The sequence below is a fragment of the Daejeonella sp. genome (assembly GCF_036405355.1).
GTDB lineage: Bacteria > Bacteroidota > Bacteroidia > Sphingobacteriales > Sphingobacteriaceae > Daejeonella.
The window spans coordinates 1-40,455 of the sequence record NZ_DASWXT010000120.1; the positions used below are offsets into that span (position 1 = coordinate 1).

Sequence of the window (40,455 nt, forward strand, 5' to 3'; positions counted from 1 at the left end):
TGACAATCTAAGGTTTGAACTTTTGCTCCAAGCTCTTTAAGAAACTAATTATCCTATATATTCGAGTATCTTAAACGCTTGTCATATCTCGGTTTTGCCCATATTAGATTTAATCGGAATTATGACTTACTGCTTTCCAATACCATCTCGTTTTTCAATTTCGGAAACTTTTTTTGCAGGTAAGCTACTATATAGTGAATCTACTTGTTTTGGTTGAGAGATTTGTACATCAGCTATAATGTTTACAAGAACGAATAAATGTTCAACTATTTCCGGTGTGTCTTGGATATCGATTGTGCCGGGGTGCACAGCATTATTTCCAACAACCCTAACATAATCTAAAGCCCGTTGTACTTTCACTGGTAAACCTTTCTTTACCAGACTAGCAATATCATTATTTATGTTGTCCCCGGACTCACCAAGATATTTGCACAATTTTTGAATTGCAAGTCTTAAAAGTGCTGCCGCACCTCGCGGTGATTTATTCATGATAGATTTAGCTTCTAAATAGTCAGTAACGATGTCATCTGGCAAATCTTCATTCGGCATCTGAGCATTCCCTCCGGATGGTTCAATCAATTTTTCATGTGACCAAATTGAAATGTCATGACAATGAGAACAGGTTACTAGCTTGAGATATTCAACATTATAGTAACCGTGCTGAGCACTTCGCATTGCAGGTTGCCATGTCTGCAAAGCATACACACCACAAATAGGACAATTGAATGATGTTGCAAGATACTTTGGAGGAAAATATTTCGAATTCATATTTAAATAAGTATAAATGAATTTAACTAAAAACTATCAGAATTATAACATTATCTCGTTAATCAAAATCCTAGGGTTTAATAAACAATATGCTTTTATAATTTAGTTAGAGGTTAGAGAGAGCCTGTACTTATTTCGAATGTGTTGTGTATAAAACGTGCCGAATGATCGAGCATTTTTAAACTGGTACCACAACTTTACCGGAAGATCTTTATGAATATAAGGTCTATTGTTTATGCCAATAATTAAATACCCAGTTTGGCCATTACAACTGTAGAAATTGGCACTAGTAATAAACGAAGACTTGCTGGTGTTTGCATTATCGGTTTGCACAAATGATGCTGAACTAATTTTGTTTATCGCTTCCTGATAGCTTCGGAAAGATGACGGTAAATCTCTACATGGTTGCTGCATGAAAACAGATACCAAATACCATAAGAAGATATTGAGCGCAAACGGCTTCAAGAACATAATATGAAATTAGTTGGTATCTTTAATTGTATCTAGCTTTGCTCCTGCTTCCTCGAGTCCCTCTAATAGGCTCTTCATGAAATTTTCTGAATTGAAGACCACCAACTTGTGTCTATTCCCCAAAGTTGATAGTTCATAAACGTAAATCTTTCCTGTAAACCTTGATAATATTTTACCATCATCATCTACTTCAGAATGAATTTTTTTTGCACCTAGGGCTTTGATAGAATTCAGGAGTTTTGTGTAAGTTGAATTATTGAAAAATTGCAGAATAATTATGTTTAAATATTTAGGATTCGACTCAACCTTAAGCCAGGCCTTTGCTGTGGAATCGGCTGACATCTCATAAGCCCAGGTACTTATTTTATCAATATTTCCTCCTCTAGTTTGTAAATATTCCCAACCTTTTGTGAGAAGTATCTCATTAATTGTTGGCACATCTTTCTTCACAAAGTCTGTTAAATCTGATAGTACAATATTTTGACTAATACAAGCATTAGACCAAATGAGAAATATAAACGTAAAAATCAAAAAAGACTTTTTCAAAACATTTAGTATTTATCTGAAAGATAGAGCTTTACATTCAATATCGCAAATCACTCTTATGTCAAAGTGATTTAAATATTAGCAGGCAGCTATGCACGTTCACAGCCAAGACCGCCGAGAAATAAGATTTAACCCAACAATACGCTGGCTTTAAATTTATTAACTATGGCCTCCCTCCGCTCTTTACTAGTGACCTTTTTCTCTTTATAGGCAAACATCTTTTTAAGCATCCGTAAATCTTCGTGTAACGCCTGGTTCTCCCGCCGGAAGTCCTGCAGTTCTTTTTGTAGTGCGAGCATAAGCAAGCTCAAGTCTACAGTTTGTTTATCATTCATATAGCAATTGTTTTTGCACTATAGTTTCCCCTGCTTGTCCGGTGTAGCCAGTATCCTTGCTCTTGTCTTAGCCATGTGTTTCTGAACTTCAAGCTCAAACTTCTGTTTTTTGGTCAACCGCTTTATTACAGGCACCGGCTTGAACAATAAAAGAACTTCTTCTACCTGTTCCTTAAGGTCTTTAATCTCCCTAAGAGCTTCTAAGAGCAATTCCCTATCTGTTGTCATTATTTACGATCTGGCATATGCGAAGGAATTTTCCTTTTATGGTTCATTCTTATTTATTGCCCAATAATAATAAATAATATTAAATTAGGAGCTAACTATCTGATAATTAGAACGGTGTATAAGTAAAATACAAAAAACACAACATAGAAAAACACAACAACCTATACCACTATCACTGCCGAGCCACGATTGGGACGGGTAATAAACTGCACTCAAGATGCCTTGTTTACGAGAAATCATGTCTTTAACTCATTTACTTACGCATAAATATAATCCCCAACTTGAGTTTTACCTAGATGATTCTGTTGATTTTAAATACATCTAAAATGGAAGCAAAGAAGATTACACTTAGGGACATCGAGTTCCACATCCAAAGGTTAACCGAAGCGCTTGACACATTCAATTCTCAGATTAAAGACGACAAAATTGTGTACCTCGATTATGAGCCTCCCCAAAAAGTAAAACAGCACGATTCGAAAATTGATGAGGACGTTAGGAGGATCCTCCGAAGCAAAGCGACTTTATATGAGAAGATGGAGATGCCGAAGGAATTTATAAAACCACTACTCAACCCTTCCCCCACTGAATTCCAGGAACATAAAGCGAAGTACATCGAGTCTGAGAAAAAGCGTCGGAAAGAACAGGCAGAACAAAGGCTATCGGAAAAGAACCAGCTAAAATCAATTGATAATCATCAACCGCTACATTATCAAAAATTGCGAATTGAAGATATAAAAAGCAATTTTATCATAATTTTCTCGTATGACGAATATTCTGCTTATTACGGCCGTATTGGTCAAATCACTACTTCGATTCAGTTTCCCTTGTCAATATATAAGATCAAAAACGATTTATCCATGGGTGTTATTCCTATGGAGGTTGAATCACTGAATCAAATTAAGGCTCTAGTTGATTCGTCCTTGGTGAGCAAGAAATTGAATAAATACCTACTGGAGCTGGCGATAAAATATCGCATCCCCTTTGATGGACTTGTCTACTCTGCAAATTGGCGCCCTAAATGGTGAATGTGGTTAGGTGATATGAATGTTAAGTAAGGAACAAAAATATTGAGGAAATGGAAGTAATAACAATTGAAACTTCAGCATATTATGAGTTGATAACCCAGATTAAAGACCTAATAGAGGAATCGAAAAGGGTTAATAAGGATATCTTTATTCAGAATAATAGGTATTTAAATGCTGCAGAGGTTGGCGCTATTACAGGCTACTCGGCTAAATCAATTAAGAATAGAAAGGATAGTATCGGCTATATATCAATGGGTGGAGAGCTAAAATTTTTAAAGGCAGATGTGGACAAATGGATGATGAAAAATTATATTGAGCCTATTTAAATTTTGAGCATATTAGATGTCGCATACTTAACGTCTTCTCCGGCTAAATAACATGTTCGAATAATGAACCGCCTCATATTATTAGGGAATGGCTTTGACCTTGCTCACGGGCTGCAAACTCGATATAACGATTTCATTCTTTGGTATTTAAAGAAGTCCTTTTCGAAAGTGGAAATTGGGTCGGGTCATAAAGACAGCCTGATGGAAATTGAGAGTCGATACGAGTTTATTACATTCTTTCATAATTCGCGCACAACCAAGAATGAGCTCATTGATTATTATTATAACACAGGGTTTGACCAGTTTTTCGGGAATGAGAGTCTGTATTTCCAGCCTAGTGTAAGACATACAAATCCATTCATAGTAACACTCTCGACGCTAATGCAAGCATTGATATCAAATTGTAACAATGCAAATTGGGTTGAAATAGAGAACGAATATTACAAAGTGCTTAAGGAGATATTAAACAAAGGATACCAGCAAAAGGAGTATCTGAAATCCTTGAATGCATCGATGAGGACCCTTGTCGCTGAACTTCGAGAATATTTCAGAACAATTAAAGTGAAAAATACAACGGATAAGGTTTTGGAAATTTTTGCATCTCCTATACTCTTTAGAGAACTTACCTACATTGAAGGATCAACACCGGTTTCACAAGTTGCCAAACTAACGCACATTCTTAATTTTAACTACACCGATACCGCAGCACTATATGCTTCATCATCAAGATTTAGCAGTGAAGAAATAGAATTGAATTACATACATGGTTGTGCAAGCGATCCTGACAAACCCTTAATATTCGGTTTTGGTGATGAGCTGGACTCAGATTACGCTACTCTCGAACTATCAAAAATCAATGACTATTTCGAGTTTATTAAGTCATTCGGCTATCTTAAAACTAGTGATTATTATTCGTTACTTCGATTTATAGAGAGTGATGACTACCAGGTTCTTATAATGGGTCACTCATGCGGCCTTTCGGATCGGACGATGTTAAATATGCTTTTCAAGCATAAACACTGCCGATCAATAAAAATTTACTATCATGTAACCGCTGACGGAGAAAATAACTTTACCGAGCTTACGCAAGAAATATCCAGACATTTCAAGGATAAAGAAATGCTTAGGGAGAGGGTTGTAAATTTTCAGTTTTGTAAACCGATGCCACAAATGACTTATGATAGCGTTTGAAAAGCGAAATACACTGTTTCAAGTTAATGATTAGAAATAATGAATGTCAATTTGATCCCCAATCAGGTTTGCTTCGTTTTCTGTTAATTCTCCAGAAACCACTTCCCAGCCTTCAATATCATAAGGGTTTCGTCGAATCTTACCAATCAGAATATTATCTGAATAAATTTCAAATTCAGCTTGATCAAGTTCATGATTCCACCCTGGCACAACCATATAACGAGTACTTTCCAATCCTATTTCAAAGGGTGGATCTGGCACAATCGGATCAGTTTCATCAAGGTGTTCCATACATAAATCTAGTAATAAAGCAATGGGTTTGAAAGTGTACAGGAAATCGAGCAGTATCTTAGGTGTCCAGTATAATTACATGGAAACCTTTTCACCGCGTACTAGGGTGAGCAAATCTTCGTCAGTTATTGCTTCTTCCCATGTTCTAAATGAAGTCTGATAATCAGACCCATAAAATGTATCCTCCTCTAATGAAATCACCCTTTCCAGCTCAGCAAATAAATTGACACCTTCTACTACGATTTCCCTATCAATAAGCATTTGATAATCGTCCGAGGTCATGTCAGAACGCAGTCCGTGAAATATAGTTGGTCGAATGCGATCAGCAACACCATCACCGTCAACCCAATACTGTATTTTTCTCCCGGAAAGTGGGTAATAATCAGTTCTTGTGTATTTCTCGCAATTCTCACTCATCCACTGAGTATATGTCTCTAAATCAACGTTAACTGTATTATTCTCTTGGAAAATAAAATAAGGACTCTTCATTTTTTAAATTAATAAGTGGAATACAACATTCTAACTACTTAGGGTTAACGAATAAATTCAACAGAAACAATTTACGCCATCGTAATCTATCCGATTTGAAATGTCTGGCCTATCCGAATTAATCTTGCTTGAATTTACATCCTTGCTAACTGTATAAGCTGCCATTTCTTCATCAGGGTATGGCTGCATTAAATCAATAATATTTTGTTTTGGTAATGTTGGGTCAATCCATGTATCAATATCACCTGGCTTAAGGATTAATGGCATCCTTTGCTTAAGATTATGAATCTGGCTCATCATATCATTTGGTGGTGTAGTGATGATTGAAAAGGTCTTTAATGTTTCATTAGTTTCCTTGTCCTTCCAAGAACTATATATACCACCAACCAAAAAGTAGTCCGAATTTCTAGGATATATTCTATACGGGTATTTAACACCATTGAAATCCCTGCTCTCAAAAAATGCCGTAAGCGGGATAACGCATCTTTTTGTTGATATCGACGTCTTGAAGGAAGGTAAATCAAAGATTGTCTCGGATCTGGCATTTAGGGTATTGTTGCTTAATTTCTTGGCATCTGCCAGGGTTTTAACCCAAAATGGGACAATTCCCCATGATAATAAATGAATGGCATCATCACCATTAATGTTGGCTATTACAGCAAAATCTTTATGACTAAAGCCATTTGAATGGTACTGTTCTCGGTACTTCTCAGGTTCACGAACCGATCTTCTAAATGACCTTTCCATTTGTTGAACAGTCTGTTTTTGCTCAGAGTTATAACACATTTATAAAGATTTTTCTATTTAAAGATAAGCATAGATAATTATTTTTGCTTGCGGATAGCCTTTAATTCATAGTACCGATCTACTCGCTCAATAAACTCATTAAGCTCTCTCTGAGCCTCTGTAACCCTTTTCGATTTCTCCAGTATCCCCGTTTTCGGGTCTCTGATTTTGAACTTATGAGTATTATCGGCACCGCGATGAATGGTAATCAAATTTCCATCCTGCATAAACTCTTCTGGGGAAAACCATCTATCTGTGTCAGGGTTATAAATCCAAGCATTCGCATAATAAGCATCCTTAGCTATAGCCCGTTTAAGTTGAAAAGCCGGATCACCAGATTGTCTATTTTTCCAAGCGTTCATATCTTTCAGACAAAGGTAGACAAATACTAATAATTTTAGTAATTATGCTTTGTAAAAATATTACTTCTAGCTTTTCTTAATGGTGCTACAGGCTTAAATTATAAACTTGCCGACGGAGCGATAACCCATTCAAAGGTCACATCCGTATTGCTCGATAACATTACTATATCAAATGTTGTGCTTGTTTTATTGGTAACATAGTACTCCTGTGCCGTAGCTGCAGTGTTTGATGGCGTAACCGTGACTGCGTAATTACCTGATACAGTAAAACCTAATGTTACAGTCAATGTTGTAGCCGAAGTTCCTGAATAGGTAAACGAGCCACCGTATCCAGTAAACTTACTGTCCACATAAGCCGTAGTAGCTACCTTTGTGCTATTATCTCCTGCTGTTTGCGTAGTAGCTGTGGTAGCGGATGGCAAAGAAGTTATCGCGTGGGTATGACTCGTAGTGGAAGTGCTATTAGTCGAACTTGAAGTGATACTTGACGGAGTACCCATTGTAATTGTACCAGTTCCTGTGATTGTAGAGAACCCCATTCCAGATCCAGATGCAATCGAAGTCACTGCGGTAGTTAACTTACTGTCAAGCTGTGTCTGTACATTGCTGGTTAGTGAGTTAATGTATTGAAATTCAGCACTCGTAACTGTGCCGTCAGCTATCTTAGTGGCATCAATTCCAGAAGCCAGTGTAGTCGCTATTGCGGTTGTTCCTGTACCTGTTACCGCCCCAGATAGGGTTATACTCTGATTACCTGTTAAATACGTATTATTGTCATAACTTAAAGTCGTTCCTGTTGCCTTTACGAAACCTGTTCCGTTTATTGGGTTTATATCTGCCGTACCATTGAAGGAAACCCCCTGAATATTTCTTGCGGTCTGCAAGGCTGTTGCTGTACCTGCGTTTCCTGTTACACTTGTTTGGTCGCCAGTATTTGTTCCTGAAAGATTTGTTGCCGAAAGTGCGCCCGAATAAACCGTTGCCCCTGTTGTGTAATTAGTGGTTCTGACTATTCCGAAACTTCTCGATGCGAATATTTCATCATTCCCAGACAATGAAGTTTGCCACCTGTAATTAGCTATTGTTCCATCAGTTCCTATTGCTAGGCTTTTTGCTGAAAAGCCATTCGCTCCACTTATTTCAACATCGCCAGCAATAGAAATCACCGACCCTGTTTCTGTCATAATACTATTTTCAATATTTGAAGCTGATGTGAATTTTGCTATTTTACCAGCCGTTCCTCCTGCGGTTGTTACTGTACCTGACGCTCCACCTGTAGCTGTTAACACTCCTGCTGTTAATGAAAGACCAAATCCTACTGTTATCTTGCCTGCAAGACCTGTGTTATTGGCGCCTACTATTACATCACCGGAACTACCGAGGCTTGCAGCGGTGATTGTGCCACCATTTGAATTAAGGGTTAATTGAGCAACCTCATTATTTTGAAGAATTAATTTATTGTTATTACTGCCATTGATAAGAACCTCTGTCGCTGACGGTCTGTTTTGACCAAACCAGTAAGTCGCTGTTGATGCGCCAGAATTAAAATCAACTCTGTCTGCATTAATATCAAAAAGTTTTGTGCCACCGGCTGAAGTTAATGTTAACTTATTAGCATCTATTTGCTCTACTATCGAAGCTATCACCCCGTCTGAACTACGTTTTAATGATAATCTTCCTGCCATTCCAGTTGTGCCGAGTTCAATATTACCATTAAATGATTTAAGTCCTGCAAGTGTTTGTGAATTTGTTGTAACACCTCCCGGATTCGTTGCGTCTGCTGGTTCCAAAGTAATTACCCCACCTGAATAAGACCCTCCCTGAGCGTTTGGAGTTGAGCCGAAAGTTCCGAATGAGATGGTAGGCATATCCCCTATTTTAGCATATCGTGTATCTCCTTTGGGAAAAAAATTAGCAACTGTTTGAATAGACGCTGAATCAATACCAAATGTTCCACTTGATGTAATAGCGGTTTGCGGGGTTAAGCCATAACCAGGGGTAATACTTGTTACTGTGCCGCCGCTTGAAGGACTTGTATTTGTTATCGTAAAGTTTGGATATGTGCCACTTGTGCTAATCCCTGTTCCTGCTGTTAATACTACTGTTTGGTCAGGAAGGGTATTGGTTATTGTAAAGCTAGGATAGTCTCCTGTTGTTGAAATACCTGTGCCTGAATTTAATAAAATCGTTTGATCTGGAGCGGTGTTAGTGATTGTATAAGTTCCGCTCGAAGTGATAGGTGAAGTTCCACCTATACTAATCCCTGTGCCCGCTGTTGCCCCCACGCTTGTAACCGTTCCTACGCTCCATGTTCGATTTACCGATAGGTCTTGAGTGGTGCCATTGATATTTAATGTTCTGGTTAATGGAACAAATCTTGCGTCTGATTCAGTCTTAGTGTAAAAGTTGTATAAACTATCTCGCAATGATTGGGTTGTAGCCAAACGGTGAAAACCCTTACCTGTTGCACCGGATATAAAAGTTGTATCACCACCATCAATCTTATAGTAAATCTGGGTAGAAAGTGGCGTGTAACCAGACGGCAGTGTTGATGTGGTTTGGGCGGTTGATGTGTAACTTAATCCTAAAAGCAAAAATGCGGTAAATAGGGTTTTGAGTGTAGTTTTTAGAGAATTATCCATACACAAAAATCCCTAAAATAGCATTCGATATTTCGTGTCTCAATTAGAGAGAAGTGCCGTTTAAGAAGAACTGAGTGCGATTCTATGAACGGATATTTTAGTGGAGAGCTGTAAAAAACAAAAGTGGCTAACGCGATCTGAGAAGGAACCACGTTAACCACCTTGAAAAATGGATAATAATTACATAGTACTGTTTTGCAGTATGTAAAAGTAGGAGAAATGAGAATATAAATTTTAAAAGGTAGAGCTGCTTTTAAGATTTCATCTAACGTCCGAAAGTGGCCACTTTTATTTTAACAAGTAATTCAAAAATCTAAAATAAACTTACTCAATGGTAACAATGTAGGGGGAAATTGAGAGGAAAGATAAATCAAAAAGGATCAAGGTGACAATTTTAGAATAATCCAGTACCTGAACATCGCTAATATTATTTGAAAACTTGGTTTTTACAGCTTTATTTATGTGTAAATGGGTGTAGTAAAAATGGCCTGAAATGCCCTATTTTTTGAGTTTTACACATAGGTAAACTCCTTTAAATCACACATTTACCTATTGTTTAGGTGTTGGGGTGCAGATACACTAACAATCTGTGGAAAACTCTGATTCGATATCACTAAAACGAATACGGACATTTGAATTAATTAGCCAGGCGTAAACCCGGCTAACTAATTCTGGGTTGAATGGAAGAGGAAGTAAACTTTACACCCGCAAGTGTGCTGCTAATTCCGGTTGAAGATCAGTATCGGCAGATACTGTTATATACTAAGCCCCAGGGGTCGACTCTCTGGGGTTTTTTCTTGTCTCAAAAGTACGCTCCAAAAGATTAAAGAGCAATACCTTTTAACTTCTATTTTCTGCCTATTTATTAACGATTCGTAACGGAACCGCCTTGGCAACTATTTTAGAACCGTTTTGGATGTTGACAACCTTGGCAGCTTGATGACTCATTGCCTACAATACCCTAAATAGCAGACAGTACTCTTCAGGACAGTTAATTAATCAGCTGAGAACCTTAATGTAGGCTTAACTAGAGTATAAACAATTTTAAAAGGAGCAGGAAGGTCTTACACCGGATATGCTTTAAGCTGGTGTAAGGATTATTTGCTGTTAAAGATGGTTAAGTAAGGAATAGACCCTTGAATGTCGTTTTAATCAACTCGTAGAGCAATGATGCATTTTCCGGAGTAACATTCAGCTGAATGATAATGCTGATAATTGTTCCAATGAAAAGGTTTTGCCAGTCGAACTTGTTTAATTTATTGGTTAGCTCCAAAAGATTGTCAAGCTGGTTAATTATTGCCTCGTTTTGCTCTTTAAGTAACGGTATTTGTGTAAGTGAAGACTTAATATGCTCAAACTTATAAGAAATATCTAAATACTCGGCGTGGCTGAACTTAGCGTTATAATTGGGCGTAGTACCTATCAACGACCTCATTTCCTCTAGTAATCTGCCCCATTTATCGGGAGCTATAACTTCCCGCTTAAGGAAATAAAGCCAGTTTGCAAAATAAGACGACACATCATGCCATCCAATTCTTGACGAACTCTCTTTGTAAAAGCTTTCTCCAGGTGCAAAGTTCACTATAAAAGAATTGGCGTATCCATCAGCCTCGAATATTCTGAAATAATATTCTGATCCTGTTAGTTTAAAATGGTCTCCATTGGCTGATTTTTCAAACTGAGAAGGAGAAAAATAACCACCTTGAGTAATTATATCGTAAAGTTGATTCAACTGCGATGGTAGTAACTTCATATGAGTCGGATAAAGTTTAATTGCTTGGATGGAGCTTCATTTCCGAAGGTAGCTAATAGCGTGAAAAAAAATAAAAAAATTTCCGGTTTTGAAAATGTTCTATGTGAAAGGACGCTGCGAATTATCCCATACCTGAGCGACCCCGTACCCTAAAGAAAAACACCTACCGCCCCCATATGCCGAGGGTCTAATATGATGGAATTAGATTTAATCAGTTTAATCAGTCATCAATGAATTTAAAAGAGCAAAAAACGTTGCTGGTGCAACAGAAACAGGGTTTTATTTGGTCATGCCGTTTAAAATGACTATATTCGTGTTCTTGATTCTAGAAGGGATAGCATTTATTGTGACTCCTTGTAAAGTTCCAAGTTTAGCTGTTGCCGTAATTGGCATATACCCTGCATGACTCCCAATTGTGCAGGGTTCTTTTTTTTAATAGCCCTGGCATATCATAAACCCTATATTTTGATCTGTTTAATAGATATACAGATTTGTAAACAACTGTTATACAGGAATTTAAATGAATTTATTTTCACTTTTTCCTTGTGGATACCGATTATTTTTCAGACGTTTGTAGTGCGAATCAATACAAAACTATGTTACTATTTCAATCTACAGGCTTAATTAAAAGAACAGGGCGTACGAGCCCAAAGATGGGTACTTTTCCCCGTGGTAACATGGTGTTGGTTCGCAGCGTACGCCCTTATTTAAAAACCATTTTTATTAAATCATTATGCGAATCAACACCGAAAACACAGTTGTAGCCCTAGATGGGTTCCTGTTAGTCGCCAGCTCAGCAGGCAAAAACAAATTTCATTTATTAATTCTGAATCAGATCACAGGAAAATGTGACTCTATTGTCATGGATGGCGAACTTCCTGCAACGGAGGCAAAACTTTGTGATGAGTTTTACACCATGATCTGTGTATGCGAACTGTTCGGATTTAAAACATTTGAACAGTATCAGGCGGTTTGCGCTGAGCAACAAATGGAGTTGCCAATTACGGATGCACTTGAGGAGTATAATCAAATGGCTGAAAAGTCAAGGTTTTTACTTGCCAACGTTGGGAGCGTTGAAAAAATCTCTGAATTATCAGGGTTATTACAATAACAGCCGAACTATCTATTATATAAATATCCAGGCAGTCAGAAATGGCTGCCTTTTTATTGCCTGATAATCGCTTAAAATAGGGTTAAAAGTAAAAATATGACACCCAAACCGACACCCTAAAATCAAAAAAGCCCCATACAATTAAGTACGAGGCTTTCTTGGTGGTACCAGCTGGAATCGAACCTATTATATTCTCCTTTTACCAAATTTATAATATATTGGTTTAAAACATAAAAAACGTAGATTAGTTTGTTTAGTTTTCAAAAATTATTAAGTTTACATAAACAATAACTGCACCCATAAGTGCACCCTTAATTTGTAACTGACTTAATAATTACTATGGGAACCCTCAGATTTGAACTCAGAAGAGATAAATTGAATGCCCGGAAAATGGCTCCTATCAGCCTGATCTACCAGGTGTCCGGAGATCGAGTCCGGATCCCCACGAATCAATATACATACCCCTGCAACTGGAGCGTTGAGGATCGGCTGGCCATCAACTGTAAAAAGGAGGATGCGGCTTTTCTTATAGGTCCTGCACTTTATAAAATTCCCAAAGCTCTGATCCTTGATACCGAAGCCATCAAGGATATCAATCGGGCACTAAGAGCTATTGAAGATAAAATCAACGATATCGAAACCGTATTTGAGAAAACCGGCATTATTTACACCGCTGAAATGGTGAAGGCCAAATTCAATGAGACCGCAAATAAAAAACATCGTAAAGCTGAGGAAAAAGGTCTACTCTACAAATTTATTGAAGAATACATCGATCTGCACAAAGGCCATAAGAAAGAAGGTTCCATCAAGATCTACCGGACCGTTAAGCAGCACCTGTTGGATTTTGAGAGTGCCAAGCGGATCAGGGTCAGCTTTGAAACCATTGACACTTCCTTCTTTATGAAATTTCAAACGTATCTAAACTTTGACCCGAAAAAAAAGCTAAGCAATTCCTCTGTAGCCAAATACCTGAAAACCATAAAGACCATTATCAATTTTGCGAAAAATGAGAAAGGTATTGCCCTGCCAAAGTATAAGGGATTTCTGATTAAAAAAGAAGATCTTCCAGTGATAGCTTTAACCCAGGAAGAGTTTAATGAGGTAGTGAAAGTGGACCTTAGTAAAAGTCCAAGTCTGGACCGGGTCAGGGATGCGTATGTATTCAGCTCAGTGACTGGCCTCCGGTTCTCTGACATGCAGCAGCTGGAGTGGGATCACATTCAGGATGGAGCTATTGACCTTACCCAGATCAAAACTGCTACACCGGTATTTATTCCCCTGAATAATATTGCTCTCGCAATCCTGGAAAAGAATAAGGATCACGTTAGGCCACTCAAATTGATCACAAATCAAAAAAGTAACGTAGCCATTAAGGATGTAGGCAAAGAGGCCAAAATTGTGGCAATGGTAGAACGAATCAAATTTCGCGGAAATGAGCGGATTTCCGAAATGGTCAAGAAATATACACTGATGTCAATGCACCAAGGCCGTAGGAATTTTATTACTTTCTGCCTGCAGAAAGGCATGCCGGAAAGGGAGCTCATGCGATTCAGTGGCCACAGGGATTTTAAATCGATCAGCCGCTATGTATCCAGCACCAGGGAGCATCAAAGATCACTAATGAAGAAAATCTGGGATGAGGTTGATGAAAAGGAAACAGTATTAAAAGTAGTATAAGTCATGAGCAGCAGAATTCTCACTATCGTGAACGTTTTATATGACACAGCCGAGCAGCTATCAATCAAGATTCCATCGTTCTCAGAGTTGCACAAGAAACACTCTGTACAAAAAAATGATGACGATGAATTAACGGAACATGACATCTATCAGTTTATTCTTGACGACATCCAAGAGGCTTTTGATAATTTTTTGTTTAATGACCCTCAAATTGGCTTAGGCGAACAGCAGGAGACTATTGCAAAACCATTTGTCGTATCTGCCCTAAATGCGGTTTACTTATCGAATCTCAAATTTTCGTTGCTTCGCTTCATCTCAAAAAACACTGCTAAAGAACTCAGTTCGATGCATTTTTCTGTTTACAAAGAGTATGATGATGGCAGAGAGTATATTGATGACCGAGAGTATATTGTTTCTCAAGGAGACGGTGAGGCACTGTTAAAACCTCTAAAGACTATCCTTAACCAACTAACAATCTTTCTCAATGAGCATTACAATTATGTTAGACCAAAAGCAAGTCAAAACATCCTCAATGACGAAAATCTCAAGTTGAAAATGCTCAATGAAATACAACCAGTATTTCAGGAGTGTGGTTTCGAAGTTGATAGTAGGACGTTTATTGATTCCTTGTTGCTTTTCCTGACCCTTGAAGAATATGATGGCTTAAGGTTGGGTAGCTACCATTCGCTTAGTGATAGGTCTACTAAAGATAAAAACTGGGTGCATTGGTTCTTCTATGCACTATATCAGGCGTCACTCATTTACAGGGGAAGTACCGGAAGTAAAGCTCTCTCCAAAAAGATAGGTACCTACTTAGAAAAATGCTTCGAACCGTCTATCGCGGCCGATTCAATGACGACTTATATCAGTAATGAGTTTGCAGATAACGAGACACATGGCACTACTGTCAAAAAACACCACTGGAAAACAACTGGCTACAGATTATTATAAATTATAAAAAGAATAACTTTTATAATTCTAACCCGCTTCTACATTAGCCTTCGTAATCAAAATCATTACGTATGGCTATCGAATTACTTACCAAAGAAGATGTTCGGGAAATTCTAAGAGAAGAACTTATCCGTGTCCTACCAGACTTACTCCCTAAGCCTGATGAAGCACCTGTCACCGGAGGAAAGGTTTGTGCCCGTTTCAGCATTTCACATGTAACCCTTGCTAAATATCGTGACCTGGGGAAAATTCCTTGCATAAAAATAGGAAAGTGCTACCGGTACATATTATCTGATGTGGAAGAGGCTTTAACTAAAATTGGCTTGGTGTAATGCTATACTCCTTCAGCATAAACCAGAAAGCAATGGTAGAGCTCAATCTCGACCTTGACTTTAATGACATGGCAATTTGGGCTTTCATCCACAAGTTCAGCACATCGCAATCGTGTAGAAAAATTCATGAGGATGGGACAACTTATTTCTGGGTAAGCCGGGAGTTAATCGTTGACCAACTTCCTAAACTATGCATCGGTAGCAAATCCGGCATAAGGCAGAGAGTCGAAAAGCTGATAAAGGCAAAATTAATAGTAAGGCACCCAGACAACAGGAAGATGAACCAGTCCTTCTATGCCTTTGGACCAAACGCCGAACGCTTGTTTTTTGAAAGTACACCTGGTCTTAAAAAAGATCAGCACCTGGTCGTAAAAAAGACCAGCCCTGCTCTTTCTGAAGATATGTATAATAATAATAAACAAGTTAATAAAGGAAAAGATGGAGAGCCCTCTCCCATTTTGTCAAATCAAAGGGGCATTGAAACTTCTAATAAACACCAAAAAGAAATTTTCAAAGAGGCGTCGGCCTGGCGTGATCTTACCAAAGGACATGAACACCAGACAGCCCAGTCAGAAGATATGCGATCATTAGACCCATTAAAATATGGCCGTGATCGATTAAAGCTTGAAATGTCCGAAGTCAATAGCAAATTCCCTGGAACCTTCTCAAACTTACTCTTGAATGAATTCTATGATCACTGGACAGAACCTAATAAGTCGAAGACTAAGGTGAAATGGCAGATGCAGGACACCTGGGACACATATAAGCGATTAAAAACCTGGCAGCGAAATGACGACAAGTGGAATAAATCTACCAAGATTACTGGATCAGAATCTACTCCGGCATATACCATCGGTCAGAAACACAACGCTGCAGGATGATGAAAATTAAAGAATTGTAAAGAAATGGCGAAAAACAGCAATAGCAATGTAGAAAATCGACGTGATCAAGTCATGGAGATGTACTTGATGGGGAAAACGCAGACAGAAATTGCAAAATTGTTATTAGTGACGGAAGGTTTAGTCAGTCAGGATATCAAGAAAAGGAAAAAGGAATGGAAAGAAAGACGAGCTGCCTCTTATGAGGACAAGCTAAATGAGGAGTTGGCGAAAATTGACAAACTGGAACGGGAGTATTATGAAGCATGGGTAAGATCCCGGACCAATTATAAGAAGCGAGGAGTAAAAATTAAAGGAGTAGCATCCAATCCATCACCCGAATCTCAAGAAATTACAGAATCCGAAATCGTCAAGGATGGTAATTCGAGATTTCTAAATGGAGTAATGAGTTGCATTGATCGAAGAGCCAGACTCTTGGGACTGGATGCTCCAACTAAAAGCATTATTGAAGACACCTTTTTAAACTTCCTGATGCATACAGATGGTCATCCTGGCATCAATAACGAATCATAGAATATGAGAAAGAGAATTAATTCGAGTGATCTTTTAGAATCACTTTCTGCCTTCCAGGCAGCATTTTATAAAACTTTGACAACTGATGAAGCAGCCCTCTATGCAGATTATCAAGAATTACTTGAGGATCGGCATGACCAAGCCGTCAAGATTAAATCCGACAAAAAGAGATTGGCCTTAATTACAAGTCCGGTGCCGGATCACCTGTTGGAGATCCAAAAAAAAGAACAAGAATTTTTTAATAATTATCACAATAAAAACTAAAACAATGGAAATTAAAGAATTTGTCAGATCTCTAAGCGCAGATCAATTAAAGGGGCTAATTAGGTTTAGTAAACACCGCCTTCGAGGAGGTATCACAGGTGCCATAGAAGATCACCTTGAAGGTAACAGTGAAGACTTTGAATTCGTATTTGGAGATCCCGCCGATGATAGCTCTAAAGCAAATCAAACACATCCCGGAACAAATCCACCGAAAGCAGCAACCGAAGGCGCGGATCCAGCGGTAAAGCGGTTAGCAGAGGCGAAAATGGCAGAATACAATAAAGGCTTAGAAGTCGGAAAAAAAATGGCAGAATTCAACGAAACAAAGAATTTTGCACACTTACGTGGACAAAGGTAGGCGGCTATTAGGCTTGAATAAATAACACTAAATCTTAAAGAAATGATTTCAACAAACGAAAATAATACTGCAACAATTGGGTCTAATACTACGCAGCCTCATCTAATGGTCTTGGATCAATATGGTTACGATAGAGCAAAAGAAGCACATGAACGTTGCGCAAAATATCTTAACGACCTGCTGCAAGATTACCAAAAAATTGTGGGCGGTGAACTTACAGTAGAGGATTTTGAAGCATTCAGAAGTGGATCCAGATCAACTGTCTATAAGCGATTCACCGATTTAATCAAAAGCAAGTGTGAGCATATTTTTCCGGAGTCAATTAGACATGAGCATGAAAAGGCTTACCGAAAAGGATCAGGCGATTTCTTCACAGTTTTAGAAATTCGACTTAGTGGACTCGGCAGATTCTATAATGCTGTTGGTTTTAATATAGGGCTAATTCGATTCGTTGAAAGCAAGGCCGTTTTCGATGAGTCTGATGCTGAAATGTTATTAAGGACACGATTCTCAATTGATATTTCCCTGCCTCGTTTCCAAGAAATCCTATTTGAGTTTAACAAGTTGAGCCAACAATATGAGAGCTTTAGGACCTTCCTGAGTGACAATATCAACCTCTATGGAATTGATCCATATAAAGGATCTATTATGGGGCAGAACGGTGCTCTGATAGAGTTGGATCCAATGAACGAAACCGAAATGAAATTGAACTGGCAGAAGCTTCAGGGACACGTTATAAGGGGTTAGACCCATAACAGACCTAATCCACCCCCTAAATCAATAGAAATGGAAAACATAAATTTAAACCCAAGAGTAAAAAGTAAAGATCTCTTAATTGACCCCTCTCAACATGTGATATGTTCAGACCTACATTGCTACAACCTTTCCAAAGATGCCCATATCTCCTTCACACGGTTATTAAATGAAACAATGACCGAATTCACCGAGGCCACTGGCCAGGTGATCACAGACGAAGAGTTTGACATATTCCTACACTTCGATATTTCACGAATGCAGAATCTTTACTCAAACCGGGTAACAAAGAAGTGTGAGAATATTTTTCCGGAGTCATTACGAAAAGAACGTGAAAATGGATATTACCAATCAAACCCGGACTTCTTTCCACGTTTGCGCAGTAGATACGAACATTCATGTCGCATAAAAAATACTCAACACTTCGACTTACGTAGAATTAGATTTGTTGAAGGGAAGGCTGTATTCACGGACGACGATGCAGATCTGTTGTTGAGAGAGAAATTCTCTACTGACCTTACCGATCCGAAGATGAAAGCACTAATGCTGGAATTTCAGAAATTAAGCCAGCAATATGAGAAGTTCAGAAAATTCCTTGAGGAAAACACTCCTCTCTATGGAGTTAACCCCTCGAACGAGCCTCTTATTGGTTCAAGCGGACAGTTCATCGATATCCATCCTGCGAAAAATCCTCAAATGAGCCTGAACCCGAACAGATTATCGGTAATATCAAACGCGAACACAGGTCGATTCCTAACAGACCTAACTCACCTTAACCCATAAAATTGATAATCAAGCAGTTAAATTATGCAGCCTCAAACATGGTGCATATAATGGTGCAAATCCAATTATGTTAAAGCCAAAATTCACTAAAAACGATATCGCAGCTCATATTCGGGAGCAGCATAGAGCTTTTAATAAAGCTCTTGAATCCCGGCTGATCCGCACCGGTGAGGAGTTTGTCAAAGAAGCCCGGGAAACAAATACTTATCGTGATCAAACCGGTAACCTGAGAAGCTCCATTGGCTATATCCTAACATATAATGGCAATGTCATCGCAGGAGATTTCACTAATACCGCATCCGGGGATGGCGCTTCAGAGGCTGAGAAGCTGGCTAACCAGCTGGCCGCCGAGCATACTAAGGGATACAGCCTGATAGTGGTAGCTGGGATGGATTATGCAGCGGCGGTCGAAAGTCGAGGCTTGGATGTGATTTCTGGCACATCTCAGGTAATTGAAGAGCGGCTAAAAAAACAAATAGCCAGAATAATGAACAAACGTTAGATACAAAGAAATGGCAGTAAAAGTAACAGGTGGATCCCTCGCATGGGATGCGGTATTAGATGACGAATATTTTAAGAGACAGCTAAAAGACCTGGAGAATAGAATAGCTGGAGTTCATACAACCTCAATAGAGGGAAACAATCGAATGCAGCAATCATTCGCCAGAGCAGCAGCTGCTGCAGGCGCGTTCTTTTCTGTTCAGGCAGGATCTAACTTCCTACAGTCGATCGTAAAGACCCGGGGAGAGTTTCAGCAGTTGGAAGTTGCATTCCGGACAATGCTCGGATCCAAGGAAAAAGCTGATCAATTAATGGCTCAAGCAGTAAAATTAGCTGCTACAACACCCTTTTCTCTTGACCAGGTTGCAACCGGTGCAAAGCAGTTGTTAGCTTATGGATTCTCATCTGAATCAATCACTAAAAACTTGACCATGCTGGGGAATGTTGCCTCTGGCGTTTCAGCTCCGCTTGGTGATATCGTTTACTTGTACGGCACCCTTCAAACTCAAGGAAGAGCTTACACAAAAGATATTATGCAGTTTACCGGCCGGGGTATTCCAATCATCGAGCAGCTCGCTAAACAATTCGGAGTCACCAAGGACCAAGTAAGTGGATTAGTGGAAGCAGGCAAGGTAGGATTCCCTGAAGTAGAGCGGGCTTTCCAATCAATGACCGAACAAGGTGGAATGTTCTTTGACCTAATGCAAGAACAGTCTAAAACGCTTACGGGTCAAATAAGTAATCTTCAGGATTCCTGGGCTAAGATGCTTAACGAAATGGGCCGAAGTCAGGAAGGGCTTCTGTCTTCAGGCATATCCGGATTAGCTGCTCTTGTAGAGAATTATGAGAAGGTAATTGACATTATCACAGCCATGGTCGCTATTTATGGTGTCCACAGAGCAGCACTTATCGTCACCGCTGCGCTTCAGCTAACAGCTGCTCAATCAGCAGCAGGGGTTACTCTGGCCTTTAGGCTTCAATATGCTCAAATGGTCATTCTTGATCGGATGCACAAGATCCTGAACGCAACAATGCTTTCCAATCCTTATGTAGCAATAGCAACGGGATTGGCTACGCTGGCTGCAGCAGCTTATGTCTACACTGAAAGCATTGACAATGCTGCCGAATCGGAAAAGAACCTTGACTCTATTAGGGATACGGCAACAAAAACTACCATCGAACAAAAACAGAAGCTTCAGGATTTAATAAAAACGGCAAACGATGAAACATTGTCGCTCCAGGAAAGGGAAAAGGCTCTAAAGAAAATCAATCAGGTCTCGCCTGAATTTTTGGGAGGCCTTACCCTTGCTAAGCTTCGAACTGAAGAAGGTAGAAAGGCCATCGAGGAATATAACCAGTCCCTTGATTTAATGGCATTAAAGCAGGCATCGTTCGAGAAGCGTGTTGAAATTCAAAAACAAAAAGCTGATCTTCTATCCGGTAATGCAGAGGACAAAATCGGAAACCTTGAACGTATAAAAGCCAATTTTAGAACCGGTCGGTCAGGCAGTTTCAACAATGCAGAATATGAAAAGATAAGGCAACAGCAAGCTAAAGACTTCGATAAGCTGTTGAAAGATATCGATACCTACGAAAATAATGAAGTTGCCAAATATAATGCTAAAGCAAAGGCAGACCCGGCTAAGGCAGGCTCATCGGTGCGAAACGAGGATTTTATTAAAGGTGAAATCGAAAGACTCGAAAGCTTGAAAAAACCGCTTGATATTCATTCAAAGAAATATGCAGACTATACCGCCCAGATCGATAAGCTAAATAAAGAACTGCAGGCCAGTCAGGGTAAACTTTCTGCTGAGCAAAACAAAGTATCTGATGAGCGTCTCAGGATCCTGAATGATATCACTAATGCTGAAACTGAAGCATCCCGTAAACAACTCTCTCAGAATAATCAGGAGATCCAGGCCGCTAAGGACAAATTCGAAACGCTGAGACAGGAGGCAAAGAAGGCTGGCCTTGGAGTTGGTCCATTAGCCCGGATCGACACCGTAGAAAAATTAGCAACGGGTAACATTAAATACGATCAAGGAACCAAAGATCTAAAGGAATCTCTTGATAAGCAAAAACAACTCTATCAGGATTACGAGTCGTTTAAAAAAGAAGTCGGAGAAAAAGCAGCAAATGCCCGTTTTGCAAATGATATCGACCTAACAAAAACATATCTGGATAAACTACAGCAGGAATTCACTAAAGTCTCTACAGATACGTCCGATGGTCTACTTACCGGGATTCAGCAAGAAAGGCTAAAGATGATTTCTGATGAAATTATAGCTCAGACCAAACTATTAACCGATTCAAAGAATCAGGAATATGCTGAAGCTTACAATTCCGCTTTATCTGCTGAAGAGCAGGTAATGAAGATTAGAAAACAGTATGCTGCAAAAGCCATAGCATTGGGAGCCACCATTACTGAATCTCAAAAACAAGAGCTCAAGTTACAAATGGATCGTTCGATCACTGCAGCGAATGATGAGGCCTTCAAGAAAACTGAGGTTTATAAAAAACTATCAGAAGAGACCTTGTTATTCACTAAATCTCAGCTAAAGAAAGAGATGCAGGCTGTGGAAGAACTTCTCCGAAACACCTCTATCCCTGCCGATCTAAAACTCCGCCTGGAGAAAGAACTGGCCGATCTAAAAGTGAACTTGAAGATGGGTGTGGATGAAGCGAATATCCAGGCACTTAAGTCTCGGGAGTCTGACCTGATCACTGCACTTAGTGATCCTTTGGTGAAAGGAACGGAGAACGCTAAGAAGTACCGCAAGGAACTTCAGGAAACACGAAAGCAGATCAATGAAATCACTAAAAGCAAAACTGCCTTTGACTTTCTGAAAGATGAGGATGTAGCCAAGGCAGCTGAAAGTCTGGCTAATTCAACCGGCCAGCTGGGGTCTGCCTTCTCTCAATTAGGCAGTGAACTTTCCTACCTGAATGAAGGCTTAGGGGACACAGTCTCAACTATGGGAGATTTACTTGGTGTGGCAAGCAGTGCTGCAGGATCGGTAGCAAGTTTTGCAAGCGGTGACATTGTTGGTGGAATCACTAAAGCAATTGGTGCAATAACCGGGTTACTAAGTATTGGGAGAAAAGCCAGGGAAAGCGAACTGAAGGCAGCTGAAGAAATAAAACAGTACAACCTTAACCTTCAGAAAGGTGAACGTGAATATCAAGCGTTACTCCGAGAAAGAGAACGTCAAATAGTAAGACTGAACAAAATTACCCTGGATGGCCTGAAAGACCAGGCGGCCTTATTAGGGAATCAGTCAGGATCTATTCAAAGCGAATATGAACGACTGTTAAGACAAGTTCAAGCTGGCCAGCAAAAAATTGGAGAAGAAACCTATAAGTATGGTGGCTTTCTTGGTATAGGTAGGAAGACCGGCACACGGGATATTACCGAAGGACTTTCTGGCAAAACCTACGAAGAATTGGAGAGGCTGTTCACTGAAGGAAAGCTCACCGAAGGAACCAAAGCACTATTTGAGCAGCTTCAGAAACTTAAAAATGAAGGCAAAGATGTAAAACAAGCACTTGCAGATCTGGCCGATGAAGCAAACGAGCTCTTTACAGGCACTACAGCCTCAAGTATTACTGACAGTATAGTAGAGGGCTTTAAGAATGGCTATCGCACTGCTGAGGACTTTGCAAGTAACTTCCAGGACCTGATGCAGGGCGCTATGCTGAACACTTTTAAATATAAAGTGATAGAGGCTCAAATTGAAGAATTCTATGCTTCATTCGCAGATCGTGCTAAAAGTGATGAGCAATTGTCCCAACAGGAGATTGACGAATTAAAAGCGGAATATAATGCCATTATTACCAACAGTGCAGCTCAGTTTAGTCAGCTCCAAAAGATTACCAGTATTGATCAATCTTTATCTACAACATCAGGATTAAAAAATGCCATGCGAAGGGAAATGACTGAGGCAACAGCCTCTGAGTTAACTGGAATTTATCGAGCCACCTATGACTTAATGAAACAAATGGGGGTGACCGGAACGCAGCAATTAAACATCGCTACTCAGCATTTAATGATAGCAATCAAGATCGAGGCTAACACCCGGGAAACAGCCATTAATACTAAGAGTCTGGAAAGACTGGAAGCAATTGAAAATGGAATCACCATTATTGCTAATAATAGTAAGAATTCACAATCAGCCCGGGATATGGGGATGGGAGGTTAATTATTCACTTTAATAAAAAGTACAATGATTGGAATTAATGAAGAAGTGTTCGCACTAACTGAAATTTTAAAAACAGCAGAGACGGAGAATGAAAAATTAGCAATTGCGATGAACATTGCTGAGCTTCTATCCGAGAAAATGGAAAAAATGGATAAAGCTCTGCAGAGACTTGAAATCGAATTTCGGACGGTAGTTACCTACCATGTTAAGGACGAAAAGACCCGAAACAAACTACTGAGCATTAATTACCGGGACGAGATCAACTAAAGTGATGACAAAACGACGTCACGTTCATTTATTCATTTCAAGATATTTTTCACTAAAAGTGATACTCAAGCTAATTTGATCAATTTTGATTAGGTTCTATTCTCATCAGGTCTAACCACTGATATTCATTTTCGCTGTTGGTGCTCTTTAAATACAAAGAATGAGAACCTATTGAGTTATCCCGGGTGCATTATGTGGTGCAATTGGAAACCATTGGAATCTGCAAAACCCGAATTAGCGATTATTGGATCTTATGAAAATAGTGATATATTTAAGTCAGCACAAGTAGTGTTACCTGTCAATATGTTGATAACTATGAAGAAAATACTAATACTTTTTTTACTGACGCCAACGCTTCTTAGGGGGCAAACTGCTTTGCCTGTCAATAGCTTGCAAGTGATCCCTGAGAAAATTAAGGTGGAATATCTTTTCAGTTCGTTGACCGCTCTTTCTATGGGACTCTCCGATCCTGAAACCCATCACGTAAAAGTAATGGATCCAATAATTGATCTATACCTTCTGGACCATGCTGCAACAAAGGATCCTGCAGACAAGCAAGCCTATGCTCTTATCAAGAAAAATAAAGAGTTAATCAAAAATTATTATGCTGAAATAAGTGGATTTGGTGATACTGATCCGTACTTATATTTCAAGAAGGAAAGTGATTTGCCATTCAGTTTCAATTTATTTAATGGCTTAGTAACCTTTACGCAATCTAAGATATTTTATGATAGCTCTGTAAACACCCTTAAGCTCGATGCTGATCAGAGGGCTAATCTGGTGGCCAAAAATATGCTCCTGCCGTCATTATATAATCTCAAGCCACTCCTTGCTTCTTCTGATATAAAATACTTTTGCATCATAGGCGGGTATCTGGCTAAAGATTTCTCCTCAGACAGCATAGCAAATAAGGATGGTGAAGTGGTTGCTATTGTGATTCCAAAAAGCGTTTTGACAAAATATATCAACGCAGATATAACAGATGATGACGTTTTTAAGCTTGCAACATTTTACAATGTCAATAAAAACGGAGCTAATCTCAGAAAGGTAATTCTAAAATAACAGAGGCTCACTACCTTAAATCGCTCTTTAATTTCGCAGATCGTGACTGCAACGATTAATCCGGGTATCTTGACGGTTACCCGGATTTTTTTATTGCTAAACGGCCATGACCAAGTAAGCCCCCAGATTATACCAGGGGCTTAGCTTTGTTAACGACAATGTGCAACGGTCAGGCAGCCGGGATTAAACCTGGCCATCTCTTTTACTTCCTTAACGTAGTGTCCCTTACCTTGTGAGCCTGGAGTATAACGGTTATTCTCGACGAATTCAATAAGCACTTCAGACCGCTTAAATACCGATCGGTTTGCCGGCCATTCACCGGTAGTCTCGACAATGGCCCAGTCTCTGAAAATCTCAAATGATTCGTGCCGTAAAGAATTGTCCGGCGTGTTTGGTATAGGATTGACAGCTATCAGATAATGTAAGTTTGAAGACTTAGACTTAACCCTTTCAAAGGAGGTGAATCGCCTCCTTGCATAAAAAGAAGCTAATGTGACCTCATCATGTTTAGCAGGGTTGGCAGTCGTTAAGAAGTGGCCGTGATTGCTAAAATCGTTTTCCTTCCCTTGGATTAGACACATGGCTGGTCTCCCTTCTCTTTCCCTATTCTGGCAGCCTCCAGTTCATTGTTGACTGCCTCCAGGCTGTAAATGAGCTTGGTAATTAGGCGAATGTTGAAAATGATGTTTGAGACTTCTACCCCATTCAGTGAGACTTTTGATCCATCGAGCGTTTGCTCATGAGTCGGATTCACGTAGGTATGAAAAAGATCAAAAAGCATTTCTTCAATCTTTTCCGGTTCTACAAAGTCAAAGAATTCGTCTACGGGACTTTGGAAAGGTGACACCTGATTGATCTGATCAGCAGGGGTTGTCGCGTTTGCTTGGTTTTTAATAATAGTGGTTCGCATAAAAAATAAATAAAGTATCCCAGGCGCTGCGAACCACTATTAACTCTAAACAAGAGAAAAAAGAAATACGGCTCCAAACCGCTCACCTGGGAATATTGTGAATAATTAAATTGCTTTGATTAAAATTATGTTTAGTTAGAAATTCAGTTAATAAATGATTCGCATATCTAAAGTAGGAAAATTGAATCAATTCACAAAATTAAATTAGTGATTTGGATTTAATTCAAAATCACTAAAACACAATTCTTTGCTTTTTCGAATGAGATCCACTAACTTTATGTAAATGCTCGAATATGATGGTGGTATACTTAAAGGGGTCAGAACCTGAAACTCCTAAGCAGCTTACCAAAAAGCAGCTCAAAATACAAGGGGCTAAGGATTGGATGGCCAGGCAGCTGATTAAAGATGAACGAGCAGCCCAAAGGCGCTATGATAAATTGATGCAGGATCTCGCAAATACAGATAAACAATAATGAACGCTAAGAGAAGCACATATCCGGATGAACTCACTGCAAAAATGCACAGTGAGTTTCAAGTTTCCGAAGAAACAGATCAGAAGCATATTACCTGGTCTGCTCTGGATGCTATTGCCGATGGAGACATGACCAGATCGGAAGCCATGGAAGAGTATGGAGTTTCTGAAGCGGATTTGGTAAGATACAGATCAGAATGGAAGGAATTAAGCTTCTAATCAGTAAAGCTGCAATGCATTAGTAAAGCGTTACATAAACGCTGGCTTGTAGCTTACATTCTCCGGATTAAATTTCCAATAAGTCCCTCTGTGATCCTGAACCTTATCTGTATGCTTCAACATGCTCATAATCTGTAAGAGCACATCAGCATTTCTTGCCGGACCTGTTTCACTAATGTATTTAGCGAAACCCTCAGGATAGCCTTTTTTCGTAATTAGAATCTCTTCCAGATCGAATACATTTAACAGAGCCTCTAAGAACCTGAATTTCCCATTTCTTTCATCATAAGATGAACTGTCCGTGATTATTTCACCATTGGGCTTTGTATGGAAAACCAGCTTGATAGGTTTTCCATTATGATAATCCAAAATCTTACGACCTGGGAAGTCGCTGCCTGCCACCTTTAAGATTCTTTTGCATTCCGCTATAGATATTCCGGAAACCATTTCGTTTCTCAAGTCCCTAAATTGATACTCCCCAACTCCCAAGCCTTTAGGATCTGCATGTGCATACAGAGTTTGGATCAGAAGCACTTTGTCGAGATTGGTGATATTAAATTCCATTGTCAAACATTATTTAGCAATAGATGATAAACGCAGTTCATGTAAGCGAAATGAGATTTGGTTAAATAGGCCAAAGGCATGTTGAACATCGGAAACAAAATTCACCTCTTGGCCATTAATAAAATATTTATCATTAATAAGAGAAATTTTAAACTTCCTGTATCGATATGCTTCTGTACCATTTTTGCGGTTCACGATTAATCTAAAGCCTAAGCCATCCAGAGCTAAAGGAAGGATTGCCTTTTCAATTTCATCTAAATCACAGAAAAAGTATTTTAGTCCATCATATATTTTTACCCCCTCGTCTGTTTCCTCTACAAACTGGGACCAGGTATCATTGCCCTTGTAAAGAATTATTTCACCTTTTCTGTATCCTTTTTCCATCATATAATTGGGTTTAAGCAAGGTCTTCCCTACGTGAACAAATCTATGTGCTTGTCCTGCCGTAATTATTTCATTCTATTTATTATGTTTTTGTAGTCAAGAACACAAGTTACTCGGGAAAGGAAATAAATGAAAAAGAAGTTTTAAACACTTTAATCACTAAAACAACCAGGGGGATTTATGACTCATCAGGCACATTGCTCAAATTCCCGCAATCTTAACAACTAAATAATACAACTTTTATTGAAATTTAATTCCAACATTTATTGTTTTTTAATTCTTAAATGATTATTTTTGTAATATGAGTACAAAAAAAGCCGTACAGGGGGGTGTACAGCTTAGTTCTTTGAATTCTGGTGATAATTAATGCTACTGCTCGAACGGTAGCTTTTTAATAACAATAATTAAATATAATAATTATGGGCACAAATGTGTACAAATTATTTCAGGATCACAATAGTGACGATGAAGATTCCATACGAAAAAAGAACCAAGAAAGGTTCGAAAACGTTATGAAGAGCCACTTACCTACTTTGGTAATAGCTATAGAGTCAGCTTTCATTGCGATGAAAGATGAACTGAATGGTAGAAATCCTGCTTTTTTAAATCATTTGTCGAAGTCTAACAGGATGAATGAGCAAATAAAAGGCAGGGTCACCGAGGCGTTTGGAACGAATGTTAAGCCTTTAAGGTATAACAGATTTGGACTATTTTTAGAAGGTTATGTTATTCTGTTCAAAAAATTGGACAAATACGGCAGACCGTCCAATGTTCCTACGGGTAATAGTTTAATGCTTACCGGGCAAAGTAAGCTTAACTTCCCTGGTGAGCCTGAGATACTTCATGTAGGCTATGTAATAGATCCCACTTGGGACGCGATCAAAAGCATTAATGCTGTGAAAATCGAAAATCAAGAGGTGCAATGGTCTACTAATTTACAAAGACTTGCCGGAAGTAGTTTAACAGTGAGATCATCCACAACAATAGAAACAGATGATACAGGGTTAGATGTTAAACCTAAAGCTAAAAACATCAAAAAAACAGGATAACCTGTATTATAAAAGGAGCCCTCCCTCCCTTTATAATAATACCTTGAAAATAAGAGAATCAAATAACCAAACCAAATGGAAACCATTAACCCTAAAATGTTAATCCTCGGCCGTGAGGCACGAGGTTTGACCCAAGCCGAGCTGGCAAATCAGCTTGACAGAATTAGCCAGGCTAATTATTCACGAATGGAAAAAGGGATAATAAATGTAAATGAAGAACAAATCAGCGAAATCGCAAATACTTTAAATTTCCCTTTAGATTTTTTCAAAAGGCCAGAACCAAAAGGTACTCAAGTGGAGTATTTTTACAGAAAAAAGGCAACGCTGCCAAAAAAGAAACAATATGAACTTGAAGCTAATTTTAATCTCCTACGTCTTTGGCTCAATGATATGCTGGCCGAGATTGATATCCCTGATTTTGTAATTCCGGAGATCGAAATTGAACACACCAACACCCCTGAAACTATCGCTAAACGTATTCGGATTTTCTTTGGCATTTCTAAAGGTCCAATTGATGCTTTAATTAATGTTCTTGAAAAGAGGGGCATTATAGTTTATTTCCTTAGTGAATGTCCTGATAAGTTTGATGGTACAACCATTATTACTGCTGCCGGAACAAGAGTTATAGTAGTAAATGGCAAAATGCCGAATTATCGAAAGCGATTTACTATTGCACACGAATTATGTCACATTATATGCCATATTCCTTTTTCAGATACAGATCCATATAGAAATGTAGAAAACGAAGCGAATCGGTTTGCATCAGAATTCCTCATGCCTGCAGACGAATGTATTTCAGATCTGTACCGATTGACGTATTCGAAGTTGACAGATTTAAAAAATTACTGGAACGTTTCAAAAAGTGCAATCATTCGTCGAGCCTCTGATCTGGGATGTATCACTAAAGATAAGTACACACATCTAATGATTGAGTTAAGCAGATACAATGAAAGAAAGTCTGAAAAGACAGATGTTCCTTTAGATGAACCTAAAATCTTAAAAAAAATGGTAGACTCATACTTAAACGACATGGGTTACACCAAAGATGAATTGATGAAATCATTAACAATTAATGAAGAGGACTTTAGTCGATTTTTAGTAAGAGACAATGTTAGAAGGCTTCAAATCGCCATATAACTGATCAAATCAGGTGAGATTAAGTACTATCTCTCCTGATTTTTCTTAGAATCTGGGCTATTTGATTGCCCAATAACTGCACCACAATTTACACCCTCCTAAATAAAAAACCGGCTAACTCATTAAGAATTAGCCGGTTTCATTATTTTCAAGTGGTACCAGCTGGAATCGAACCAGCGACACAAGGATTTTCAGTCCTTTGCTCTACCAACTGAGCTATGGTACCGGACCATACCCGTTTTGTTCGGGACTGCAAATGTAGTTTCTTTTTTCGTTTCAGAAAATAATATTTGAAAATTTCTCTCATGATATATTTTCATGAATTATTAATTGTTTTCATGATATGATGTAACCAGGTACAAAGTACTGAACATCAGTTTACAATGGAATAGGTCTTAATCGGTACCAGCTGGTCCCGATAGCTATCGGGACGAACCAGCGACACAAGGATTTTCTTCCTTTGCTCTACCAAAGAGCTATGGTACCGGACCATACCCGTTTTGTTCGGGAAGCAAATGTTTGTCTTTTTTCGTTTCAGAAAATAATATTTGAAATTTCTCTCATGATATATTTTCTTGAATTATTAATTGTTTTCATGATCTGATGTAACCAGGTACAAAGTACTGAACATCAGTTTACAATGGAATAGGTCTTAATCGGTACCAGCTGGTCCCGATAGCTATCGGGACAAACCAGCGACACAAGGATTTTTTTCCTTTGCTCTGCCAAAGAGCTATGGTCCCGGACCATACCCGTTTTGTTCGGGAAGCAAATGTTTGTCTTTTTTCGTTTAAGAAAATAATATTTGAAAATTTCTGTTAGGATTTACTTCCAGCTATAAATATTTGTTCTCGTGTTCTGTGGCCATAAGGCACAAAAGACTGAACCTCAGTTTAAACTGAAAAACTATCCTTGTATCTTTTGTGCAACAACTGGTCCCGATAGCTATCGGGACGAACCAGCGACACAAGGATTTTCTTCCTTTGCTCTGCCAAAGAGCTGTTATTTAAACCCCTCCTCGAACGTATCGATGATGACTTTTACTAATTTGTCAGCCTGGTCTTCCATTTCAGATAAAAGAAATAATTGTCCATCGATGCCTTGAATAGTAAGTACTACATTCTTAAGCTCTCCATCGCCGGTAGTTATTGTTGCTTTAATTAGTGTTTTGCCCTTTTTGAATGGAATATCCCAGTTACATTCAATCGATTTTATATTACATTCTGTTTTAGATTCATCCCTGACGTTTATCGTAATCAGCAATTCGTTGATCTCAACAACAGATCTTTCAACTTCTGTTCGGGTTATAATCCCATTTCGATCCATGTGAATGGTCTTTGAAGAAGTCAGGCGTATATTTTTGCCGCATTGCGCATATCCCTCATCAACTGCTGAAAACAGTAAAGAGAAGATTAAGATTAATAATTTCATAATTCATGAAGTTTAATTGTGCTTAAGTTTAGATTTTAAATTTGCCATCGGTTATATCAGGAGCTCGCTGCTTAGCTTATTCCGCTAGAAGATCGTTTCATCGTTCTTATCCATTGTGTTTCATCATGGAACAATGTTAGCCAGCTCTTACCTCAACTAATAATAAATGTGACGGAATGATATAAAAATGTGATGGGTGGGCTTTTGTACAAGTTCAGCAGTCTCTGTCCACCCGTTTTTTAATTTTTGATGCTCCATGATCTTTTAATATTTTCACAATAAATTTGTGCAGCATTACGAATGGATATCAGCTGGTTACTCGACTATAACCCCATATTTTTAGCCTTCATGGCGACGCTTTTTACCTGGGCAGTTACTGCTTTAGGAGCTTCACTCGTCTTTTTTTTCAAAACAATAAACAGGAGAGTTCTGAATTTAATGCTGGGCTTTGCCGCAGGGGTTATGATTGCCGCCAGTTACTGGTCGCTCCTGGCTCCTGCAATAGAAATGGAAAAGGACTCCCAATATCCCTGGCTGCCTGCTGTTACCGGTTTTTTAGCAGGCGGTGCATTTATCCTGCTGATCGATAAAATATTGCCGCACTTGCATTCCAGATTGTCCATCGATAAATCAGAAGGAATTAAAACCTCATGGGATAGGAGTATTTTATTAGTGCTCGCGATTACACTACACAATATTCCCGAGGGATTAGCTATTGGAGTGGCCTTTGGAGCCTTAACCAACAATCCGGATTTAGGCGTACTTTCGGGTGCTGTTGTTCTGGCTATTGGAATTGGTTTGCAGAACTTCCCTGAAGGCACTGCGGTTTCGGTTCCGCTACGACGTGAAGGTTTGTCGAGAAGAAAGGCATTTTTATACGGACAGTTATCAGGAATGGTAGAACCTCTGGCTGGAGTTCTGGGAGCTTATCTCGTTGTTACAATCACTCCCATCCTTCCATATGCCCTATCTTTTGCAGCCGGTGCGATGATCTTTGTTGTTGTTGAAGAATTGATACCTGAATCCCAAACCGGTGGCGAGACTGATCTATCCAGCATTGGCGTGATGACAGGATTTGCATTAATGATGCTGCTGGATGTTGCTTTGGGATAGATTTCCTTCTTTATCCTTTAGATTTTCAGATTTTACCCCCTAAAACGCAAAGTGCTACAGACTGCATAAAATCATACTTTTTATATGACATGTTTTGCGTCTCTGCGTCTTTGCGAAAGCTTTCTTACATTTTCAAAAGCTCTTCCCATATTCTTTTATCCACCGGAATACCATTCAGCTCATTCATTCTGCGCGTCGCCAGTGTATTTTCTCCCGGATAGCTGATATGCCCACCAGGTCCTGCCGGAGCACTTGATTTTGTATACCTGATGATCTCATCAATAAGCATTTGATTGTAATCACTCTTGTATAAACACAGGAAAAACTGGGACACCCCGGATTCTTTAACAGTAGAATTAATCGCTGCTGTGGACTTTCCCCCACTGATTGCAGTAAGCAAGACATCCAGAATAAAAGCCAAACCAGATCCCTTCCAATAACCAATAGGCAAGGCTCTTCTGGATTTTATTATTGCCGAAGGATCATTGGTTAAATTCCCCTCCTCATCATAGCCACCGTAAACCGGCAATTCTTCCTTTTTCAAACTGCTTTGCTGTAACTTACCATAGGAGAATTGAGACATAGCCATATCAAGCACGATATGACCCTCTGTACGAGGAACGGCAATAATCAAAGGATTGTTCCCCAAACGGGGTTCTTTACCTCCCCAGGGTGGCATATTGGCCATTGTATTTGTAAAACAGATGCCGATACAACCTGCATCTGCGGCCTGCCAGCCATAAGTTCCACCGCGCATCCAATGATTTGTGTTCCGCATAGCCAGGCAACCAATCCCATTGGTTTTAGCAAGCTCAATTGCCCTGTTCATCGCCTTTGTTGCATTGTACATCCCAGCACCCGAATTACCATCCCATATCTCAATCATACCATATGATTCAACAAAGCCGGGCTCCGCGTGGATATCAACTGCCCCTTCTTTTACTGTATTAACAAATGCAGAAAAACGGTTTAAACCATGGGAATACACCCCATCCCTGCTATTTCCGGCAAAGATGGTGGCACATAATTCAGCTTTTTCTTCAGTAAATGAGAGGCTGAGTAAGACTCGTTTAAACTCCTTTTTCAGATCTGTAAATGGGACTTTCATAATTTCTTTATTTACCCTCTCAAGCAAATTTGCAGGTTTTTTGTGAATATTTGGTAGTTGGTTAGTTGTTGGTTGTTAGTTGTTGGTTAGGACATTAAGAGTCAATTCCTATTCCCTACCCGATAGCTATCGGGTCCCCATTTGCGACTGACGAAATCTTCTTTCCGCTCCCCCAGGTGATTTCGTAAGTCTTTCCCATATCGACAAATGGACAAATCAACAAATCGACAAATTGTCCCTCATTTGCTAATTCTCTAATTTGCTAATTTCCTAAATCCCCTTTCATTTCCTTAATTTGCGATATGATCGTTTATAATCCAAAAGACTGGTTCTACGCAACCTTTTATCTACATAAGTCTGATACAGCCCGGAAGTTATTTCCGCTTATACTAGCTCTGGCTGCATATTCTGCAGGTATTGCTTATCTGGAGCTGGAATATATCAAGCTTTCGGATGTTAGCTGGGTAAAAAATATCACCATCGTCCATAATCTCTTAGGTTTTGTAATGTCTATTTTACTGGTATTCCGAACAAATACGGCATACGATCGTTGGTGGGAAGCCCGTAAACAATGGGGAACACTGACCAATATAAGCCGGATGCTCGCTATAAAGATGAACGCATTTCTTAAGCCGGATGACCGCGTGAACCGCAGTTTCTATAAAAAAGCGATTCCTTTGTTTGCAGATACCCTATTCGAACACCTTCGCTCCAACAAAACCCGGTTCATGCTGGATGAGATTGAACATCCCGAATTTGAAACACTCGATGTACAGAAACATGGCCCCAATCAGGTAGCCTCAATGATCTTTAGCCGCAGCAATAATCTGTATCAGGATGGGGTAATCAGCGGCGACCAGTTGATTGTGATCAATACTGAACTGAATACCCTGGCTGATGTATGTGGGGCTTGTGAACGGATAAAGAATACCCCTATCCCAATGTCTTACAGCTCATTTATAAAAAAGTTCATCTTCATTTATGTACTTACTCTTCCGGTTGGTTTCGTTTTTTCAATGGGCTATTTCGTCATCGCAGCAGTACCCTTCATCTTTTATGTAATGGCCTCACTGGAGTTAATTGCTGAATCAATTGAAGATCCATTCGGGATTGACCCTGACGATCTCCCTATTGATAAAATTGGCGAAAATATCAGGAAACATGTTGCAGAAATAATACACTAGATAGCGGAATTAATTGATTTTATGTAATTAAATATCATCAGGTATCTGCTCTTTTTTGTTAATTTTAACCCAATTCCCTGGGGATTTAACCGCTATACTATTTGTTGTTTTGAGATATTTATTCCTGTTCATACTTTGTATTTTTTCCGGCACCCAACTTTATTCCCAAAAAATAAACAGCGCCTACAAACTTCATATTTCTGAAACCAAACTTCCTATCGTAATCGATGGTTTTATAGACGAGGAAGCCTGGAATGTAAGGGATTCGGCTGCTAACTTTTTTATGGTTAGTCCGATGGACACCAGTTATGCACAAGTCAGAACTACTGTTCGCATGACCTACGACCAGCATAATCTTTATATTTCTGCGATCTGTTATGAACCCAAGCCAAATACAAATTATGCAGTTGAATCGCTGAGACGGGATTTTTCCTACACCAAAAATGATAATTTTTTGCTTATTGTAGATCCATTCGACGACCAGACCAATGGATTTACCTTTGGTGTGAATGCTGCTGGTGCACAATGGGATGGTCTTATATTCAATAGCAATGGCTACGACCTGAGCTGGGACAATAAATGGTATTCGGAGGTGAAGCATTATGCCGATCGCTGGGTTTTTGAGGCCGCTATACCCTTTAAATCAATCCGTTATAAAAAAGGTATCCAAAACTGGGGAATTAATTTCGCCAGATTAGATATCAAGGCTCCCGAAAAATCGGCCTGGGCAAAAATTCCAAGACAGTTTAATGTGGCCTCACTGGCTTATACCGGAAATCTGATCTGGGATAATCCGCCGCCTGAAGCCGGAACCAATATCTCTGTAATTCCTTATGTTTTAGGAGGATTAACCAAAGATTATGAGAACAATACCAGTACTAAATTTAAAAGGGATATTGGTGCTGATGCAAAAATCGGTATTACTTCATCTTTAAATCTGGATCTTACGGTAAACCCTGATTTTTCACAGATTGAAGTGGATAAACAGGTCACTAACCTGGATCGTTTCGAACTCTTCTTCCCTGAACGCCGGCAATTCTTTCTCGAAAATGCTGATCTCTTTGCAAATTTCGGCTATTCTACAATCAGGCCATTCTTTTCGCGAAGAATCGGACTGGGGGTACCTATCGAATTTGGGGCTCGCCTGAGTGGTAGTCTGAATAAGAAATGGCGTATCGGAGCGATGGATATGCAGACCAAAAGTATGGATGAAACGGGACTTCCCGCTCAGAATTTTGCGGTTCTTGCCTTGCAACGAAGAGTATTCTCGCGCTCCAACATCCGCTTTATGTTCGTAAACAAGCAATCACTTAATTATGACCCGGCGATGCATCCCGGGAAACCGGCCTATAATGCCTTTAACCGGAATGTCGGACTGGAATACAATCTTGCTTCAACCAATAACCTCTGGACAGGGAAATCAATGTTTGTCAAGTCGTTCGGGCCTGTTAAAAACAGTGATGACCTCGTGCATGCCGCCAACCTGCAATACAGCAGTAAAAAATGGCTCCTGAGTTGGCAGCATGAATATGTGGGCGAAAATTATACCGCAGAAGTTGGTTATGTACCCCGTATTAATTACATCAAACTGAATCCTAAAATCAGTTATCTGTTCTTCCCGAAAGCTGGTAAAATATTGAACCACGGGCCGATTTTGAGCTCAACACTTTATTTTAACAAATCTTTCAGTCAGACAGATAATGAAACCTCATTCAATTATAAATTCACACACCGGAACCAGAGCACATTTGAGGTATGGACTTCCGATAATTTCATTCGTTTGCTCCGACCTTTTGACCCGATAAACACAGGAAAAGGCAGTTTAAGCACCGGAACAGAGCATTCATGGAATACCTGGGGAGCAAATTACTTCTCCAAGCCACAGAAACTTTATACCTACTCTTTTTCAGGTCAGTATGGGGGCTATTTTGCTGATGGAACCCGTTTGAATCTAACGGCAGACCTTGGCTACCGCTTTCAGCCCTATGTCAACATAGCGATGAGCACCAGCTATAACCATATCGTTTTGCCTCAACCCTGGGGTACAACCAATTTATGGCTTGTTGGTCCCCGGACTGATGTTACCTTCAGTAATAAACTGTTTTTTACCACCTTCATTCAGTACAACAACCAGCAGAAGAACCTGAATGTAAATACCCGCTTTCAATGGCGGTATAAGCCGGCAAGCGATCTATTTCTTGTGTTTACCGACAATTATTACCCCTCTCCATTTGCCATACGGAACCGTGCCCTGGTGCTGAAATTTACGTATTGGTGGAATTAGAATAATAAGCATCATCTGAAATAATAATTTTCTGAATTCGATTTAAGGAAGGTAAATAGACAGGCATATAATTGTTCAGATAGATCTCTGGAGCTAATTAATTTGATTTTGGAAACCAGTACCTGTGTGTTATAGGCAAGTTCAGCCCTTTCCTCCGGAGTAGTTCCGGCATGAAATCGCGTTTTATTTCAAATTACGAATAGCCGGAAGCTACATCCTACGGCAAGGTTTATTTTACCCGGTGCTGTTTTTCATTGGGACAGCAGCACTGCAAAAGGACCATTTGCGATTAGAACTCCATTCTAAAAGCATAAAGCTAATGGCAGAAAGTTAAAAGCTAAAAAATGAGCAAATAAAAAAATATTATGCTTGCATAGTAATTGATTTAAAGGATAATGTTTATTTTTACCTATTAACCTATAAGCATATGGTTCTACAAATCCTTTTTTTGATCATTGCTGCAGCAGCTATCGCACTTTTCAGTCTGAACGTGCGCAAGATTATCCGGAATATTAATCTGGGCAGACCTCTTGATCGTTCAGACCGGCCATCAGAACGCCTGGCTATTATGCTAAAGGTAGCTTTCGGCCAGTCGAAAATGGCTAAACGTCCGGTAGCTTTTGTATTACACCTCTTTGTTTATATTGGCTTTGTAATTATAAATCTTGAGGTACTTGAAATCATCATCGACGGGCTCTTTGGAACGCACCGCATTTTTGCAGCCCCCCTGGGCGGACTCTACAATGTTCTGATCGCCTCTTTCGAAGTGCTGGCAGCACTGGTATTGATCGGGGTCATCGTTTTCTTTGCGCGCAGGAATATTGTTCACTTAAAACGTTTTAGCGGCACTGAAATGGGCAAATGGCCCCGCTCTGATGCAAATATTATTCTGATAGTGGAAGTTCTATTAATGGGTGCATTTTTAACCATGAATGCGGCTGATTATAAACTTCAGCAAATAGGTGCTTTACATTATATTAATGCAGGATCTTTCCCCGTAAGCAGTTTTCTTGTTCCACTCCTGCCCGATTCAGAAACTGCATTGATTGCTATCGAACGATCCTGCTGGTGGTTCCATATCATCGGAATTTTTGCATTTTTAAACTACCTGCCCTACTCCAAACATTTCCATATCATTCTGGCTTTCCCGAATACCTATTATTCAAATCTGGAGCCTAAAGGAGAATTTACTAATATGGCTTCTGTGAGCAATGAGGTCAAAGCAATGCTGGATCCAGCGTATACTCCCGAGCCTGTACCTGAAGGCGGGCGTTTCGGTGCCAAAGATATCGGCGACCTGAGCTGGAAAAATTTAATGGATGCTTATACCTGTACTGAATGTGGACGATGCACTTCCGTATGCCCGGCAAATATTACAGGTAAGCTGCTTTCACCTCGCAAGATCATGATGGATACCCGCGACCGGATGGAAGAAATTGGAAAAAACATTGATAAGCATGGCAAGGATCATCAGGATGGAAAATCTTTATTAGACAGCTATATTTCCAGAGAAGAAATCTGGGCCTGCACGACCTGCAATGCCTGTACCGATGCCTGTCCGGTAAATATTGACCCGCTTTCCATTATCGTAGAACTGCGAAGATTTGCAGTGATGGAAGAATCACAGGCTCCTGCGAGTATCAATGCGATGTTCGGAAATGTAGAGAATAATGGTGCTCCATGGAAATATGCGGCGGTGGATAGGATGAATTGGGCGGAGGAGAAATAGGGAATGGGGAATGGGGAATAGGAAATAACGAATAGGAAAAACGAATAGGAAACTGAAAGCTCATAGCTCATAGCTGATAGCTCATAACTAAAAAAAATGGACAAATTAACAGTTCCAACAATGGCCGAAATGGCTGCAAAAGGTGAGAATCCGGAGATTTTATTCTGGGTTGGGTGTGCAGGCAGTTTTGATGAACGGGCACAGAAAATTACGCGGGATATCTGCAAAATTTTGCAGCATGTAGGAATTAAATTTGCAGTTCTGGGTACAGAAGAAAGCTGTACCGGAGATCCGGCCAAACGTGCTGGAAATGAATTTCTTTTTCAGATGCAGGCTATGAGTAATATCCAGGTTCTGGATGGGTACAATATCAAAAAGATAGTAACCGGATGTCCGCATTGTTTTAACACCCTGAGAAATGAATACCCAGGATTGGGCGGCAATTATGAGGTGATCCATCATTCACAGCTCATACAGCAACTGATAGATGAAGGCAAATTAAAAGCAGAGGGCGGAGGGTCGTTCAAAGGGAAAAAAATCACCTTCCACGATCCCTGTTATCTGGGCAGAGCCAATAATGTATATGAGGCACCCCGAAAAGCTCTTGAAATTCTGGATGCCGATCTTGTTGAAATGAAACGCTGTAAATCAAACGGTCTATGCTGTGGTGCCGGTGGTGCTCAAATGTTCAAAGAGCCAGAAAAAGGAAAAAAAGATATCAATATTGAACGAATCGACGAGGCATTGGCACTGAATCCTAATATAGTAGCATCCTCCTGCCCTTTTTGCATGACCATGCTGAGTGATGGAGTAAAGAACTATAATAAAGAGCAGGAAGTCAAGGTACTGGATATTGCCGAAATTACCGCAAGAGCAAACGGACTATAAACTTCGGATATAATAAAAAAAGGTACTTTCAATTTAGAAAGTACCTTCAAATTAATAAAAGTTAACCAATCCAATCCTTAATAATCGCTTTTTAAGGTATTAAATCTGATTAGAGTTTAAAGCAACCGAATTTACAGTTCCCCAACCAGAATAGAAATACCCATAAAGGGGTATAATTAAAAAATAATTTCAGAGTATCCCTCACTTATTGCGGTCCAGAAGCCGCTTCATTTCGAGCAGGTCATTATGGAGAGATGCAAGATCTTCAGCCTCAACACTATTTAATGGAAGGCGAAAATGGGTAGCCATCGAATCGACGTTACCACTTCGGTCGTTAAATGTTTGCACGATTACATCATCTTCCAGTGTTTGAATTGACAGATCTCCTGATAAAGTATTCCCGAGGTAATCAATGGATTTGATGCGCATCAGATTGAAAGAATAATATTCCTGTTTACCGTTAGTATAGGTCCGGCGGTATCTCAGAAAACCTTCTTCGTTCAAAAGCAACTCAAATTGCCTGATCTTTGCTGATTCTGGCTCAGCATTATGGAGAGTATTTAGTTTTACCTGAGTACGTAATGCAAGTTGACGCAGTTCTTCGTCAGCCCCTGCTGTGGCACTGCCAAAAATCATAAACCATCCTGCAAGAATAAAGAGAAGATAAACCCTCTTTAAAGTACTTTTGAACCCAGTATACATGAACAAGAAAGCAAATTCTTGTTTAAATTAAAAAGAAATGCCGGATTTTAAGAAAAATCCGCATTTCTTTAAATAAAAATCGATTAGAAGCGGATTCCAAGACATAAACCGGCTCTCAAACCGGCCCAGGGACCTTTTATATCCAATCTGGCGCCATTAGCATCAACGGTTGTTGTTGTTTCAGCAAATGGAATATCAATATCCTGCAGTTCGTTTCTTAATTCCTGTTGTTCCTGAGCATTCAGTGTTTTCTTTCCATCAAGTTTACCATCTGATGAACCATATTGCGGGCCAAGCATCCACCAGTCGAGGTAAACTCTTCCTCCCAACTTCCATTGTGCGCCCAGTAATAAACCTCCGGTAAAGGTGTTCAACTTACCACTAAGAGGCATAGTTTG

General features: G+C 39.5%; 44 protein-coding genes, 1 tRNA gene and 1 pseudogene. 26 read left to right on the forward strand and 20 right to left on the reverse strand.

Annotated features, from left to right (window positions below; all coding sequences use genetic code 11):
• Positions 1-126: 126 nt before the first annotated feature.
• The 5 genes from VGE44_RS14480 to VGE44_RS14495 form a co-directional block, all read right to left on the reverse strand.
• The gene (locus VGE44_RS14480; protein WP_331080375.1) at positions 127-768 is read right to left on the reverse strand and encodes a DUF4145 domain-containing protein; all 642 of its coding nucleotides are present in this window, start codon (positions 766-768) and stop codon (positions 127-129) included.
• A gap of 102 nt (positions 769-870) precedes the next feature.
• Positions 871-1,239 (reverse strand): KTSC domain-containing protein, encoded by a 369-nt coding sequence (locus VGE44_RS18465; RefSeq protein WP_414649339.1) that lies wholly within the window; start codon positions 1,237-1,239, stop codon positions 871-873.
• Between the two features lie 9 nt (positions 1,240-1,248).
• Complete coding sequence (locus VGE44_RS14485) at positions 1,249-1,689, reverse strand: hypothetical protein (RefSeq protein WP_331080377.1); 441 nt, start codon at positions 1,687-1,689, stop codon at positions 1,249-1,251.
• A gap of 224 nt (positions 1,690-1,913) precedes the next feature.
• Positions 1,914-2,120, reverse strand: coding sequence for a hypothetical protein (locus VGE44_RS14490; RefSeq protein WP_331080379.1), 207 nt, complete (start codon positions 2,118-2,120; stop codon positions 1,914-1,916).
• Positions 2,121-2,138: 18 nt separating this feature from the next.
• Positions 2,139-2,348: a hypothetical protein gene (locus VGE44_RS14495; RefSeq protein WP_331080381.1), complete on the reverse strand. Its 210-nt coding sequence runs from the start codon at positions 2,346-2,348 to the stop codon at positions 2,139-2,141.
• Between the two features lie 326 nt (positions 2,349-2,674).
• On the opposite strand from VGE44_RS14495, the gene VGE44_RS14500 reads away from it, so the two are divergent.
• From VGE44_RS14500 to VGE44_RS14510, 3 genes are all read left to right on the forward strand, one after another.
• Positions 2,675-3,373, forward strand: a complete 699-nt coding sequence (locus tag VGE44_RS14500; RefSeq protein ID WP_331080383.1) for a hypothetical protein — start codon at positions 2,675-2,677, stop codon at positions 3,371-3,373.
• Between the two features lie 50 nt (positions 3,374-3,423).
• On the forward strand, positions 3,424-3,699 hold the full coding sequence (locus tag VGE44_RS14505; protein ID WP_331080385.1) for a hypothetical protein: 276 nt from the start codon (positions 3,424-3,426) through the stop codon (positions 3,697-3,699).
• 63 nt (positions 3,700-3,762) lie between these two features.
• The gene (locus VGE44_RS14510; protein ID WP_331080387.1) at positions 3,763-4,890 is read left to right on the forward strand and encodes an AbiH family protein; all 1,128 of its coding nucleotides are present in this window, start codon (positions 3,763-3,765) and stop codon (positions 4,888-4,890) included.
• Positions 4,891-4,920: 30 nt separating this feature from the next.
• On the opposite strand, the gene VGE44_RS14515 is transcribed toward VGE44_RS14510, so the two are convergent.
• The 6 genes from VGE44_RS14515 to VGE44_RS14540 all read right to left on the reverse strand — a co-directional run bounded on the left by VGE44_RS14515 (position 4,921) and on the right by VGE44_RS14540 (position 11,213).
• Positions 4,921-5,181, reverse strand: a complete 261-nt coding sequence (locus VGE44_RS14515) for a hypothetical protein (RefSeq protein WP_331080389.1) — start codon at positions 5,179-5,181, stop codon at positions 4,921-4,923.
• 75 nt (positions 5,182-5,256) lie between these two features.
• Complete coding sequence (locus VGE44_RS14520; protein WP_331080391.1) at positions 5,257-5,670, reverse strand: hypothetical protein; 414 nt, start codon at positions 5,668-5,670, stop codon at positions 5,257-5,259.
• Between the two features lie 57 nt (positions 5,671-5,727).
• Positions 5,728-6,456, reverse strand: coding sequence for an SOS response-associated peptidase (locus tag VGE44_RS14525; protein WP_331080393.1), 729 nt, complete (start codon positions 6,454-6,456; stop codon positions 5,728-5,730).
• 38 nt (positions 6,457-6,494) lie between these two features.
• On the reverse strand, positions 6,495-6,818 hold the full coding sequence (locus VGE44_RS14530) for a hypothetical protein (protein WP_331080395.1): 324 nt from the start codon (positions 6,816-6,818) through the stop codon (positions 6,495-6,497).
• 98 nt (positions 6,819-6,916) lie between these two features.
• Positions 6,917-9,460 (reverse strand): hypothetical protein, encoded by a 2,544-nt coding sequence (locus VGE44_RS14535; protein WP_331080397.1) that lies wholly within the window; start codon positions 9,458-9,460, stop codon positions 6,917-6,919.
• A 1,117-nt stretch (positions 9,461-10,577) separates the two neighbouring features.
• Positions 10,578-11,213 carry a hypothetical protein gene (locus VGE44_RS14540; protein ID WP_331080399.1) on the reverse strand — a complete coding sequence of 212 codons (636 nt, stop codon included), beginning with the start codon at positions 11,211-11,213 and terminating at the stop codon, positions 10,578-10,580.
• A 733-nt stretch (positions 11,214-11,946) separates the two neighbouring features.
• Here VGE44_RS14540 and VGE44_RS14545 point away from each other — a divergent pair.
• From VGE44_RS14545 to VGE44_RS14610, 14 genes are all read left to right on the forward strand, one after another.
• Entirely contained in the window at positions 11,947-12,324 is a 378-nt protein-coding gene (locus VGE44_RS14545; protein ID WP_331080401.1) for a hypothetical protein, read from the forward strand.
• Positions 12,325-12,663: 339 nt separating this feature from the next.
• Positions 12,664-14,001 carry a site-specific integrase gene (locus VGE44_RS14550; protein ID WP_331080403.1) on the forward strand — a complete coding sequence of 446 codons (1,338 nt, stop codon included), beginning with the start codon at positions 12,664-12,666 and terminating at the stop codon, positions 13,999-14,001.
• Between the two features lie 3 nt (positions 14,002-14,004).
• Complete coding sequence (locus VGE44_RS14555; RefSeq protein ID WP_331080405.1) at positions 14,005-14,952, forward strand: hypothetical protein; 948 nt, start codon at positions 14,005-14,007, stop codon at positions 14,950-14,952.
• A 71-nt stretch (positions 14,953-15,023) separates the two neighbouring features.
• Positions 15,024-15,284: a helix-turn-helix domain-containing protein gene (locus VGE44_RS14560; RefSeq protein ID WP_331080407.1), complete on the forward strand. Its 261-nt coding sequence runs from the start codon at positions 15,024-15,026 to the stop codon at positions 15,282-15,284.
• A gap of 32 nt (positions 15,285-15,316) precedes the next feature.
• On the forward strand, positions 15,317-16,165 hold the full coding sequence (locus tag VGE44_RS14565) for a hypothetical protein (RefSeq protein ID WP_331080409.1): 849 nt from the start codon (positions 15,317-15,319) through the stop codon (positions 16,163-16,165).
• 126 nt (positions 16,166-16,291) lie between these two features.
• Positions 16,292-16,696, forward strand: a complete 405-nt coding sequence (locus VGE44_RS14570) for a hypothetical protein (protein WP_331080411.1) — start codon at positions 16,292-16,294, stop codon at positions 16,694-16,696.
• Between the two features lie 3 nt (positions 16,697-16,699).
• Entirely contained in the window at positions 16,700-16,960 is a 261-nt protein-coding gene (locus VGE44_RS14575) for a hypothetical protein (protein ID WP_331080412.1), read from the forward strand.
• A gap of 4 nt (positions 16,961-16,964) precedes the next feature.
• Positions 16,965-17,318, forward strand: coding sequence for a hypothetical protein (locus VGE44_RS14580; protein WP_331080414.1), 354 nt, complete (start codon positions 16,965-16,967; stop codon positions 17,316-17,318).
• A gap of 42 nt (positions 17,319-17,360) precedes the next feature.
• On the forward strand, positions 17,361-18,065 hold the full coding sequence (locus tag VGE44_RS14585; protein WP_331080416.1) for a hypothetical protein: 705 nt from the start codon (positions 17,361-17,363) through the stop codon (positions 18,063-18,065).
• Between the two features lie 39 nt (positions 18,066-18,104).
• The gene (locus tag VGE44_RS14590; RefSeq protein ID WP_331080418.1) at positions 18,105-18,854 is read left to right on the forward strand and encodes a hypothetical protein; all 750 of its coding nucleotides are present in this window, start codon (positions 18,105-18,107) and stop codon (positions 18,852-18,854) included.
• 67 nt (positions 18,855-18,921) lie between these two features.
• Positions 18,922-19,356 (forward strand): hypothetical protein, encoded by a 435-nt coding sequence (locus tag VGE44_RS14595; protein WP_331080420.1) that lies wholly within the window; start codon positions 18,922-18,924, stop codon positions 19,354-19,356.
• 10 nt (positions 19,357-19,366) lie between these two features.
• Positions 19,367-23,554, forward strand: a complete 4,188-nt coding sequence (locus tag VGE44_RS14600) for a tape measure protein (RefSeq protein WP_331080422.1) — start codon at positions 19,367-19,369, stop codon at positions 23,552-23,554.
• Between the two features lie 24 nt (positions 23,555-23,578).
• Positions 23,579-23,821, forward strand: coding sequence for a hypothetical protein (locus tag VGE44_RS14605; protein WP_331080424.1), 243 nt, complete (start codon positions 23,579-23,581; stop codon positions 23,819-23,821).
• 315 nt (positions 23,822-24,136) lie between these two features.
• On the forward strand, positions 24,137-24,883 hold the full coding sequence (locus tag VGE44_RS14610; RefSeq protein ID WP_331080426.1) for a hypothetical protein: 747 nt from the start codon (positions 24,137-24,139) through the stop codon (positions 24,881-24,883).
• A gap of 149 nt (positions 24,884-25,032) precedes the next feature.
• Here the strand turns inward: VGE44_RS14610 and VGE44_RS14615 are convergent, their stop codons facing one another.
• Entirely contained in the window at positions 25,033-25,464 is a 432-nt protein-coding gene (locus VGE44_RS14615) for a hypothetical protein (RefSeq protein WP_331080428.1), read from the reverse strand.
• Complete coding sequence (locus VGE44_RS14620) at positions 25,455-25,793, reverse strand: hypothetical protein (RefSeq protein ID WP_331080431.1); 339 nt, start codon at positions 25,791-25,793, stop codon at positions 25,455-25,457. Before VGE44_RS14620 ends, VGE44_RS14615 begins: the two co-directional genes overlap by 10 nt.
• 293 nt (positions 25,794-26,086) lie before the next feature.
• On the opposite strand from VGE44_RS14620, the gene VGE44_RS14625 reads away from it, so the two are divergent.
• Positions 26,087-26,266: a hypothetical protein gene (locus tag VGE44_RS14625; protein ID WP_331080433.1), complete on the forward strand. Its 180-nt coding sequence runs from the start codon at positions 26,087-26,089 to the stop codon at positions 26,264-26,266.
• A complete protein-coding gene (locus VGE44_RS14630) occupies positions 26,266-26,484 on the forward strand; it encodes a hypothetical protein (protein ID WP_331080435.1) in 219 nt (72 codons plus the stop codon). The genes VGE44_RS14625 and VGE44_RS14630 overlap by 1 nt, the downstream gene beginning before the upstream one ends.
• Positions 26,485-26,514: 30 nt before the next feature.
• Here the strand turns inward: VGE44_RS14630 and VGE44_RS14635 are convergent, their stop codons facing one another.
• Together VGE44_RS14635 and VGE44_RS14640 are read right to left on the reverse strand one after the other, a co-directional pair.
• Entirely contained in the window at positions 26,515-27,048 is a 534-nt protein-coding gene (locus VGE44_RS14635) for a hypothetical protein (RefSeq protein ID WP_331080437.1), read from the reverse strand.
• 9 nt (positions 27,049-27,057) lie between these two features.
• On the reverse strand, positions 27,058-27,435 hold the full coding sequence (locus VGE44_RS14640; protein ID WP_331080439.1) for a hypothetical protein: 378 nt from the start codon (positions 27,433-27,435) through the stop codon (positions 27,058-27,060).
• Between the two features lie 416 nt (positions 27,436-27,851).
• Here VGE44_RS14640 and VGE44_RS14645 point away from each other — a divergent pair, with 416 nt between their 5' ends.
• The gene (locus VGE44_RS14645) at positions 27,852-28,481 is read left to right on the forward strand and encodes a hypothetical protein (protein WP_331080441.1); all 630 of its coding nucleotides are present in this window, start codon (positions 27,852-27,854) and stop codon (positions 28,479-28,481) included.
• A 75-nt stretch (positions 28,482-28,556) separates the two neighbouring features.
• Positions 28,557-29,618 (forward strand): XRE family transcriptional regulator, encoded by a 1,062-nt coding sequence (locus tag VGE44_RS14650; protein ID WP_331080443.1) that lies wholly within the window; start codon positions 28,557-28,559, stop codon positions 29,616-29,618.
• Positions 29,619-29,771: 153 nt separating this feature from the next.
• Here VGE44_RS14650 and VGE44_RS14655 read toward each other — a convergent pair.
• Together VGE44_RS14655 and VGE44_RS14660 are read right to left on the reverse strand one after the other, a co-directional pair.
• Positions 29,772-29,844 (reverse strand) — tRNA-Phe (locus VGE44_RS14655).
• A gap of 776 nt (positions 29,845-30,620) precedes the next feature.
• Entirely contained in the window at positions 30,621-31,049 is a 429-nt protein-coding gene (locus VGE44_RS14660) for a hypothetical protein (protein ID WP_331080445.1), read from the reverse strand.
• A gap of 300 nt (positions 31,050-31,349) precedes the next feature.
• Between VGE44_RS14660 and VGE44_RS14665 the strand changes: the two genes are divergently transcribed.
• A complete protein-coding gene (locus VGE44_RS14665; RefSeq protein ID WP_331080447.1) occupies positions 31,350-32,162 on the forward strand; it encodes a ZIP family metal transporter in 813 nt (270 codons plus the stop codon).
• Positions 32,163-32,286: 124 nt separating this feature from the next.
• Here VGE44_RS14665 and yiaK read toward each other — a convergent pair whose 3' ends face one another.
• The gene (gene yiaK / locus VGE44_RS14670) at positions 32,287-33,270 is read right to left on the reverse strand and encodes a 3-dehydro-L-gulonate 2-dehydrogenase (protein ID WP_331080449.1); all 984 of its coding nucleotides are present in this window, start codon (positions 33,268-33,270) and stop codon (positions 32,287-32,289) included.
• 302 nt (positions 33,271-33,572) lie between these two features.
• On the opposite strand from yiaK, the gene VGE44_RS14675 reads away from it, so the two are divergent.
• From VGE44_RS14675 to VGE44_RS14690, 4 genes are all read left to right on the forward strand, one after another.
• Positions 33,573-34,454 (forward strand): bestrophin family protein, encoded by an 882-nt coding sequence (locus VGE44_RS14675; protein WP_331080451.1) that lies wholly within the window; start codon positions 33,573-33,575, stop codon positions 34,452-34,454.
• Between the two features lie 109 nt (positions 34,455-34,563).
• Entirely contained in the window at positions 34,564-36,738 is a 2,175-nt protein-coding gene (locus VGE44_RS14680; protein ID WP_331080453.1) for a DUF5916 domain-containing protein, read from the forward strand.
• 427 nt (positions 36,739-37,165) lie between these two features.
• Entirely contained in the window at positions 37,166-38,467 is a 1,302-nt protein-coding gene (locus VGE44_RS14685; RefSeq protein WP_331080455.1) for a (Fe-S)-binding protein, read from the forward strand.
• A 96-nt stretch (positions 38,468-38,563) separates the two neighbouring features.
• On the forward strand, positions 38,564-39,355 hold the full coding sequence (locus VGE44_RS14690) for a (Fe-S)-binding protein (RefSeq protein ID WP_331080457.1): 792 nt from the start codon (positions 38,564-38,566) through the stop codon (positions 39,353-39,355).
• A 201-nt stretch (positions 39,356-39,556) separates the two neighbouring features.
• On the opposite strand, the gene VGE44_RS14695 is transcribed toward VGE44_RS14690, so the two are convergent.
• Together VGE44_RS14695 and VGE44_RS14700 are read right to left on the reverse strand one after the other, a co-directional pair.
• Positions 39,557-40,057 (reverse strand): hypothetical protein, encoded by a 501-nt coding sequence (locus VGE44_RS14695; protein WP_331080459.1) that lies wholly within the window; start codon positions 40,055-40,057, stop codon positions 39,557-39,559.
• Positions 40,058-40,140: 83 nt separating this feature from the next.
• A pseudogene (locus tag VGE44_RS14700) lies at positions 40,141-40,455 on the reverse strand (DUF3575 domain-containing protein); the annotation flags it as partial.

Bases quoted from the DNA above. Each gene is read 5' to 3' on its own strand.
- VGE44_RS14575 (WP_331080412.1), top strand. From the start codon at position 16,700: ATGAGAAAGAGAATTAATTCGAGTGATCTTTTAGAATCACTTTCTGCC.
- VGE44_RS14690 (WP_331080457.1), top strand. From the start codon at position 38,564: ATGGACAAATTAACAGTTCCAACAATGGCCGAAATGGCTGCAAAAGGT.
- VGE44_RS14505 (WP_331080385.1), top strand. From the start codon at position 3,424: ATGGAAGTAATAACAATTGAAACTTCAGCATATTATGAGTTGATAACC.
- VGE44_RS14660 (WP_331080445.1), bottom strand. From the start codon at position 31,049: ATGAAATTATTAATCTTAATCTTCTCTTTACTGTTTTCAGCAGTTGAT.
- VGE44_RS14595 (WP_331080420.1), top strand. From the start codon at position 18,922: ATGTTAAAGCCAAAATTCACTAAAAACGATATCGCAGCTCATATTCGG.
- VGE44_RS14685 (WP_331080455.1), top strand. From the start codon at position 37,166: ATGGTTCTACAAATCCTTTTTTTGATCATTGCTGCAGCAGCTATCGCA.
- VGE44_RS14590 (WP_331080418.1), top strand. From the start codon at position 18,105: ATGGAAAACATAAATTTAAACCCAAGAGTAAAAAGTAAAGATCTCTTA.
- VGE44_RS14620 (WP_331080431.1), bottom strand. From the start codon at position 25,793: ATGCGAACCACTATTATTAAAAACCAAGCAAACGCGACAACCCCTGCT.
- VGE44_RS14565 (WP_331080409.1), top strand. From the start codon at position 15,317: ATGGTAGAGCTCAATCTCGACCTTGACTTTAATGACATGGCAATTTGG.
- VGE44_RS14495 (WP_331080381.1), bottom strand. From the start codon at position 2,348: ATGACAACAGATAGGGAATTGCTCTTAGAAGCTCTTAGGGAGATTAAA.
- VGE44_RS14580 (WP_331080414.1), top strand. From the start codon at position 16,965: ATGGAAATTAAAGAATTTGTCAGATCTCTAAGCGCAGATCAATTAAAG.
- yiaK (WP_331080449.1), bottom strand. From the start codon at position 33,270: ATGAAAGTCCCATTTACAGATCTGAAAAAGGAGTTTAAACGAGTCTTA.
- VGE44_RS14515 (WP_331080389.1), bottom strand. From the start codon at position 5,181: ATGGAACACCTTGATGAAACTGATCCGATTGTGCCAGATCCACCCTTT.
- VGE44_RS14560 (WP_331080407.1), top strand. From the start codon at position 15,024: ATGGCTATCGAATTACTTACCAAAGAAGATGTTCGGGAAATTCTAAGA.
- VGE44_RS14480 (WP_331080375.1), bottom strand. From the start codon at position 768: ATGAATTCGAAATATTTTCCTCCAAAGTATCTTGCAACATCATTCAAT.
- VGE44_RS14635 (WP_331080437.1), bottom strand. From the start codon at position 27,048: ATGGAATTTAATATCACCAATCTCGACAAAGTGCTTCTGATCCAAACT.
- VGE44_RS14695 (WP_331080459.1), bottom strand. From the start codon at position 40,057: ATGTATACTGGGTTCAAAAGTACTTTAAAGAGGGTTTATCTTCTCTTT.
- VGE44_RS18465 (WP_414649339.1), bottom strand. From the start codon at position 1,239: ATGTTCTTGAAGCCGTTTGCGCTCAATATCTTCTTATGGTATTTGGTA.
- VGE44_RS14615 (WP_331080428.1), bottom strand. From the start codon at position 25,464: ATGTGTCTAATCCAAGGGAAGGAAAACGATTTTAGCAATCACGGCCAC.
- VGE44_RS14585 (WP_331080416.1), top strand. From the start codon at position 17,361: ATGATTTCAACAAACGAAAATAATACTGCAACAATTGGGTCTAATACT.
- VGE44_RS14650 (WP_331080443.1), top strand. From the start codon at position 28,557: ATGGAAACCATTAACCCTAAAATGTTAATCCTCGGCCGTGAGGCACGA.
- VGE44_RS14535 (WP_331080397.1), bottom strand. From the start codon at position 9,460: ATGGATAATTCTCTAAAAACTACACTCAAAACCCTATTTACCGCATTT.
- VGE44_RS14490 (WP_331080379.1), bottom strand. From the start codon at position 2,120: ATGAATGATAAACAAACTGTAGACTTGAGCTTGCTTATGCTCGCACTA.
- VGE44_RS14555 (WP_331080405.1), top strand. From the start codon at position 14,005: ATGAGCAGCAGAATTCTCACTATCGTGAACGTTTTATATGACACAGCC.
- VGE44_RS14540 (WP_331080399.1), bottom strand. From the start codon at position 11,213: ATGAAGTTACTACCATCGCAGTTGAATCAACTTTACGATATAATTACT.
- VGE44_RS14525 (WP_331080393.1), bottom strand. From the start codon at position 6,456: ATGTGTTATAACTCTGAGCAAAAACAGACTGTTCAACAAATGGAAAGG.
- VGE44_RS14530 (WP_331080395.1), bottom strand. From the start codon at position 6,818: ATGAACGCTTGGAAAAATAGACAATCTGGTGATCCGGCTTTTCAACTT.
- VGE44_RS14550 (WP_331080403.1), top strand. From the start codon at position 12,664: ATGGGAACCCTCAGATTTGAACTCAGAAGAGATAAATTGAATGCCCGG.
- VGE44_RS14640 (WP_331080439.1), bottom strand. From the start codon at position 27,435: ATGATGGAAAAAGGATACAGAAAAGGTGAAATAATTCTTTACAAGGGC.
- VGE44_RS14610 (WP_331080426.1), top strand. From the start codon at position 24,137: ATGAAGAAAATACTAATACTTTTTTTACTGACGCCAACGCTTCTTAGG.
- VGE44_RS14510 (WP_331080387.1), top strand. From the start codon at position 3,763: ATGAACCGCCTCATATTATTAGGGAATGGCTTTGACCTTGCTCACGGG.
- VGE44_RS14630 (WP_331080435.1), top strand. From the start codon at position 26,266: ATGAACGCTAAGAGAAGCACATATCCGGATGAACTCACTGCAAAAATG.
- VGE44_RS14605 (WP_331080424.1), top strand. From the start codon at position 23,579: ATGATTGGAATTAATGAAGAAGTGTTCGCACTAACTGAAATTTTAAAA.
- VGE44_RS14645 (WP_331080441.1), top strand. From the start codon at position 27,852: ATGGGCACAAATGTGTACAAATTATTTCAGGATCACAATAGTGACGAT.
- VGE44_RS14545 (WP_331080401.1), top strand. From the start codon at position 11,947: ATGCGAATCAACACCGAAAACACAGTTGTAGCCCTAGATGGGTTCCTG.
- VGE44_RS14675 (WP_331080451.1), top strand. From the start codon at position 33,573: ATGATCGTTTATAATCCAAAAGACTGGTTCTACGCAACCTTTTATCTA.
- VGE44_RS14500 (WP_331080383.1), top strand. From the start codon at position 2,675: ATGGAAGCAAAGAAGATTACACTTAGGGACATCGAGTTCCACATCCAA.
- VGE44_RS14665 (WP_331080447.1), top strand. From the start codon at position 31,350: ATGGATATCAGCTGGTTACTCGACTATAACCCCATATTTTTAGCCTTC.
- VGE44_RS14600 (WP_331080422.1), top strand. From the start codon at position 19,367: ATGGCAGTAAAAGTAACAGGTGGATCCCTCGCATGGGATGCGGTATTA.
- VGE44_RS14625 (WP_331080433.1), top strand. From the start codon at position 26,087: ATGATGGTGGTATACTTAAAGGGGTCAGAACCTGAAACTCCTAAGCAG.
- VGE44_RS14520 (WP_331080391.1), bottom strand. From the start codon at position 5,670: ATGAAGAGTCCTTATTTTATTTTCCAAGAGAATAATACAGTTAACGTT.